We start from the raw sequence: 57,671 nt of genomic DNA on the forward strand, positions 1-57,671 counted from the left end.
GCGATCTTCGCCTTCAGCGCCGCGTCGATCTTCCGTCTCGTCTTCTTCGTCATCGTCCGCTCCGTTTACCAAACGGAACGGCTACATTCCAACTAGGCTTCCGGTCCCAAATCCGGGGGCCACTTCAATGGCCGTCGCTGGCGGACGGCGTGGTGTCGATCTCGCAGGCACAGATGAGCTATCTTTTGTCCGGCATCGATTGGCGCAATCCCCAGGAGTCCTTGCGTCCAACCAGCGTGGGCTGAGAGTTTGTCGTTTGAATCCGGCGGCGAACATGATTCCATTTGGTCATGGACTCCGCCGGCGACGGACTGCCGCCCGATCTCGCTGCCGCGCATGCAATGATCCTGGCCGAGCGTGCGGCCAGGCTTGCGGCGGGGGGCCAAACTTGCTGAAGCGGCCAATGCCCAAGCAAAGCAATCGAGCAGCAAGCGCTGATCTCCCACCTCAAGCTCGAGATTGAGAAGCTGCGGCGGACATTTTATGGGACGCGCTCGGAGCGGTCGGCGCGACTGCTCGATCAATTGGAGCTGGAACTTGAGGAGCTCAGGCGGCCGCAACTGAAGATCTACAAAGGAAGCGCCAATCAGATCATGGCCTTCAAGATGGACGTTTCGGTGCTGTCCAGGCCAACGAAACCGCTGACCCGCTCTACTCTCCGAACTACCTGAACCTTAAGCTTGCGGAGTGATCCGCTCAAAACGCGCGGCCCTGAGAGCGGGCCGCGAGTTAGACCACCGCACCCGTATAGCTTTCGAGCAGTCCGCACCCGTTTGTTCGGGCGGCATTCGCACACAATCAACATCCACAACAGCACGACCGCTAGGGGGTCCGTCAGGCCAATCCAAGTGGGACCGCACAGAAGTTCAACGAGAAGGGGCGGCATGGTAGCAAACGCTTTTCTCCATGGGCCTCATTCATCAATGATACTCAGCCACCCCGGGCTCCAAGCGCCCACAGGCAAGCGACCGTGATTGCGGTGAAAACGAACACAGCGCCAATTGCTAGCGCAATTTCCATCGTCGGCTTCCTTCTATTGCGCGGACCACCCACCAGACGGTGTATGTGAAGGAATTCCTCCGCCAATCGACTATCTGGACACCATTGTCCGTCACTCTCACGGAGAAGTGGGTTGAGGTGCAATAATCAAGGCCGCTGTAGAGTCGTGGGCACTTGGGCCCCGGTAGCCAATGCGGCTCCGCACCGAAGTGATATATACTCGGTAGCGCACCGGCCATGGGACATTCACTTTCGAAGTCGTAACCGTTTGTTATGCTCGCGGTTACGCGGACTCTGATTCTGTTGTACCTGCGGCCTTCATGTTCGTACACGCTGAGGACTTCACGACCGAACGCATGAGCGAACGCGATAGCCGCTGAAGCCGCTCGAATACGTTGCTCCATGTTGCCTCGCGAGCAATAGCGGGGCGGACCCGAAATGGCACTGAAACATGTCAGGCCCGCCCCAGCATCACAGCCCCTGCAAGACCGGTGACGCTCACTGCACCCAAGCAAGCAACGTGCCTTTTTTCAAAAGGCTGCTGTACCTCGCCTGGCTGTGTGTACTTGTCCAGTTTGTCCTATTTTGTTCTGTCCCATAGTCCGTTAGGACGCAAAATGTTTGCAACCCGACATTCGCGTGTCAACGTTGAACTCAAGCGCAGGTAAGCTCGCAATCGCACAGAAGGGCGATCGCATCGCTCCGGAAGTAGCGCTGACGCTTGCAATCTACACCCTGCCGATCCCAAGCAGCGATGGGAATTACTCAAGAGTCCAGGTTTTATTCTGAGTATCGCCGACAATAAGCTGTGCATCGACAACAAAACCGCGTCACGAAAGATGGCAATCCTACTTGGCTCTACCAATTCAACGGGTCAGTTGCTCAGCAGTGGAATTTTGTACCCCTAATGGAGCTTAGTGTTCCAGAGTGACTGCCTCAAGGGGCGCGACGATTCGCGGCGCGCACAAACCGAATTCCGCTGATTACTCGCAAAGTGCGTCTGGTACGATCATCCTGCAGGCGCAAATCCGAGTCGTAAGGCAAGCACGAAAATGAGTTCATGGGACGGGCTTAGCCCTGGCCAGTTCTTGGCGCGAGTAGCGTTTTCACTCGCTGTAACGTCCGCCGTCGTCGCCGTGACTTTCTTCGTAATCCGCTACATGGCGGGCTTTCATCGATGATCACAGCAGGCGCAGTGATCAAACATCGCGCTCTGCCGGACAAACCGATAATACGCGCAGCAAAACCGCGAAAGAAGGCGATGGAATGCCGAATTTAGGCGCCCATGCGGGATTTGTTGCATTAGTCGGTTTTCATTGAGCATTGAGCGCTACGATTTCATCGCTGAACGAGTGGCCTCACGAGGCAATCTAGGCGGCCTGGAAGGAACACAACGGGAGTCTTTTGGCTATTTGCTGCACAGGAGCAGAACATCGGTAACCATTTGTACCGTATGGGCAGGTTCGGCGGATGAGGTGCTCGATGTGCAGCGGCTTCGTCTGGCCGCTCGCCCCTCGCGACAATCGTCTAATCAGCGCTCGCTTCGCGTCTACCACAAAGTACTCCGCAATTAGGCCGTTCTGCTGCCGGGCCATGCCGGCCGCTTGCAGACGGGAGCCGAGACGTGCTGCGAGCTGCTCTGCGACGGTGTTGTTGTGAGACCCAGCGGAGTCATAGTGATAGGCAACAGGGGCGGCGGGCACGCGGCGATCAACCAGCAGCAGCGACCAGTCGGCGCCGCCGCCAGTAACACCACCATCGTTCACAGTCACGAACAGGAAGTTGGCGGTACCTTTGTCATCCTGATCATTGACAATCTGCCGGAAGGTTTGTGCGTCGTCGCTCCGGCTCCGGATTAAGCGCACCAGCTGGGCTTGCTCGGGTTGAACGAATCGGGTCTGGGCGATGAGATCCGGATCGTTCCTGTGCAACTCGTCCACGAGGGCGTGGTCGGCCGGGCGTCTGCCGACGGGGAGACCGACAAGTTCTCTTTGCTGGCCCGCGCTGCCCGACTCATGGAGCTTCCCTCGAGTTGAGGTAAAGTCCATCCGTTCTCTCTTTCGAAATGAATACTCAGGACTCGGCTAATGCAGGACGATCGAGCAAAACACCGCGCGCGATTAGGGGCTTCAGACGAGACTTCTCTTCTGATGGACCCTGCAAAGGCCCAGTCCCCGCACATCCGTCGCAAATTAGCCCGAGCATTCGGCTGTTTGCTAGGTGTGTAGCTGTCGAGAACCTGACGACAACAGGGCCTTCCCGCGCGCGGCGCGATTACACCATCACGCGCCGACACGCCTCTCGGTTCGAGGCAGCGACGATGACTTACCACAACTACCCTGAGCAAACCTTTGCTCGGATTACGCGTGGTGGCCTTTATACAGGCAGCAAAGCTAGCTGTGGCTTCTGACCTGCATTGTGGCAGCCTTTGCGAGCGACAGTCTGACCACAAGATGGCCAAGCTACCAATCTCTCCTGAGAGCTCACCCGTTACCCAACTCATTCGAAGCCATTTCAGCCACCTCATTCAAGGGCCCTTGGTAGAGCTTTCGATGATCCGGCGGTTCGCGCCGCTGCGCTTTGAACAGAAGTAGACCAGCGATCGGCGCTCGCCGGTCAGCACAGGCATCACCTCATGCCGGAGCTTACATGTGGTGACAAGTACCGTACCAAATGGCGGTTGGAACACCTGCTGTTCGTACCCGCTTGGATATACCACGAACTCACCCCCCTCAAAGTCTCTCGCCAGCTGCACAATCACCGAGTACTCGAAATCCGGGTCGCTCGCAGCATCCAGATGAATGCCAACAAAGGAGCCAGGGGGCATCCGATGCATTTGGCATCGGCGAATCACGTAATCTGACGTGGCTCCCAAAATCTTTCTTAGCGCGAAGGTGCGGTCTTTCCTTTCAAGTAGTTCCATGATCTCCCTTGGAGCTGCACCACTCGCGTCGCTAGGAGCGCGGCCGGGCGGGTCTATCCTCACGCGTTTGACGAAAACATTGTGCGAGTCGCCGGCATCTCCCTCCCTCACTTCTTCTTCGGGAATCTCAGCCTGCAGCTGATCGATCTTGGCCAAGTCATCTTGGGTGAACAATACCTGGGGGCCAATCACGACCGTACCCTTCACCAACAGCTCTATGCGGTATTTTGTCAAAGCCTCTTCTGAAAGCAGACGGGATTTATGATTCATTGCGCGCGCCATTCGAGTTCACTCCAGGGTTTTATCTTCGACGCAGGGCTCCAGGTCCTGGTGCATCGAGCGGAACGCTTGGTCCCAATGCTCGCCATCGAAGTCGCTTATTGTTATGCGTTCGATGGTCCTGTTATCCAGACATCGAATATTTACGCTGAATCCGGACGGGTTCGACCGCGGCCTATAGAATGGCTTTACGCCACAAACCCGGCAAAACGTGTGCCGAGCGATGTTCTTGTTGAACTGGTACGCCGTGAGGAATTCTTCGCCGCACTCAATGCCAAGCTTTTTGCCAGGTACGAGCAAGTGCAGAAATCCAGACATTTGACAGATTGAGCAATTGCATCGAACTGCAGAGAGCTCTCGCGGCGCTTGGACGTAGAACTTGACAGAACCACAATGACAACGGCCATGGTGTTCGATCTCCGACCGATCATCATGAAGTGAGACAATTCGGAGCAGATCGCGGCACCACTGTAAGCTGAGCCGATAGGCTCGATCGAATTCATCCAAAAAGCGATCGTTACGGTCAGCCGGGACAAGTTCGCCAATCAGCCGGCTTGTCATTTTTCCGTGATACTTCTCCGCGGGATCTTCTCCGCCGACATGGCTGCGGAAGTACTCAAGATCGTCAGGCCGCGCCTTAAAGGTTTTGACCAGAGTGGTCCATAGCGACTGGATCATATCTGCAGCGTGTAGCTCAAAAGCGACCATGTAGGCGCAACGCACCAAAGGATCTTTGGATGACAATCCGGCATAGAGAGAATGCAGGTACCGCTTCGTCGTGGCGCTGTAGTTGGGCCGTATTGCTCTGCCGAGTAGTTGCGACGCATCCTTTCTAAACAGGTTCGAGTGGAAGTTTTCAGTCACCAGAATATCGGGTAGCGCCGCCTTTCCGCCCTGGAGAATTTGGCCATAACCACCCGTCTCATCCCAACAGATGAAATTTGCGACCACGCTGGTCAGTTCAACGTCCCTCGCAAGATCTCGATTGTGATTCATTGCATCGAATATGAGATCCTTTTGCGACCCCGCCTGCAGGTACGGGAACGCCTGTGACATCGCCAGATATTCAGGCAGCAGGCTAGCGACCTGGTCCTGGGACATCTCCGCAGCGAACGGGTGCGGGCCGAACAGGGCTCGCGCTTGCTCGGTCAAATACTCGCAGCATATCTGCGGAGGCTGACCGGGTGTAAATCGAGACGCTTGAGATGCCATTTGACCCCTGGCGATGAGGAGAGAACGGTCCTTGACGGAGCAACTTCGTATCCGGGCCAACTATTGGCTACCGCCATTTCGTTGGTTTCGATGAGCTTGTGATCGCGTTTACCATCCAGGCGAAATTCTTGGTGGCCAGCTTCGCGGTAGCAGACAGCGGCATGTTCAGTCCTGTTCGCGCGCATGGAAGGGAACGCGTTCATCAGCTGAGCGGCGGCGATCCAGACGAATTCCGGTGCACGAAAAGTCCGATGCCGCGAATTCCCGACACGGCCAGCATTCGCTTGCAGAGCCATGGCGAGATTTGCGCCGCGCAGGCCCTCTCGATTTCTGCTCCTGCCAGTTGGTCGAACCGCTATGATCTTCGTACAGCATTACAAGGACTATCCGCATCCACCTGACTCTTGGGGCCTTCGCCCGCAAGCCGCGCGAATGCCGGCTGCTGGCCGGCACGAGCTTTTCAAAGAGACCGCCGCTAGGTTTCGCGCTTCGCGAGCACCGCCCCGCCGCTTTCTTGCATGCTTACAGCAATCACCGTGCCAACTCTTGCACTCACCCCACAGGTTCTGAATACATTGAAACAAAGCGCTGGCGACCGATTTCTCATTGCAAGTGTATTGAACCTGATGGCGCTTGCACGGCCGTCAAAAACCAACCGGCGAAGAGCCAGCCGCCACTCACAATGGGTATAGGGCTGTTGAATCGCGGAGATTGGTCCAAAGGTGCCACATAGGTGGGCTTCGCACTTTCAACAGCGGGACAGTGCTTTGGGCGTTCGGGCGCTAGTATGGTGGTCCCGGTCGCGGACGTATTCCGTCCTTGCTCGTGACAACTACGCGCGAAACAGTCGCCTCAACGCCGTCGAACACGACCATGCAGTGGGATCTGGACGCATGCGCAGCCCTTTGTCGATCTGCCTGACAATCGCGGCCAACTCCGGACATCGATCGAGGCCATAACGTGGTCTACGGAACATGCGGTCCCAGGTGATCGCGAGCAATCGAGAACGGCATGCACCCCGAATGCGCTGGTCGCGGGCCCCGATGCCTAGCTACATCTTGCGCGCTCACTTGACTCGGGTGCCTCTTGGCGTTGGCACATCCTTGGACCGTTTCAATCTGTTGTTGCCAGGACTCTCCAGATCAAGCGTCACGGACAAGTGCCTTAAGATCGGCTTCGAGCTTCGGTTCACGCTTGAAAATCGCGTCTATCAGCGCTTGCGCCGGTTGTTCGGCGGCCTCAACCAACGCCGCCTTCTCAGCCCGCGCAGAGGGGGCGAACACTCGCTTGACGACGGTCGGCGATCCCTTGAGGCCGCATTTGGAGACGTCTTCGATACCGGCATCGTGCGCGCTCCATTTCACAATTTTAGCACGCGCGGCACGCAAGGCATCCACCATCGCGCCGCGCCGAATCTGATTCGTTGCCTCCAGCATGGTGATGAGACAGGGCAGCCTCGTGTGCAGCACCTGGACACCACCTTCGGAGCGTCGTTCCGCTTCAATTGTATGGTTGGCGAGATCTAAGGATCTGACCTTCGCAACGTAAGTTAGCTGCATTACGCCCAGCCGCTTTGCGATGCCGGGCCCAACCTGCGCCGTATCGCCGTCGATGGTCTGCTTTCCCGTGAAGATGAGCTTTGTCGGGCCATATTCCTTATCAATTTTTCGGATGGCTGTTGCAAGTGCATACGTTGTTGCCAGGGTGTCGGAGCCCGCAAAGCAGCGATCGGTGAGTAGGACGGCGCGATCGGCGCCATAAGTCAGCGCCTTTCGCAAAGACTCTTCCGCCGATGGCGGTCCCATTGTAAGCACGGTAATTTCGCCGCCGAACCGATCGCGCAGCTCGAGCGCGGCCTCGAGCGCGAAGAGGTCATATGGGTTGATGATGGTCGGCACTCCCTGACGCATGATTGTGTTGGTCACGGGGTGCACGCGGATCTGCGCCGAGTCCGGAACCTGTTTGATGCAGACGACATTGTGCACGGTGTTGCTCCAACAATTGCGACAGCTGCGAAGAGCAGAGCAAGTGTTGTACCATCACCCGCCCCTTTGGAATCGGCTTGCTATCACACAGGCTTAGATCGGGTGATGCGCCCCTCTAGCTCGCTCTTCCCAACGAACAATGCCAACATAAGTCAGGGCTGCGACAGCGCTGTTCCGCACGGCGCGCCAGCTGAGTGAGGCCAGCCTTTTGACAGATTACCGTCGCTAATCACCAGCGGGCGGCGGACCGATTGACGTTTTTTGAGCATTGCCGCTCACTAAAGCGCGATGAGATTAAGATGAATCATCATCGCGCTTTAGATCTTTGTTTGAGCATGATCTTTTCGGAAAACGCTTCACACTTTTCCGGGGATCGGCGGATAGGCATCATAGCTTGTTAGAGGTGAGCAACCGACGATTCGCGATTGCATGGCCCACAGGTGACGCTCGGTATGTCATGGCGCGCGAGTCCATCTCTCACCGAACCAGGTAAACCCGCCTTTCGACAGCAGTCCCGCAAGCGGGCGGGTGGTTTCGCTCGGGGCCAAGTTGCCGCCGAGGGCGGACCATTCCGTTCAGATTGCGATGAGATTGCCTATCGGAGATCGTCCTCATATAGCTATTTGGGAGTAGCAGTTCCGGCCGATGTCGTCGTTCAGAACCGCTTTATCTCGATTCCATATTTCCTCAGCGCGTAGCCAATCTGGCGCGGCGTTAGTCCGAGCAGGCGCGCTGCTTTTGCCTGCACCCAGCCAGATTTTTCCATGGCCGCAACGACCCGTTCGCGATCGGCCATCTTCGCGCCACTAACGAGAGCTGTGCCGGGAGGCCCCAGTGAGGCCAGTTCGTCGCCGACAGACTGGACCGGCTGGCTCGCTTCAGCTAGCGGAATGATGGGCTTTGCCGGCACCGCTGGCATGGGTACGGGCTGCTCTTTCCTCTCGTCCGACGTGCTTTTCCACAGCATCGCGGAAAGGCACTGGCCGTGGCAGCATGCAAAGTCACTTCTCACGATCGATGATCCGGCGCACAGCGTCGCTGTTCGCTCGATGCAGTTTTCGAGTTCGCGGACATTTCCCGGAAAGCCGCAGTTCATCAGTACATCGATCGCACTCGGCTCCAAAGTCAGAGTACGGCCATTCTCGTTATTGAAATTTCTGAGGAACTCCCTGGCAAGCGGAGGAATATCACTGCGTCTTTCGCGTAGCGGTGGCAACAGTAAGGGAACTACGCTGATGCGATAGTAAAGGTCCGCCCGGAACTCGCTCTTTGCGACAGCCTCTTCGAGGTTCTTGTTGGTCGCAGCTATCACTCGAACATCGACCTTAATAGTCTGGTTGCTCCCGACGCGCTCGAACTCCTGCTCTTGCAAAACGCGCAGCAACTTCGCCTGGAACGGAGCTGAGATCTCGCCGATCTCGTCAAGAAAAAGCGTTCCCTTGTCAGCAAGTTCGAAGCGTCCCTTGCGCGAGCTAAACGCACCGGTAAAGGCGCCTTTCTCATGACCAAATAATTCGGATTCCAGGACGGTCTCAGGAAGCGCCGCGCAATTCAGCTTAACGAACGGGCGCTTGGCGCGGGACGATGATTCGTGAATGGCCTTGGCTACGAGTTCCTTTCCGGTGCCGGATTCACCACGCAGCAGAACCGTGCTGTTCGATCTGGCTACAACGGCAATCTTCTCGAGCAGCCCGCGCAGCGCCGGACTGTCGCCAATGATCCCATGGGCGTGTAGCTTCTTGCGCTCCCGAGAGGGTTGCCTGAGCTCTAATACCTCCTTTTGTAGCCGGTCTTTCTCCGCCATCAGTCGTTCGCGATCGCAGGCGAACAAGCGGTGTAACTTCACTGTTTGACCCACCAGGTTGGCGATCATGGCGAGCAGTCGCGCATCGTACTCGAGCCGGAGACTCGACCTATCGTCCCGGATGCGGTCGACCGTCAGCGTGCCCACGACCTTACGGTCAATGCGAATGGGAACCCCGATGAACGACACTGGCATACTATCGGAGGCGCCGAGCACTTCCCGGTCGGCAGCGCTGAATACCAGCTCGGCGGCCACGTTCTCGGCGACAAGAGGCCTGTCCGTCGCGATGATCTGGTCGATTGCGTTCCGCGGCAGTCGCATCCGGTAACTTTCGTCGCTGCCTTCGTTCCAGCCGGCGCCCACCGTAATATCCGGCATGCCGTCCTCGTCGAACAGTGAGACGATGCCGTGTCGCATCTGCACAAACGATTGCAAAAGACCAACAACGTTGGCCAACGTGACTTCGAGCCGACAAGGAGCGGCAAGAATTTTCGATATTTCGAAGATGCCGGTGAGCGCGCTCTCACGCAACGGCTCCCCCGGGGGCTTACCCTCCGGCTCAGGTTGCGAGGCAGATCTTTCGTGTGAGAAAGGGATATCCAGCATGAGGCGGCCTCCGTTGTCTTGATCGTCCTCCCTGGTACCTTGTCCTGGTTGGCGAGCTTCGTTTTGCATGTCACTCTCGATCTAACGCCAAGTGTTGACGAGATGACATAGAACCGTGACACCTTTTCATGGCACGACGATAAACTTACAGTGTGCCTTCATTCATTTTTGCGGATTGCGTGCGCATCGTCAGCGGAGACCATAAGCGCCGCTGCTGCAGCTCAAGTTAGCTGTGTCGCCAAGGCCGGCCGATTCACAGATGTTGCCCACCATTGACCGGCACCTCGGCCCCCGTGACATAGCTCGCCGCATCCGAGCACAGGAAGAAGATGACCTTGGCCACTTCATCCGGGGTTCCCACTCTGCGCAGCGGGATGCTTGGCACGAGACGCGCTTCTGTGTCGGGCGATAACATGTCCGTCCTGATTTCGCCGGGCGCAATTGCATTCACACGAATGCCATGCGGCGCATAATCGTGCGCCATTTCGCGTGTGAGGCTCGCAAGCGCAGCTTTCGACGTCGCATAGGCACTGCCGGCAAACGGGTGCACCCGCGAGCCCGCGATCGAAGTCACGTTCACGATCGATCCTGACGCGGCTCTTAGCTCGTCAAACAAACCCTGCGCCAGCAGGATCGGGGCCACCAAATTGAGATGGAACACCCTCATCCAGGTCTCGGTAGACGTCGTCAACGACGTCATCCGATCGCCAGCGGGCGTTTTCGGCGAGACACCAGCATTGTTCACTAGTGCGTGCAAAGGTGCACCGGCCAAGCGCTTCTTGACCTCAGTGATCGCGCGCGGCAGCATTCGATGATTACTGAGGTCGATCTGGACATGATCCTCGTCCCCTGCGTGCCAGGGACATCGCTCGCCGTCGAACGGTTGACGCGCGCAAGAAATGATGCGCCAGCCCGCCTCCGAGAACAGCTTGGCAGTGGCATGACCAATTCCGCGCGATGCTCCGGTGAGCAGCATCGCCTTCTGTTCTCCGCCATGAACGCGGGCTTTATCGGCGTGAAAGGGGCAACCCAAATGTGTTTCGGGCAGCGAGCCTGTGATCAGATCGTCATTTGGCAGATCGAGATCCACGCCCGCCTCCCCTCCTGTTGCGCGCCGCACGCGTAGCAGGATTTGGGCCACCGCGATGCAGGTAAATCCGCTTCCGTTTTGCGTCCTAATGTCGCGCACGCGGAATGCTTGGCGTATTCAAGACACGGTGCGTTTGCTTTGTGACAGCGATGGTGCATCGGCTACGTAACGTCACGAGCACACTCGCCTGCGCCAAGACCCGGCGGCAAGACGCACGTTATCTCCTGACTGCACAGGAGGAAGAGCCAGCGGAGGCCAGTGCTCTCGTCGAAGCAACGATCGATCAGGATCGCGGCCACGGCCAGTAGCCGCGTCAACTCGAAAACTGACGTCACCAGCTTCGTACGTTAGATTCTGTGGCAGCTGATGCTGACTTCATCGCGCCCTTGTTCTGCTGTGTCCAGCACCGGCACATCGCCGGGCGGATTGATTCCAGACCACGACCTGGCGTGATTGTTTCGCCAAAATAGTGGATCTCGAGAGCGCCCGACCGCCACGACGGAACTCGCCGGCTGAACGGCGAACCTTTCGATATGTTCATCCGCGATCGACCGCCGATCAGCTTCGACTTGCGGGTCCGCCCGAGGAAGACGAAGACGTGTTCCACTTGTTTAACGCGGCTGCAGCGCATTGCCGCCATTGTTGTCGACGTCGAGCTTCTGCGGAAGGCATTCGCCCGCCGCATCGTTCTGTTCTCCGCTGGAAGTTCGCGGCAGCGCATCCCTTTGGACAGACAATTGCCGCCCCGAAAAGAACTGCCAGTACTGCTGGATGCAAAGAGCGGCTATCAGATCGATCAATCGAGCTACGACTTTCATGAAGCTACGAGATCTTTCGATTCTTCTTCAATCAAGATCAATCGGCTCGGATCATTCAAATCGAATTCTATAACGCGTGGGGCAAAGAGACGCGCATAGCGCGTGAAGGCGCTCGTCGGGGGAAAACGGATCACGGTGTCGCAGCACGCAAGGAGATACATTTCGATGAGAGCGGAAAAGCCGCCCTCGGCTCCGAGCGCCGAGTTGTGCAATGGGCCAGCCTGAGGCGCCTGGAATCGTTTTGGGATCGTGAAAACATCAGGGAATATAGTCGAAACCTTCTCAAGGACGAGCGCGCTGTCCGTGCACAGGAAAGCCCTCACGGGTTTTGCGTGGGGTAACCCCATGGCCTTATCAATGGCGTTACAGACCTGTCGCAAGGCGCGCTCCGGGTCAGCCCAGTAGGGAGCATGCCCCATGATATCCTCGCCGTTGCCATGCCGGACATGGATGCCGATTACGCTGTACGATTCAAAGTTCTCGCGGTAGATAGCATCAATCCGAGCCTGAATTTCAGGTCGTGGCTTGATGCTTCGAAAGATTTCTCGTTCGGCCTCCTGATCACAGCGCCACATCAGGCAGGCGTCACACACAACCGTGTTAGCCTCACTATCTTTCTGACTTTGGAACAGTTGATCGAGTTCGTCGCGTTCCCGGAAAATCTGCTCGTCCGGGCGATAGACGCAATCGATGGATGGCTTGTTCCACCATGCCGGGAAGAATGGTCCCGGAAATGAACACTGGTTAATCTCGTCACCGCAAATCACCCGCACGCCAGCAATGTCTTGAACCGGTTCGAAGAAGACTGGAAAGGCATTGGTGAATGGCTCATCGAGATAACAAGACCCCCGCCAATCAATGGCTAGCGTCCGTCCCGTCTGCTTTGCAAAACGCCAGGCTGCCGCCAGTGACCACAGGCAATCGCCGAACCCCGTACGTCGCCGGGAAACTACGAACCGGTCATTCCTCGAACCGCTAAGCATCTGCATTTCCTCTTCCCGGGCTCCTGGTTGGACAATAGACGTCATCGCAGACATCTCACGTATCATCTCGTCCGAGGCCATGGCCTGATTTCGCGGTGCCGGCGAGCTGCGTCGGTAGAACTTCATAGCAGCGCTATCCCTGGTGAGCCGCGTTCTTTCAACAGTTTGCGTATTTTCTTCAGCGGTGTTGCGTCGACGTACCCGATTTCAGGCGGATGCCCGATGCCACCCTCTGCGCTGGATAGCCTTGCCCCCTCACATGCAGGTATAGCCATGGCCATTGCTCATGAGTTCGGGCTATGTTTCGTTTTGCACTTTATTGTGCCCTCGAGCGCGCGGAGGATGCAGGCGAACGCCCCGCACCTCCCACACGAGCCGCAATTCCTTCACGAGATCTTCACGCTTGGCCTGGTCCAGCATGGTTGCGTCGAAAAGACAGCTGAGCGACGCCTCGCCCTCGATCCGCATCAAGATCTCGAAAAGCTCATGTGAGATACGCATACTATGGTGGGCGGAATGTCCCGTGCGGATCTCGCACACCGTTTCCTGGCGATCTGGCGCTGTGTAGGATCGAACACGATGAAGGGATGCATACGGCGGCAATGACACGCCCAGTGCACACCAATCCTGCAGTGAAGCTGGCCGCTTCCTGACGAGGAAAGGGCCAACAACAAGTCCGTCCAGGTCAGTCGTCAAGAATGTGGTGATCGCATCTGACACGGACTGCACGATCGGCTCGGCATTGTTGTTAAACGAGGTATTTAGAAGTATCGGAATGCCCGTTCGCTTCTTGAACGCACTAATTACATCCCAATAGGTGGGGTTTGTCCTTCGCGATACTGTCTGCAGCCGAGCGGTCCCATCAACGTGGGTAACCGCACCGAGCACGTTACGCTTGGCTTCACGCACACGAACCACGAAATTCATGAAGGGGAGCTGCCGCGTGCCGTCCGGCAGCTCAAAGAACTCGCTCGCATCCTCTTCCAGTACAGATGGCGCAAAGGGGCGATAGCCCTCGCGCTTCTTGACCATCGCGTTGATGCGGTCCTTGTTTTCCGCAGGCCTCGGATCCGCAAGAATGCTGCGGTTACCAAGCGCACGTGGGCCGAACTCAGAGCGGCCCTGCACCCAGCCGATTACAGCACCATTTGCCATCCAGTCTGCCGCACTGGATGCTATGTCATCACTTCGTTGAATGTCGAGGTGGCCTGACCATGCGTTGAGCTCATGCTCTACGGCTTGCTCGCTCCCGAGATCAGGCCCCCAATAAACGTCCGGCAGTCGCTCGCGCGGCGCTGGCCTCCCCAGTTCGTTTGAGACCATCAATGCAGCGCCGAGCGCGCAACCGGCGTCGTGCGCCGCGGGTTGAACAAAGATGTCATCAAATAGCCCGGAATAAAGCAGCTTACCGTTCAGCGTGCAATTATGGGCTACCCCGCCAGCCAGGCACAAGCGTCTCATGCCCGTCGCTTCACGATGGTGCCGCAGGATGTGAAACACGATCCGCTCAAGCGCTTCCTGCAGCGAAGCGCTGACATCTCGATGCTGTTGGGTGAATGGCATTCCTTTTCGCCGAACATCGATGTTGCGGACCAGGGCCGGACCGATTCGATCCAGGTGAACGCGATAGCCACCGTTGTCCAACAATTCGTAGAACTGCGCGAAGAGTTCGCGATAGGGAGTGGGATCACCGTATGGGGCAAGTCCCATCACTTTGTACTCATCGAACAACCCGTAGCCGAGATATCGAATCGTCTCGAGATAGAACAGTCCCAGGGAGTTATGTTCCGGGAAGCTTGCAAGTTGCGCAATTTCAGTGCCAGACCCCGCCGCCAATAAGCCCGAGAGAAAATCGCCACCGCCGTCGATCGTAAAAACGAGACTTTGCTCGAACCCGGACATGGAAAACGCGCTCACGGCATGTGCCTCGTGGTGATTCACGAAGGAAAGCCGAGACGGATCGATCTCGGCGCCGAACTCCCGTGCCAGCAGCTGCCGCAGCAACAGTTTGGGGTCCAAGGGAACGGGCTGAGAAACAGAAAGACGCTCGAGCATGGTTTTGCAGTAGGCTTCAGTCGCGTAGAACGCGATACGGTCGATCTCGCCGAGCGAGACTCCTGCGGTAGAAAGGCAGTATCGGATCGAATTGCTCGGGAACTTGTTAGAGTGCTTGACGCGGTTGAGGCGCTCCTCTTCGACAGCAGCAATTACGCGGCCATCCTGCACAAGAACCGCAGCGCCATCGTGAAGAAATGTAGTCGGCAGCTCCGGAGAGCTCTCATAGACTTTATCAAGACCGCCACTCACTCCCAGGCACAACATCCCGTTCTCCATTTGAACATGACAGGAAGGCTAACTGCCGCCCCACCGATCTAATCTGTACAGTCGCGCCCCGCCGGGCGCGCGTGCCAGACAGCACAACACAACTTTGCTGGGTCCATCTCGGCGCCTAGCGACAGGCGCTCAGAAGCAAGGCTGCTAGCCCCCGACACCGATCGACCGAACAGGCGGCCGTAGAACCGGCTCGATTGCGGCCTCTTAAGGCCATTGCAGAAGCTGCTCTAATAGACGAGGTCACCCCCGAGCTACCGCAGAAGCATCGTGACACTGCATCGATTTGACTTTGTCCGTTTCGCTCAACTCACGTCAACGCAGCAGGCGGCGCCGAAATAGTGCTGTCGACGCGAAAAAGGGCAAAACCGCGTAAACGCAGAGCGCACCTACGTGCAGGGCAGCACTGTCGGCACCGCGCTCAAGCATCGCTGGGCGAATAAGGTCGACCGAATGTGCGAGAGGCAATAAGCTGACGAAGTGCCGAAATGAGTCGGGCAGTTGGCTTGACGGAAAGACCACGCCGCACAGAAACACCATAGGAGTGAGGACAAGTGTCTGGTAAAACACGAAGTAATCGTAACTTGGCGCAAGGGATATGACGACCATCGCCAAGCTGGCGAAGACAAGGCCAGTAAGGGCGATTGTTGGCATCGCATAGAGAATGGATAGCCATGATGCGTAACCGAGAGCGGCGGCGACGATCGCGATCGCTGTTCCGGCCAGAACGGACTTACTGGCCGCCCACACCAGTTCACCTAGGACGATATCGCCAAGCGTTAGCTGAGTAGAGAGAATTGCTTCCCAGGTGCGCTTGGCGTCCATGCGTGCAAAGGCTGCATACATGGTTTCAAAGGTCGCCGACGTCATGGCGCTGGTCGCGACCATGCCTGCCGCCAGGAAGGCGATGTACGACGTCCCCTCAACGCGCCCCAGGATCAGTCCAAGGCCAAAGCCGAGGCCAAACAGATTGGTTAGAGGATCTGCGAGGTTGCCGAGAATCGATGCAAGTGCGACTTTCTTCCATGCGATGAAGTTCCGACGCCATACCGCGATCCAGTTGTACGCGTTAGCGGGCATCACCGCCGCATAACTTTCACCCATCGCTCACTTCTCCATCTCGCGCCCGGTCAGCCGCAAAAACACGTCTTCGAGATTCGGGGGGCGCTGCAGAATACGAAGGCTCGCATGCCCATGCAGTTGCACGCGCACCTGCTCCGGATATGGCGCATAACAAAAGAGCGTTTCTCCACTCACTTCAACGCGCCGGGCATACGGCCTGATCAGCTCGCGGAGCTGATGTGGATCACCCCCATAGATTTCGATCACATTGCAGCCAATATGCTCGTCGATCAGGTCGTCTGGCTTGCCTTCAGCGATCTTGCGTCCACCCTCGAGGACACACAGCCGATCGCACAAGCGCTCGGCCTCTTCCATGAAGTGAGTGGTCAAGAGAATCGTCTTGCCCCGCGCAAGTAGAACTCGCAGACGTTCCCAAATCAGGTGGCGGGCGTGCGGATCCAAACCAGTCGTCGGCTCATCCATCACGAGCAAATGCGGGTCATTGATTAGCGCACGTGCCAGCGTCAGCCGCCGTTTCATGCCACCGGACAGCGCGGCAACGCGCGTGTCCGCTTTTCTCTCGAGGCGTGCGAACTCGAGCAGCGAGGGGGCGATCGCCTCGATCTCGCGAGCGCTCATGCCGAAGTAGCGGCCAAACACCAGCAAATTCTCTCGTACGGTGAACTCGAGTTCAAGATTATCGAATTGCGGCACCACGCCGATACGCACACGTGCGACACGAGCGCGTGCAGGCACAGGCTCATTGAGCACCGTAATCTTTCCTCCGTCCGGCGAGATCATGCCAAGCAGCATGCGCGCGATCGTGCTCTTGCCGGCTCCATTCGGCCCGAGAAGGCCAAAGCATTCTCCGCGCGCGACCGAGAACGACAGCTCATTGACGATGACCTTGTCGCCAAATGATTTTCTCACGCCGGCAAGGTCGATTGCTACGGTGGACATGATCACTCTTAGGCTGAGAGAAGTCGTTCGTCCGACAATGGCTTCCCTACCACCGTTTTGGTCCAGAGCAGGCCGTCGCACCACACATGCTCAACGCGTCCCCAGTGGCAGGCCGCGGCAGCATCCGGGAAGAATCCACGCCCGTGGAGGTTAGCACTGGTATTGCAGAGCAGCGGAATGCCGGTAAGCTTCTCAAATTCGACGAGAAGCTCGGCGATTTTGTGCGGAGAGTTGCGGGAGATTGTCTGCAGCCGCGCCGAACCGTCGAGATGGACGACAGCGGGGACCCTGTCGCGCCATTCCGCGCGGGTCTGGTGATCGAACAGCATGTAGGGATCTGGCGTACCTGGGCTGAAAATCTCCGGCGCCCGATCCTCCAGACAGATCGGCGCCACCGGTCGGAACTGCTCGCGACGCTTGATGTCGTTGAGATGATCCTTCATTGCCGGGGAGGTCGGGGCTGCAAGAATGCTTCTGCCGCCCAACGCCCGCGGACCAAGTTCGGCGCGCCCGGAAAGGAAGATGACCGGCTTGTCGTCCGCGAGAATCGCCGCAAGTTCACGCAGACTGCACGGCGCCGCCTCCCAATCCGGCGGAAGCTCGCTGTCGTGCAGGGCCGGACCACTGTAGACTGACCATTCCAATGGCCCGAAGCCATTTTGCGCCGCCATCGCGCCGCAAGCAGCGCCGATCGCCGAGCCGCTGTCATTCGGAAACGGCGGCACCCAAACATCATCGAACAATCCAGTCGCACGAAGCGCGCTGTTCCACTTGATATTGAGACCGCAGCCGCCGGCGATACATAGATTTCGCGCTCCCGGAAGCGACGAGTGTTGCAGCAGAACCATCGCCATTTCCTTGACAAGAAGACGTTCCACGAACACATGAAACGACGCAAGGACGTCCTCCGCTCGCTTGGCCGTCAGGCGCAAAGCGCTTGCCTCGAAGAAGTCGTGCAGAGCTGCAAGAGACGCTTCCGGATTGTTGATCTCAGCGCGGTACCGACGTGCCTGCTCCGTGTCAGCGGCGAAGCGCTTTTCATAGAGCTCCTGAAACACTGCGACGATGCTTTCGTCGACAGAGCCTAGCGCGATGTAAGCCATCAGCTTGCCGGCGATGCCCAAATCCCAACTGGAGCGGTTCGGCTGCCTGTATGGGCCGAAGTGAAGGCCCGCGGCAGCATAGGCATGTCCGATCATCGGAAACAGGCATGCAATGAGCCGTGCCCCCCGAGGTTCCACATAGTAAAGACGTGGAAAGATGCAGCCGTCCCATACCAGACAGAACGTGGGTTTTCCCGCACCTGCAAAGGGACTGGTGCTATATGCTGACGCGACGTGGCCTGTAACGTGCGGGTAGCTCTTATATGGAAACACCTTGTCTCCGAGGATCACGCCAAAGCCGTCGACGGAATCAAGAAGGCCCTCAGCATGGCGCTCGACATATGGCGCCCCCTTCAGCGCGATCGGCACAGCTCCACTTAGGACCTGGAACTGCGACTCAATCTCCCCATCCCAGCCGTCGATGACGAACTGATCGATATCCCGCGGATCCAGGCCATGCTCCGCCAAGGCGAGCACGACTGCATCGAGATTCTCGACGGATTGGTAGCGTGGACCGTTGCCGCACTTCTCTTGCTCGGTGCAAAAGACAAGTCGCCCGTCCTCGATGACAGCAATTGCCCCGTCATGGGTTAACTTGATGCCGCAGATGCGCATACGATCCCCTGGTCTAGTGGCCGACGTTTGATTGTTCTGACGAGTGACCCGGCTTCCGGAACCGGACTATCAAGGAGTCTTCGTTGATTGACTCGGTGTGGCAGTGCAGACGTTCGACCTCCGATAGGCTCTCGTTGAAGAGGGCGATCACCGTTTCGGCACCAGCAGCAAGCCCCCACCGTTGACATGTGGCATCACGTGCGGACCCGAATATCAGAGCCCCATTTGGCGCTAGGATCCTCACCAGGTTGCGGATAGCCGCTTGCATCTCGACAATGTCCTTGAGGTAGTAAAGAACCTCGGCCACGACGATCAAATCGAACTGTTCAGTGGTCGAGAACCGCTGAATGTCGCAGGTCACCCACGTGATATGTGACCACTTCCTGGTCCGTAGTCGCGCTCGCTCGATCGCCTGCGGCATGACATCGACCACGGTGAGTCGTTCGCATAGCGGAGCCAGCATGTCCGTGAATGCACCGGCTGCACATCCTACTTCGAGGCCACACGAAACATCTCCGTTGCAACCCGACATCCGGAGCATTTGAGCGTATCGCTCCTGCTCGAAGGCACTACTGTCGAGACGCCATGGATCGTCGGCAGCCAGCTCTCGCGCTAATTGCTGATGGTTTGCGTCCAGGGTCATGAGCCAATTACCTACTTGCAGGCAGTCGAACGATCGCTACCGCAAACACTCTTTGTTGCCGTCAGGCTCGATGGGCTCTGGGAAACCCTCGCCTTACGACTTATACTAGACATTCCCCATTTACTTGCAGCACTTCGTCCAGCGTTCGGGTGCAGAATGACAGATTGCTTTTCCCCATCGGCCGGCACGTTGGCGACCTTGCGCGAGAGCCAATCGCTGTTGCTCAATGTACAAAGCGCATAAGCCTTCAAAGGAAGTAAGAGAAAGATATTGATCGGTGTGTGGAGCGAGAAGCCGAGAAACCGCAGTTCGCGAGCACGAATGGCTGCCACACTGCACCGGACCATTGTCATTGCTGCAATCGTCAATACCGTCCACCAGGGTACAGAGCCTGCCATTAGGAGCTGCGCGAGCGCAGCGAGTGATGAAAAGGCGAGAAGCAACGGGCCGAGATTTTGCCCGATAACGTCTAGCGTCAGATAGCCATCGAGCTCTGGCAGCAGGCGCAATGCGAGGAACGTGTCCCGGAAGGTACTGCGGGCCCAGCGGAGTTGCTGACGTAGATATGGCCCAATGCGGTCCGGGACGACTGTTGCTGCGATCGCGTCCGAGACGTATTCGGTTCGAAAGCCCGCCTTGAGCATGAGGATCGTTAGATGGCGATCCTCGCCGAAATCGCTCGGCTTCCCTCGAAAGAATTGCGCTTCATATTGATCAAGAAGCAAGGCGAGCGCGGAGCGACGATACATGGCACATGGGCCGCAGCAGCACATGACCGCACCGAAACGCGCCTGCGCCGCGCGCTCTTCGTTGCATGCCAACCAGTATTCCATATCGATCAGCCTGGTCAGCCAGGTTTGGCTGCGATTGCTCGCTATCAACTGACCCATGGCCGCACCGATTTGCGGGTCATGCATCTTCAATACCAGCTTCGTGACAACGTCAGCGGCAAGTATCGTATCCGAGTCGACGTTGAGGACCAGGTCACCGGATGAGCTGCGTATCGCAGCGATCTGCGCCTTGCGTTTTCCAACGTTGTTTGCCAGCAAGATGATGCTGAACCTCGGATCGTTCGCATAGATTTTGTGCACAGGCGCGACAAGGTCGCGATTTGCAGATCCGTCGTCGACCACATAAACCTGTAGCTTTCCGGTGTAGTCTTGACTCGCAAGCGACTCCAGACATTCGGCGAGCGTGATTGGATCCTCGTTGAAGCACGGCACGATGACGTCTACACTAGGAAGGACAACCTCCGATCGTCCCAGGTTGTCCTGCAGCGATGAGTTAATCGCCGGTTGAGCATAAAGCGCTTGCGCGCTCTTGTAGATCGTCGAGAGCAGCGCATAAGACGAAACAGCGACAGCACTGGTTGTAGCGAGCAGGTCCATAGGGTGTCAGTTTTTGCTCAGTGAAGTTGAGGGAGTGGATGGATTACAAACCCGCGCCGTTGTAGTGCCGGGATCAGATGTGACAGGGCCATCGTGGTCTGATCGCGCAGCGTGGCATCAGTGCACGGTCGCTCCTCATCAGGAGGATATCCGTCGTGCAGGAGCACAATTGCACCCGGGCGAACGCTCGCGAGTACTGAATTCACAATTCTATCGACCCCGGGGCGGGACCAATCTCTCGGATCGACCGACCAGTGCACAGCTGTGAGACCGGCGCTCGCTGACACAGCGAGCACCTCGTGCGTCCACATGCCGTAAGGTGCTCGCATGTGCCTAGGTGAGGCCTGCGGGCACGCCGAACGGATCGCCTCGCTCGCCGTGAGAACTTCATCGCGTACCTCCGCTGGTCCGCATCTGGAAAGATCCGGATGGGTCATCGTGTGGTTCGCAACCTCGTGACCTTCCGCGATCATTCGTCGAATGAGTTCAGGTTGTTCGGCCGCGTACGTGCCGATCACAAAGAACGTCGCCGGAATCCCATGTTGCGCCAGCACCTCGAGCACCTCTGGCGTGCAAAATGGATTTGGCCCGTCATCGAACGTCAAATAGACGGGGCGACTTCCGGCCACGTCAGCATAGTCGCAACGGACAGCAGATAGGGGGAGATGTTCTTTCACAACTCAGGCCCATTCCGATCGATGACCGTCCCGGCCGGCCACTCGCCTATCGAGCGTCCAACCGGGAAAACCACCACGATCACGTCTTCGATGCGGGTCGGCGACAAATTGGGATAGACATCCGGATGCGTGGAGCGGACGCGAATGCCGGACATGAGGGTGGCGAGCCCCTGCCTTCCGAGCAGTCGGGTCATGTGTTTCTCAAGCGCAGGCCGAACCGTGCCAAAGCCGAATGGAATCCCGAGCTCCTGCAGTGTGGGATACATCACGCGCATTGCGTGGCTGATTCCCAGCCCTTCGAGATCCGGACGCACCGCATACAATCCCAGTTCGGCCACGAGGAGATCGACCCCACCAATCTTGATGAAGCGGCGTAGTAGCCCGAGGTGAGCAGCTATCCCGCGCGCGTCGTAACCAATTACGCGGAGCTCAGGTCTTGCCCCGGCCCAACTTCGGTTGCCCTCAAATGGCTGCGCATTGAACGCACCGGTCGGCCCGTAGCTCTTGCGGAAGAACTCGGCGAGTTCGGCATGATCGGTGAGCCGCAGTTCGTTTTCCCAGCGACGGCTCCACTGCACTTGAGTGCGTGTAGAAGGAGCTTCCGCAGTCCGGGATACGGCAATGTTCATGGCGAGCTTCCTTGTGCCCCAGTGGAATGAAGAGCGGAGATGGTCACTTGAACTCGCTAGTCGCCGAAGCGCTGGTCAACAGTGAAATGCGCTGCTATGACCCGTCGGAGCGCGGCACTCCTCGCCTGCACCGCGCCGTGCGCCTTCGCTCGCGATGAAGATATCGCATGGTTCGCGCTCGTGATCCGGCCAAAGCCCTGCGCGAGATATGCCGAAAGATGCCGACGAGGCGATTGGACTGGCGAGAGCCTGTCTGCACCACGAAGCTTTGCCGCCTCGTCTAGCATCGCTGTCGACGCTTTGGAGGGCAGGTCTTCGATGCGCGGGGCCTCATCGATGGCGCATCGGAACGCCATCAAATCACACTGGTTCTTATCCATCTTCGACACGCCCTGAATGCGGTGGATAGGCGAGCCATTTGCAGAGTCGCCTGAATTACTTGGCATCCGCAATCTGCGCCTGCCGTTATGTCGCGACACTAGAATGCGGCTGAACGCGCTCTCAAGTGTACGCGGGTAAACCTGCAATATGGAAAGGGATGGAACACGCATACCAAGGTTTATCGAGGTCCGCCTGACGTCTCGATCGAGCGAGCTTCGCACAGAGAAGAAGCGACGCGGCTCGCGCGGCGCGCCCATAGCCGCTCTCGAAACACATGCGGCGCCAGCTCGCACGTCCAGGAGTTGTTCTCTGAGTCCGCGTGAACGAGCAGCAGCCATGGTGATATACTCGATTATTTTTTCCAAACTGATGTTTGCTATCCAACATCCCGCTATTTGGTAAAATCGATAGTTCCGATGGAACACATCCACACGATGGATAGACTTACAAGATGCGGTTCAAGGGACTTGATCTAAACCTTCTCGTTGCGCTCGATGCTCTGATGACGGAGCGCAACCTCACAGCGGCGGCGCGCAAAATTAACCTGAGCCAGCCCGCTATGAGCGCTGCCATCGCTCGGCTGCGTACCTATTTCCGCGATGAACTATTTACCATGAGAGGTCGAGAGCTCGTCCCGACACCTGGCGCGGAGGCGCTTGCAGGCCCGGTTCGCGAGGCGCTGCTGCACATCCAACTCTCGATCATATCACGGGACGCGTTCGACCCGACTCAGTCGAGCCGACGCTTCAGGATCATTCTCTCCGATTTCATGACGATCGTCTTTTTGCGCAAGATTGTGGACCGTCTTGCACAGGAAGCTCCCGCGGTGCGCTTCGAATTGCTGCCATTTTCCGATGAACCCGATGAGCTGCTCCGCCGGGGCGAGGTCGACTTTCTCATTCTGCCGGAACTGTTCATGTCGAGCGCGCATCCTAAGGCGACGCTGTTCGACGAGACCCTCGTATGCGTGGGATGCCGCACGAACAAGCAGCTATCGCGGCAACTTACGTTCGAGAAATACATTTCGATGGGCCACGTTACGGCGAAATTCGGACGGGCGCTCAGACCAAACCTCGAAGAATGGTTCTTGCTCGAGCACGGCGTCAAGAGACGCATTGAGATCGTTGTGCAGGGCTTTAGCCTGATTCCGCCCATATTGTTAGATACGCGCCGTATCGGCACAATGCCCTTACGACTCGCCAAACACTTCGAACAGCGGATGCCACTGCGGATCGTCGAACCACCGCTCCCTCTGCCCACATTCACCGAGGCTGTGCAGTGGCCTGCGTTCCACAATACCGACCCGGCAAGCATTTGGATGCGGCGGATATTGCTGGAGGAAGCATCCAACATGGCATCTGGGCCTCAGGAGACTCCAACTCGCAGGCGCTGCTAGAATCATAAGCCGCTCTCGGCAAGTTCCAAATACGCTCCGAACCCTTGGACATGCTCGGCCGCTTTCGTCACTTCAACGTTTCTGGCGCGAAGCGGCCAGAGATGGCGATCGGTTGCGAAGAATTGCCGAGTGCCGAGCGGTGATCTCGCTGGTGAGGTTTGGTGCGCTTGCACCTCAAACCGGCGACGCCCGGCACTATCGCGTCAGAACTCGCCTCCACCAGTGCGACAATGTTTGGCTTGCCCGATAAAATCGCTTGAATCGCACCCCGCGTCAGGTTGTAGGTTGGCCGCCGTGCTAACGCTGCGCTACGCGACCGTCGACTGGGCGGTTTGGTGAACTGACGGCGCTGGCCGGACACTGGGTTGAACTGCCATTAACCAACTGATCGGGTCCTGTTGCGTGGCTCGCTGGAAGCGGCGAGACCGATCAGCTTCGGGACTCCTGACGGTTTCTGGCCGCCGCTGGGTGGCCGGCCGCCTTGCTCTCCATTGTTGCGGTCATTTTACGAGCGTCTTCTCGCGATCGCAGGATGGAAACGATGTCCATTCGGGCGAGCCAATAGGACCTCTCCAGACGCAGCCGTCACCGCTCGTTGTATGCGCCGCAGTTACGTTCCTGCCGGATAAGAAGACATGCGTTTCAAAGGTCTAGATCTAAATCTTCTCGTCGCGCTGGATGCTCTCATGACTGAGCGCAACCTCAGCGCGGCGGCACGCAAGATTAACCTTAGTCAGCCGGCCATGAGCGCAGCCGTTGCCCGCCTGCGCTCCTATTTCGATGACGAGCTGTTTGGGATGAGGGGGCGGGAACTTGTCCCCACCTCACGCGCGGAAGGACTCGCAGCTCCTGTGCGCGAAGCTCTAACGCGCATTGAGCTCTCAATAATCGCGCGGGACGCGTTCGACCCAGCTCGATCGAACCGGCGATTCAGGATCGGCTTTTCTGATTTTATAACAGTCGTATTCTTTCGAAATATCGTGGAGCGCGTCGCGCGAGAAGCGCCTGCCGTCAGCTTCGAACTCGTGACGCTCACCGATGAGCACGATGAGCTTCTCCGCCGCGGCGAAGTCGATTTTGTTATCTTGCCGGAATTATTCATGTCCAGCGTGCACCCCAGGGCGGCCCTATTCGAGGAGAGACTCGTTTGTGTAGGTTGCTGCACGAACAGCCAACTACTACGGCGGCTTACATTTGATCGGTATATGTCGATGGGCCATGTTGCGGTTAAGCTCGGAGGTGCGCGCAAGACGCTGGTCGAGGAATCCTTTCTACTCGATCTCTGTCTCAATCGGCGGATCGACATTCTCGTGCAGAGCTTCAGCATGATCCCGCCCCTGCTGGTAGGCACGAACCGCATAGGGACGATGCCATTAGGGATTGTAAAGCATTTCCAAAGAACGATCCCCCTTCGGATTGCCGAGCTTCCGCAGCCATTCCCCGCCTTCACTGAGGCGGTCCAATGGCCCGTGCTTCACAATAGCGATCCGGAAAGCCAGTGGATGCGAGAGATATTGTTGCAGGAGGCTACCCGCATGGCAACTGGACAAGAGCCCTCCATCATCTGCACTTCGGAACGACCGGATACTGCCGGAGATTTCGCACGACCCGTCTCGCCGTTGTCGTAAGGACGATCTCAAGATCGTGCGAACCTCACATCCCAACGAATGTCTCAACGCACAATTTAGGCTCGCCTCTCTCGAATTCGTGGTCGCTCTATAAAGATCGTCGCAGGGGACGGCTATGATGACGACGTTGTGTAGGTCTTTCGCACGTTGGCATTAGGCTCGACGTGCGAGCGGCGGCTGGACCGTTGGCCTGCTTTTGGAGACAGGGACGCACGTTGCACCTGGCCGTCGGGCGCACCTGCCTCGATACAGCAGAATCGGCGCCGGGTTGTCGTCGTCAACTCTCCGAATCGGTAGTGGCTCCCGACGAGCGGAGACGGTTCTTTGCGGTTACCGAGTCGTACCACCACGCACAGTGAGCGTGGTGGTCATCGATCATGCACATGACCACGATCTCTTGCGCTGTCGAAGCAAGCATCGCGCACGCGTGTTGCCCTATCGCATCAGCCTGGAGTACATCGCATCTTCGTCGCTCCGTGCCGCGGGTCTGACTTCTTTTGGCCCTATCGCCGCCAAACGTCTTGACGACGTGCGCTGCCATTACGCAATGACAAACAAGGAGCTGACGTTGGAGCAATGCAGCGGCGTGTTCGATCCGGAAGAGCTTTCCGTCCTGGGAAGCCTTTATGATAGTGCGGTCACCGCGCTACCCCCATCGATGCGAAATCCGGAAAATCGCAAAGCAATCGCCAAACTCATCTTGGAGCGTACGGCGGCCGGCGATGCTCAACTGGCATGCCTGACGAGCTTGTTGACCGCCATTTCCCCTCAGGGTTGATCCCCCGCCATTCTGAGGATAGTCACCACTCTCGCGCTGGAATGGAAGACGATCCAGCTAGAGCTTTGAAATAACTTGAATCACACGTGACGTAAGGTTGTAGGCTTTGAAATTGAACAACATGAGCAAAGCTACACCACGAAGGCGTCGATGGCGCATTGGCGAACTTGCAGAGGCGACCGGAGTAACGGTACGCACGCTGCATCATTATGAACATACGGGACTCCTAGCAGCCTCAGAGCGTACTGACGGCGGCCACCGGATGTACGACCGCGAAAGTGTTCAACGGGTTCACCAGATTCGGGCGCTACGTGAGCTTGGCTTCTCCCTTGTCGAGATCCGCAAAGCTATGGAGGGCACGACCTCACTCACCGACCTGCTGCGCAAGCATCTAGAGCGCATAGAACTTCAGGTAGCTCGGGCAACTCTGTTGCGAGATCGCCTGCGCAACATGACCATCGACAGTGAGATCCAGGTAAGTGTGGATGACCTGCCAGCTACCTTGAATGCCATGTCGCGGGTCGAGACGCGTAGTCAGAAATCCCGATGCACCTGCAAGCTAGCTGCAGATCGCGAGGAGCGGTGGCGGCAGATCCGCGACGACCTGCGTGATTGTATGGATCGGGGCGAGCCCCCTTGCGGCGATCGAGCAAAAGCTGTCGCAGTTGCAGCCCGCCTGCTGATCAGCGAAATCGCCGGCGCCGATTCACGCGTTTCGATGATCCTGAAGGTACTTGCACGATTAAGCGCCCCCCGCAGTCTGGCTGGTTGGGATCCCTGCCTCATGCAATATCTCGATCTCGCCCTTGGCGGGTTGGAGGATCAGCCGTACTTTGGCTGATCGGCGGCTCTGATGCTGGCCGACAGTTTTACGGGTTCGAGCGGACAGATCGTCATGGCCTCGCCGATCCGGGGCTCCCTGACGCCTTGATCGAGACTCCCTTCAAACGGGGCTTGAACCGCACGTAACGTCAAATTGTAGGCTCTTACGTGGTCGCAATCTGGCCGACCTGACGCACGCTTCGCTTGGCTGGCGGCCTCGACCTGCAGGCACGTCTGATCACAGCTGTTGGCGGTTCACTTTAGGTGAGCATTGGGAGCTCTACAATGTTAAATGGGCATTACGCTTCTGCTGCGAGTGCAGCGCTTCTCTTCTGCGCCCTCGCCTCGGCTGCGCGCGGCTCCGAAGTCAAGATTGCCGTGGCTGGCCCAATGAGCGGAAGCAGCGCTGCGTTCGGCTTGCAAATGCGCGATGGTGCGGCTGCGGCGGTCGAGGCGCTGAACGCTTCGGGCCTACTTCCCGATACCAGGGTGGTTATGAGTGTCGCCGACGACGCCTGCGACCCGAAGCAAGCCGTCGCAGTCGCGAATAAGCTCACAACAGAGCGGGTACGGTTGGTCATTGGTCATTTTTGTTCCTCTTCGTCGATCCCGGCCTCCGACATCTATGCCGAAGCAGGCATCGTTCAGGTCTCCCCTGGCTCGACAAATCCTCAGCTAACAGAACGAGGCCTTCAGACCGTCTTTCGGATCTGCGGCCGCGACGACCAACAGGGCACCGCTGCCGCTGAGTACATTCACAGGAACTACCCTAACGCCAAGATCGCAGTGCTCGACGACAAGAGCACCGCAGGCAAGGGTATTGCCGACGTGGTTGAGGCACAGCTTCAGAGGTTCGGTGAACAAGTCATTCGGCAAAGCTACGTAGCCGGCGAAAAGGATTACAGGGCCCTGGTCTCAAGAATGAAGAAGGATGGGGTGCGCGTCGTCTATATCGGCGGCTATCATACCGAAATCGGCTTGTTTGTACGCCAGGCATCAGAGGCAGGAGCGGGCCTCGTCGTCATGGCGAACGATCCGTTGATGACCTCTGAATTCTGGGCCATTACCAGCACCGCTGGAAATGGCACGTTGTTTACCTTCATGCCGGATCCCGCCAGGAATGCCAATGCGGCCGGCGTGGTAGCCGGACTCAAAGCTTCCAACCTGTCCGCTGAAGGCTACACGCTTTACGCCTATGCTGCCGTGCAAGCATGGGCAGAGGCGGTGAACCGGACCGGCTCGCTCAATGCTGCGCGCGTCGCCAGCGCACTTCGTTCACGGGCGATCGATACCGTGATTGGGCCAGTGCGGTTCGATACAAAGGGAGATAATGCGGTTCCTGGTTTTCTGGTTTACCGCTGGCGCGACGGCCGTGTTGAAACTGTCGAGCAGAACTGATTGGCGTCAACGCCGCCTCCCCAAACCCAAAGTGACACGGATGATGAGACGCCCTCAGGACGTTGGAGCAGCGATACTCGCAAGCTCTCTTATTATTGCAGCTTTCGTAGCGTTCGTCGCGTTCGCTGCAGCCCTCGCAGAGCTACCTGATGTCGACCTGAACGAGACGCTGCGTCCGACCATAGACAAATAGTAGCCTGTCGCGCTGATCCGGCTCGCGGGCACATGACCTCTGAAGCGGCCATCTACAATGGTGCTAGGTTAGGTGGCATGGACATTTCTGCGGCCAAGCGTTGGGGCAGGCGAAGAAGAGGAGAACGCGAAGCTAACGGTGCTTCTGGTCGAGCACATGCTCGGTGAGGAGGCGCTTCGCCACCTCTTTTCAAAGTAACTGCCGGACCGCCATCTACGCATTCTCGTGACCCAATCACACGTGCAACCTCAGATCCACGCACCCAAAGAGAAACGCCCTAAGCCGTCAAATGAGGAACAACACCTCTTTGAGCGCGACGGCATGAAGCAACCAGGGCTCGCCGTCCCGGCCCATAATCGGAGATTGATCGAGTGAAGAGTGGCCTTCCTTCAAGACTAAGGTGCGGCATTTTCGACCATTTGGATGACGACGGTCGAGATGCCGCACGACAATATGAAGATCGTCTCAAGCTGGCGGAGACCTGTGATTCTCTGGGCTTCTACGCTTATCACCTGGCCGAACACCATTGCACACCTCATGGCAGAGGGCCCTCGCCGAACCTGTTTCTATCAAGCCTGGCGCAGCGCACCCGGCAATTGCGCTTTGGTCCGCTCGTCCTGTTGCTCAACCTTTATCACCCATTGCGCGCATTCGAAGAGATCTGCATGCTTGACCAGTTGAGCGGCGGCAGGCTCGAGCTCGGGATCGGCCGCGGCTCCCAGCCGATTGAATGGGGCTATTTCGGCATCAGTGCAGAAACCGCACCAGGCCGTTATACTGAAGCCAGCGAAATCCTGAATATTGCACTGAAGGGACATACGCTATCCTATCAGGGACACCACTTTGAGCTGAGCGAAATACCCTTAACCTTGAGGACTCATCAACGTCCATATCCGCCGACCTGGATCGCCAGCAATCGGGCCGAGTCGGCGCAGTGGGCCGCTGCAAATGGCGCCAATCTGGCGTGCATAGGCCCCGCCTCTGTTGTCCGGAAAGTTACGGAGGCCTACCGCTCCCAACGCGGCCACAATACAACCGCACATGGCCGCGAGCCATTTCTCGGCCTCGCCCGCATGGTCGTAATTGCTAAGTCTGACCAGGACGCTCATGCGGCGGCCAAAACTGCGTATGGACGATGGCTGGAGAGCTTCAAGTTTCTTTACGACCTGAACGCCATTCCGACGCCGCCCGCCCTTCCGCTGACCTTCGATGCAGCACTTGAGAGCGAATTGTGTGTCGTTGGAACGCCAGCTTCCGTCCGGCAGCTTCTTCTTCAGCAGATGGAAGAGGCAGGTGCCAACTACTTGCTTTGCCAGCTTGCATTTGGAAACCTTCCGCTGGAGGTCTCCCTGTACACGGCAACCGCAATCAAAGCTGAAATTCTCGATAGCTTTGGTGGCTAATGTCTACATTGGGGAATCATATGCTTGGCAAAGGAGACCGGCGCACTGAGGTTGTTCGAATCTGGTTGCGATTTTGGTTGTCGTTTGCCCTTTGCGCGAAGGCGATCGTCAGCCTCAATGGCAACGATCAAGCATTCACTTTTTCTGACTGCGCTTCTTCTTACTTCGGCACATGAAACTCTGCTTTCGAAGAGAATTCTTCGTTGTGAGCGCGCTTTACGCAATGGACTGTCTGCATGGGCGAACTGGCGGCGGTGCCGTCTACGTCGGCAACGGCAAGATTGTCGGGGTCGATGTTGGAAACCTTCGCTATAGTGGTACCTACATCGAGCAGGCGGCCGCATAAAGGGGACTGTCACTTATATGCGCCAACCGGCGGCACGCATGTAATTGGCGCTCAAGTACCGGCAGACAACAGATGGAGCCTGACGCTCGATTGGCCTGCCAACTTCTCAGATGGGAAGCCACAGGCGCTCATGGTTGAGGTAGTCCGGTACACGTTATACTGGAGAAAATCGGCGATATCTGACCCGCCTGGCGCTTCTATTTGGGAGCGAGCTTTGGCTAGGGAGTGTTTGCGAGCCTTTATCAACTCATCCGCAGGCGGACGCTCTTCGTCCGCTTCGATCTCGCGGGCCTTTTCAATGAAGGCCAGCGATTGCTCGGGGTCATCCTGCATCTGCGGGAGGCCGGAGCTGGTGGATAGTCGCCGTCGAGATTGCACGGCCTTCTCTTCTTACGCGCATCGGTGGAGTTTTTGTGGAACCCTCGTGACATCTGGAGTCCAATCTAGCCGTATTCGCTGCGATTTTTTGTCTTCTCTATCATGGCCGGTCATCAACGAATCAGCAGGCTCGCCTAAAGGCCCTCAAACTCACTGAACCAAGACTGCGGGAAAACACTAAATAACCCATTTTCGATGTACGCGATGAGATTACTCGTGTACGCGATCCACGAACTGGATGCGTCCCATCAACACTTTCGATTTTACCAATTTCAGCCAAATACCCATAAGTCGATCGCCGGTTTCCGGAAAGCACATTTCACGAATGTCGTGTGACCATGGATCCCTCTTGCTTTCAGCATAATCGCAGGCCGATTCAAGCTTCTCGTGGCTGCATCCCTAACGACACCCATCAATCTTTGGAATCGAGACGCGTGCGGCGCAAATCCAGTCGGATGGCCAATCGCAACGTCTGGCGCGCAACGTATCGCGCTGTCGCCTCCCCCTTTGCAATCTTACTAAGGCGCTCCAAGAAGATCGGCTCTCGCGCACACTGCTTGGCCAAAGTAAATGCGTGCGCTGCATAGAATTCGGGCAGTCGAACTGCCCTCTACACCGGTGCGGGCGGGACTTTCCGCCCTGACCAGGCGGGCAGCGTCGACAATCCGCCGCTGTCGCGGCCTTCAGGCAAAGCAGTGCGATCAGCTATCTGACCAGGCTAAGTGCAAGCGACATATCCTCCGGCCAGGACGATGCACTGATGTCGATCGGCGTGATGAGACCAGTCTGGCGATCTTGCTGCCCACGCCCATACGTCGTGTGATCGCGGATTCTCACTCCGCTCGCATGCACAGTACTCGTCGGCGGGCCGCCCCCACATCCACTGCTTACAGACTGACGCCACCCTATCTCATTCTATGCGCCGGCGCTCTTCGACCATATCCCGACGCGGTTATCCCTCGTCTGGCGAGGCCTCCGGTTACGTCTAGATCGCTATGTCAGGCGGCAAGCAATCCCGCAGCAGTTCGGGCCTCGCTTCTCGACTTGCCGTCATCAGCGGTGTCCCCGCTAGCTGGAGTCACTGCCACGGCCCAACGCGCTGGACCGGCTCGACGATCCAATCAAATGACGGGCCATCTACAAGCAGTTCGCAGCGCTCTATACCGTCGATTCCGCCTTTGCGGTCGTTTCGCGGCACATGCCTGCCATCCCCTGCCTTCGGCGACCGTGCGTGCGCACCTTGCCTTGTGCAGCAGCCATTTGTTCTATCGCCGTCTGCCACAACCGTTAATCAGCCTGCTGCCTGCATTTAACCACTTTGGAGCAACACCGTGGAACTTGACCCTTCCAATTCACGCGCAGAGGACCTTGAGGAACGCATCGACCTGCAACTCGACATCGTGGCCGCCCTCATAGGCGAAGAAGGCAACGAGCTCGAAGCGATCCGACTGCTGAACGCACTCACAAACCAAATGATTACGGCGGAAGTGGAGCTCGGCCAGCTAGGCGATACCAGTACCGGGGGCCGCGCCAGCGACCAGCGAACGACGCGACTGTCGCGAGACCGTGGCGTTTACTACCCAGAAGACCTTCAGGTTTTGGGACGCCTTCTCGATCAGGCCGTGGCAGCATTACCGGCAGTGCTTCGAACTCCCGCCAATCAACTGAAGATCGCGAAACTAATACTGTCACGTTCAGCAGCAGCCGACTGAACTTTTCATTTGCCTTTTTCTGCGGTTGATGGCGCGCTTATCGAACGTCCCTGGGCTGACTGCTGCGGCCGTACGTACCGGGGATCGACGACTTGGCGTCTATGCGCACACCGTCCCGTAAGCGCGCCGGTTCCGCTGGCTTTTCCATATCGCAACTGTTCGCCACCATGCTCGAAAGCTGGAGCCTGCACCGAGAGCAGGAGACCACGCGCAGGGCGGAGCAAAGGACGACGGGCCCCGGACACGTATCAGAAAGCAAACAAGCAGTGCTCGGAAAACGCCACACGCTTCCAGAAACGCTTCTTAGCTTGAGACTGCGAATGGAGCGGAACGATCCATTTTCATTGTGGCTTTAGTCGTGATTGGCATGGCGCCGATTTTCCGATTGCAGGAAGAGCCGCAGTTATTGACCGATGCCGAGCAACAAGAGCACTGCGGTAACGAAGTCGCGCGACGCGTGCTCGTTTCAGCCGCTTCAGAATTATTCGAATTGCGCCTGGCAATACGACTGCGGGGTCATCGGAACTTCAACAAACATCTATAGATTCATTGAAGCACCGAGAGCAGCTCGATGTCCGAGCGTCCTGCTGCTCTGATGTCTTACTTGCTGGGACAAGCCACAGGCTCTCGGTTAGTTTTTGCCAAAGTACCTCCTTGTATCAGGACGTCGTGGAGTGTTGAGATGGATCAGTTCTTACCGGAGCAAGTGCAGATGACAGATGCTATCGTGAGCGTCGCATTTGATAAGGCCTGGCGCTTTGTTGAGAAGGATCCGTTGCTGGCGCATAATCTCAAGACGGTCCTCCACAGCCGGTTGCGCACTTTCCTTGAGTCTTCGATAAGGAAAGGCGAACGGAATACTTTAAATCTGGCAAACGAGGCGATACGCAGCTTGCGGGCTGAACTGGCGCCGTCGACGGAGCAATAAGGCGCTTGAACCTCTACTGCCATATAAGTTCGCCTTCGTTAAGGCTCTTGGGGACCTTATGCGGCGGGAAAACAACCGGGGCAGAGCGTGCTCGAGCTGACCTTCCTCCACTCACGTTCAGCCCCGCTGAAGACGAGCACGTTCGCGACGACTGTTGCCTATGCAGCTCTTCTAGTGACCCCAGACCAGTAACCTGGAACCCAGAGCAAGTCGGCGACGGGACGGAACAGCCGCGCTAATATTCGCTCGCGCCAGGAAACGCCCTAGCGTTTTCTCTCCTGACCTTGGCTCGGCACGAGCTTGCTCAACTTCAAGCGAGAGCCTCGTCAGGCACAGCCGCATCGGCTTCTTGGCATCGTCGATCGAGGTCTTAGCAGAGGAAAATCGTGCTGCACTTATGATAGGTCGGGAGCCAAAGCGATCCAGGCCTGTGATCGATCATCGCCGCATCGCCCATGACTGCAAGCGGCAGCACGGCCCTCCTGCCGGAAGAATGAGCTTTTGCGCGCCCGAGACGTCTTCGATCAGCGGTCTTCATTTGCCGAACTCTCTGAACAGCGAGCATGCACGGGACGTGTTGGCGCAGACTGGCCTTGTCGCTAGTTAGCGAGAGGGAACGAAACACCTCGCAGCATTGCGTCCCATCACAAGCCATCACGAACGGCTCGTATTCAAAGAAGCATCTGCGCGAAGCGACCACTGTCAGGCCGCAGCATTTCGGCCGAGGCAGTGCATGGCAAGTTGCGCGCGCCACAATCTGACGCGGCGTGCGATTTGACCCTTTTCTTTCGAGGACATGTTGTGCGGCAGTTACAGCAATTCGCGATCATGTTGTTAAACGCACGGCGCTGGGGGCACCGAAAGGAACGACACTCGAATGAAGAATTTTCTGATTCTGACCGCAAGCATCGGCGCACTCAGTGCGGCCGCTCCCGCATTCGGCACGGACCTCGCCGGGCAGCCCGTCCAGGTCAAGGCGCCACCGCTCCGGGTCGCAGCCCCGATTATCGATTGGTCCGGCTACTATATCGGTGTCAATGGCGGCTGGGGAACGAGCCGCAACTGCTGGGATTTCAATGGAGTCACTCCCGAGGGTTGCCATAATTCGACTGGCGGTACCGTTGGCGGCCAGATTGGTTATCGTTGGCACATCTTCAACATGGTCTACGGGATCGAAGGCCAGGGCAATTGGGCCGACTTCAGCGGCTCCAATGTCAGCGCCGCCTTCCCAGCAAACACCATTGGCACCAAGACAGATGCGTTCGGTCTGCTCACCGGCCATATTGGCTACACGTTCAATGCCGTGCTGCTGTACGCCAAGGGCGGTGCTGCGGTGACCAGCAACACCTATCACTTGAACTCGGTGGCTACTGGCACCGAGATTGTAGACAATGATGTGCGTTGGGGTGGCGCGCTGGGCGCCGGTGCCGAAGTCAGCCTCGCGCCCAGCTGGTCAGCTGGCGTCGAGTATACCCACTTGTTCATGCAGCGCAGCAACGTAAGCTTCCCAGCGGCCGTTGCGGCCGATCGCGTCCACCAGGACGTCGATCTCATCACGGCACGGCTCAATTACAAGTTCGGCCCTGGGTTTGCCAAATAGTGATCTCGACGCGGTTGCGTGAATCGGGAGCCCCGACCGCGGTCGGGGTTCTTTCTTCACACGCTCCTACCCCTTCCGAAGCACCAGGTCCGAGTTCGTCTAAGCAGGGATCACCGGCTGGATGGAACGACGCCGCCTGACCTCAACACTGGCGGACGAGGTCCGTCGATTCAACATCTGATGGCACTTTCGGCGAAGCCGCAAATACAACACTCCTTGAGGCAAGTCCGAAACCTCTCGCCGCGTGAGGTTGCGGAGCTCCATAAGCATCGATTAACCTGCCAGAAGCTGAAGCAAGATTTAGCACTTGGTGCTCGTTCCGTTCGACTGATGAATTCGAAGAAGATTGAGGCGAATTGCTATAGTGACCGCCTGAATCCGGCTGGTCGCACCGAGCTTTCGCATCGCATTTTTGATATGAAAATTGACTGTATTCTCGCTGATGTTCATGATCTTCCCCATTTCCCAAGACAATTTCCCCCTTGCGAGCCACCTCAAGCAACTGATTTCCCGCTGCGATAGTGCAACGTTTCTTTCGCAATCATTATCGCGGGGCATCGATTAACCTGCCAGAAGCTGAAGCAAGATTGGCGCTTGGTGCTCGTTCCATTCGACTGATGAATTCAAAGAAGATTGAGGCGAACCGCCATAAGGACCGCTTGAATCCGGCTGGTCGCGCCCAGCTTTCGCATCGCATTTTTGATATGAAAATTGACTGTATTCTCGCTGATATTCAGGATCTTCCCAATTTCCCATGACGATTTCCCCTCTCCCACCCACCGCAAGCAATTGATCTCCCGCTGCGATAGTGCAATTTTTCTTTCGCAATCATTATCGCAGGGACGAGCGATGTCGCCATAGGCGGTGTGAAACTGCGACGCCAGCGCGTTGAGATGACCGATGTGATCCTGAGGATCAGCATCGTCGGACGCAGATGCAAACGACACCACGGATACCCGACCCAACGGGCCAAACAATGGCACGCTCATGCCATGCTTCAGGCCCGCCTCTCTCGCCTCGTCCAATACGCGTCTCTCGTCCGGTTGAAGTTGATAGCGGTCGGCGAGTTGGTCCCACAAAAACGGCCGCGATTGCATCGGCGTCCTCCGGATCACCGGATCGATAGTATGGTACTTGTGTTTGAAGTATCGGTCGCACCAGTCCGGCGGCCACTTCACAGCCACAGCCGGAGGTGGATACTCCGCCAGCCGAAGTGGCTCGACGAAGTTGAGAGCGCCGAAAGCGACTTCACTGAACCCTTCCTTGGTAGAACAGCTTACAAGAAGCTCGAACAACGCTCTGAGCGAATGCGTCTGTTTCGCGCATTCGGTGAAGCTAAAGAGATCCGTGATGGGCGCCTCAGAACCTCGATCAAGCTCCCTGTCATTGTGTTCGATTGCGCTTGTTTCAGGCGGAGCCAAATTCAAATCCATGACCTGAACCCTTTGGTTTGTTCTTCGTGAAGTCTGAGCGCCACACCCTGCGTCAGATGCCATTCCCGGATTCGTGCCCTGCCGCTGGCTGCGCCGGCATGATCGTCCCGTCAAACAGCCGAGATACCGCCATCATCCCTGGTCCGAGGCTGAACGGCACGGCGCAATCGAAGCGCCGTTGCACAGGCAAAGTGATTGGTCGAGCTCGCCGATAGCGTACTGGCGAAATCGGAGATCACCGGGCGGTCGTCCGTGTTGATGGCCTGGCGGTGATAGAAAGCCCGATGGCCCTGACGACTCAGCTGGCGAGACGAACCAAACAGCACGAGCGGTCACAGGCCCAGCTCTGTTTAGATTGGATGGCGAGAAACCATGGTCCTGTCCGAAAGACGGTTCGCTTTGTCTCGAGGCCAAGCACGAGGACATGCTGGGCACTAAACTCCGCGATACAGGTAAGGTAGAGCACGCCCATGCGGTTGGCGGTGCCGGACTCGACTTGCGCGTTGTAGGTATCGATTCTCTGCTTGCCGACGAAGACAACAGGAGCGTCATTTTTCTTCCCAATCTTGCGAATTGCCATCGCTAACCGTTGGCTGATGCTCCGCCCTATGACGGCGTCGGGGACGCGATCGATGAGCAACACGGAACAGCCGAAGCCATACTCCTCGCATCATCTCCCGGCGTCTCAGCGGGTCCGTCCGGCAGGTCCGGCGCAAATGAGTCGAAGGGGCAGAAAATGGCCACGTCAAAGACGCAATGGGAGATACTCGCAGTCGCGAGACCCGCTTGATGCAGAGGACACTTTGCATGCGCATCTCCAGAAGGGAGAGGACCCCGGATCGGATCGCACCAGTCCAGCAAGTGTCATACCAACTGCTGATTTCGCGAAAATCACCGCCGGGACAAGGGCTTGAAAGGCGGCCGGTTGGTCGCAAGGTAAGTGCATTGAAGCAATCATGACATTGGGAGGCAAAGGCGACAGCGCCATTTGCGCGAGCCGCAGCACGAGTAGGGGCCAGGAGATCTTTATCAGTATTCTGAAAAGGTGCGCCAATCTCGTTATCGGCTCGCGCATCGACTAAGTCTGCAAGCCATCTTAGTCCAAGTTCGGAGAAAGTTGGGTTAAGTCCGTCCTTGCAGCGCGCTGCTAATGGAGATTGTCAGGGAAGATGTGCTGAGCGCCAGAAAGTTGCAGTCAATTCGAAATGGGCAAGGATGCGGAGGCGCGGCAATGCGCCCCCTCCGCCACGAAGCTGCCACCATCGCGCCGCCCCTATGAAATCAAGCACGCCGAGAGAGTCATCCTTCACCGGTTCTCCGATGAGTTCGACGCCGTTTTACAACAGGAATGGCGCTTGCTGCCGCAATGGTGAGTCGACGCGGTCGTTCTTCGATCCCATCTCCATCTGAAACACGCCGAGACCCTCTCACGCGGTCTCGCTAAAGGCTGCTGATAGAGTCAGGCGGTTTGGGGGCGTGAAGTATTGACATTTGCCGCAAACGTTTCAACAGCGAACTGAAGGCGATGATCGCCACAGATCATATACTGACGTACGTAGCCGTCGCTGTGCTTGATTGTTGCTGCCAACCGTCTTGCGGGGAGTCGTCATCAGCTCTCATTCGCGGAAGATGAGCTTCAGACCCGATCGGCTTATGAAGCACAAACTTTCTCGATCCAGTGTGAATGGGCTGGAATGCCAGGGTGCGATCCCGCCGTCTAATGATCCCGTGCAAGATCTCCGAGCTGGCTTCTGCCTAGATGGCCTCCAGGCCGCCGCGCGAGAACGATTCCTTGTGACGGGATAATCGACGCTTCACCAGGCGGGCTATGTGAAACAGTGAGAGCTGCTGCTGGTGCACCGGATTGATCGCGAGGCCAATGAGGGGCAACTGCAATTGTGCGCGCTCTGCCGGTTCCGCTAGCCGCAAAGGCGATATCAAAAAACAAAAGACATCAAGCGCTGAAGTAATATTGCAGATAGTGTCACGTGTGAGGTTTCTGGCCGGGCTCGCGTTCGCTATAAGCAGGACCTGCAAGTTGTTGTGAGTTGGCGAGCTGCATTGGAGCCGGAACGAGACGCCGCCGAACCAAGGCGCACCCGACGCACTTTGCCGGGTGTGAAAGTGCGCCGGGCTCGCCCCAACATCATCAGTACATCCGTGATGATGCTCGCGGCAATGAGACAAGTAGCGTGGCGGAATTGAGGCTCATTGCGTTTTGTACTTGAACTTCGACAATGTTTTTCGTGAGCTGATCCAAAGGACTTGAATCGCACGCAGCGTCACATTGTACGATCGCGAACTTGGCGCTCTTCATCCAGCAAGCAACGTATTTTCCGTGACACGCCGGCCTTGGACGGGAGGCACCGGTCGAATGCTGCGAGCATGCACATCGATTTTTCCACGAAAAGCCAGTTTGAACGTCTCGGGACAGCCTGCCCGCTCTTGATGATGCCTTTAGATCCCTGTCTTCGTCACAAAACGGCTGCATGTCAGGGAGTACAGAAGCGACGCGCCCTCGGATGAATGATTGACACTGCACACAGCCTAGTCGGAGGACGTCTAGCCGCTTGGGCCGTACTCGTAAGACACGTTCATTCTACCCACAAGACTCCAGATAATCGCCAAGGAGCGACGCTCACTCCCACTGCCGGCCCTAAGGTGGGTTGGCAGCGACATCGAGAGCGGGATCAATCTCAAGAACAGTTAGGCGCGTTTGACATAACGCAAAGACACAAGAGAGGGCACCGGTCAGTTTCACGCTGTTTGCGCATGGGAAAGTTAAGCCTTGCAGACCTCCCTCATAAACAAGTATTGCGATGCTCGCCTGCCTTGGTACACCATCTACCCAACCGTACCGGATTTCTCCGCGATGGTCGGTCCCAAGATTTGTGAGACATGGTTGAGGCGGCTGCCGCCGAACGAACCCGTATCGCTCTACCTCCACGTTCCGTTCTGTCGCTCGATCTGCTGGTATTGCGGCTTCCCTACAGGCCTCACTCGCAGCGAGCGTCCGATCCGCAATTATTTGGCGGCGGTGCGGGATGAAATACGCTTGGTCGCAGAGCAAGCGCCGCCCGCTCTGCCGGTGAGCGACGTGCATTTCGGCGGCGGGACGCCGACCACCATTGCGCCGACTGATCTCCTGGGCTTGATGGAACTCCTGCGTCGCTGCTTCGCGTTCAGCAAATCAGCTACCATCGCCATAGAAATCGACCCGCGTGCGTTCACGGCCGAGATGGCCGAAACGTTAGAAGCGGCGGGGATCAGTCGCGCGAGCATAGGCGTGCAAAGCTTCGACCCCGTGGTTCAAAGGGCGGTCAACCGCGTCCAGAGTGAGGTGCAGACGGCTTCTGTCGTCGAAAGCCTTCGCCAGCATGGGATAAGGCGCATCAATTTCGACCTTCTCTTCGGACTGCCACATCAGACGGTGCGGTCCTGCGTGGACTCCGCGCGGACGGCCCTGGCCATGCGGCCAGACCGGCTTGCGGTTTTCGGCTATGCTCACGTCCCCTCCTATATGAAACGTCAGCGCCAGATCGATGAGACGGCGCTGCCGGATAATGTCGCCCGCGCCGAGCAAGCCGCGGCTATTGCAGATACGCTGGTCTCGGCCGGCTACCGCCTGATCGGGCTCGACCATTTCGCCCTGCCCAACGACGAGCTGGCGCTGGCGCAGAAAGCCGGTCAGCTGCGCCGCAACTCCCTGGGTTATTCAGCTGATACCTGCAAAACCGTAATCGGCTTAGGTCCGTCAGCCATCGGCCGTCTGCGTGACGGTTACGTCCAGAACGAGAGCGCAACCGCTTCCTATGGCCAACACATTCAGGCTGGTCGTCTGGCAACCTCAAAAGGCTACTGTCTCTCCCCCGAAGATCGGCTCCGCGCCGCAATTATCGAGCGTCTGATGTGCGATTTGCAGGCCGACGTACCAGCGATCTGTGCTGCTCACGGATTTGATCCGATTCCTCTTCTCAATTCGGCCGACCGGCTGGGAATGCTTGCCGAAGACGGGATAGTGGACATTGAAGAGGGATTCATTCGGGTCAAGCAGGAACACCGGTTTGTCATTCGTGCTGTTGCTGCCGCATTCGACACTTATCTCGACCGTACCCCCTATTAACTAAGCCGCGCATGTGAGCAGATCCCAAAGATCTAAGCTTTTCTCGACGTAATGATCTGAAGAGGCACCTCCGGCAGACAGGCCAGATTTCGAGGATGCAGCGGCGGTGTCATGACAACAATCTTTCAGATATGGCCTCAAACCGGGAGGGCTGACTAAAAGGAAGCTGATTTGAAGGAGAAGCGCAGCGGATTCCGCCGTTCAGGGCCACGGCTCGATCATGCCGAAAGGGCTCTGCCCCACCTCTCCTTGAGTGCTCTTGATAATGGTGACTGCCTCAGCGCGACGTGCCGTTGGAGACGCCGGCGTCCGCACCGGCTTCGGGAATTTTACGGCTGGAGGCAGCTTTGCGAAGCTATGGTCCACCTCCTCGAGCACAGTTGGACACTCGACCACGCCCGCAGCGTCTCAGACTCAAGGCTCGGCTGTCTTCGGTCCGGCAATCACTGGCGCGCCTCCGACGGAAACAGGTCCATGTGGTTTGGACCGCCCGAAGCGTTTCCTGGCGACGCTCGAAACAGCCCGGGGTGGCGACAAAGGAGGCTCGGAAGCAGCAGAAGGGACAGGTGTTGAACTCTGCAGCGCATCGATCCGCGAAGTCAGCATGGTGATCTGATCCAGGATCCCTTTGAGGACATCCCGCTGGGCATCGATCTGGCGGTTGAGTTCTGCGATCTCATCGCCAGCTTTCTGCTGTGCCCAATTTATCTCGAATAGGGATGCCCTGTCCTCCAGTGACAGGCTCATTGTTGAAGCGACATCCCTGCTTTCCGGCGTCTCGACAGGCTCTTCAAGGTTAGCCCAAAGCCAGGCGCCAGCAGCACACGAGCCGACGAGGACAAGCGGGAGCACCAAGACCGGGAGAATCCGTCTTGACGGCCCGTGCAAGAGCGGGCGCAAGTCTGAAGCGGCCGCATGTTCAATCAAGTCCATTGTTTCTCGCTCAAGATCCCATTCCAGCAGGCTTATTTTGTCGACGCGATCGCCCGCGATGCTCCCGCGCTCCAGGAGCTGCCAGCGTCGACAATAATCAATCTTGGCGAGCTTCCCGATCGGCTGCGCCTGCTCCTATGAAACGCTCCTTCTTGAGCAACGCAAGGCGACAATTTGCGCGCGTTCTCCATGATAGCGCCACCAGCGAGCAATGGTTCTCGTCTTCGTCGGCGATGGCGCAGCATTTTCTCATCATTCAGAAGAACCTTGCAGATCGTCTTTTCTTGCCCCGGCACGAATGCAAACCGTCCACTGATCCGGCAGTGTGTTCGATGGACTCCCGCCTCACGCCTTGCCTGACCAGCAACTTCATCTGGGACGGGCCACGTAAGCGCAACGGCTGATCGGCCGAGCCGCAATGGCCGATTGGACTGGCAACCATTGCACCTGATCAACTACCAGTTCCGGCAGGTTGTTCGAGATGACGGGCACGTGCCAAGCGTGACCAACGAACGCCGCGCACATCAAGGATTCGGATGCAAGATAAGTTTTGCCGCGCTGACGGCAACCAGCAACTGCTCGCCGATATCCGCCAGAGCTGCTCGATGGCTGATTCGTCCGGTCTCCTGGGCCATCACGTTGGATGTTGTGGTGTGGTTGCCGCGCGCGCAAATTCAAAGGCTCTTCGGCCTTCAAGCCCGCCGATTGTCTCGTGTTTCGCTGACAACGATACCAATGAAGCGCTTCGTGAAGCCACGCCTCTTGCACGGCGAGCCTTGCTTTCGGGTAGCTGCCGTTTGGCTCAGAAAGCCGCCTTCGATGCAGATGCGCGCCACCGCCTGACTCACAGTGAGCAAGGTGGACGTTCGCAATATTCTGGTGGCCAGGACAGCAAGCCCCGCGCGCTCGTCGTCAGCATATGCCGAGCCAGCGCTCTCCGCTGGCTCTCGGCGCACCGACGTCATGCACAAGCAAAGTTTCGGACCAGATCATCATCGCGCCGCGAGCTGAGAGGTTCAGGAAGCCTGAGTGGCTCTGTTCGGATAGATCGCGTTCTGGCTCGTCCCCCTCGCCCTCGGACGCGAAAGGACGCCGGCGATGCCGCTTGCTGAGGAGCGCTGGCGACGAAGCGATCCAGACTGCCGCCGCGGAGGGATTCTGGATTGCTTCGCTGCGCTCGCAATGACGATGTGGAAGCAGGCGCGTGGCACACTCCGCCGGGAGCTCACTCTGGGCCAATCAGGCCGCAGTTCAATCTATTCATGTCCGGCAGACATGGACCCGAACTACGCCATGCGTGATTGCCTTCTTGCGACGACCTCGCCTCGAACATACTCGGCTAGGTCAGCACTTTCTTTCAATTTCAGACCAAGGCGAAAGCAATCTGGGCTTGCTATCGCACTTTCGCTAGCGGCTTGTCTGGTCGGCAATTCCGTTCGGGCACAAACCGCCAGCGGACTTGATCCTAGTAACCACCCTGTGGATGAGACCCGCAAAAGAGGAAAGACTTCCGACCGGGCCGCAAAGCTCCCGATCGACCTGGTCCGTCAGGCAATCCGCCCTCCTGCCCCGGCGCTAGCAGCAGGTCCCGGAGTGCCTTTGGAGAAGCGCGGCAATGCGGACAGGGCTGCTCAGACGAGACCGCAAAAAACGATCGATCCCTTCCAAAGGTACGACAATCTGCGTGAAAAAGGGTTGTGGTTCCCCATCCCTGGTCCTGCAGATACGATTGATCAGGACAAGGGGGGCGTTAGATCTGCGCTGGCGGACGTCGGCATCGGCTATATCGGGTGGACACATAACTCCTTTGCAAGCAACCAGCTACCGCATGCAGCCAGAAGCACTATCGCAAACCAGCTCTATATGGGCCAGAATCCGACTTTCGCGTCGGCGAACCTCATGATCGTCACCTACGATCTGAGCCGGTTCGGCATTGCCGACGGACAGATTGTCGTAGGAGCCGAGCAGCAATACTGGACGTGGGATCGCCCAGGGCCAGATCGAGTGGGACTCAATACGCTCGCCTACTACCAGACTTTCTTCGACAGGACACTAGAGCTCAAAATTGGCTACCTCAGAAACCAGAATGAATTCACCGGTACATTGTTCGGAGGGATTACAGGATCGAACATGTCTGCCTTGTTCCAGGCAGGGATGAGCACCAATGCCGCGCCCACGCCGGCGGTCAACTTGAAGTGCAATGTCGACGATCGCTTGTATAACAAGGTCTCCGTCCAGCGCTCAATCAGTCCCGATGGTCCCTATGCCCACATAACGGAGAATCCCACTGGCTTGAACTGGAGCACGGCCAATGCAGGCATCCTTTTCGTCGAAGAAGCCGGCTACAAGAGCAAGGCTGCTCCCGGCTTACCCGACACGTGGCTGCGGGCGGGCATTGGCTTCAACACTAGCCGCTACACGGATTTGGCGGATCCCAAGCAACAAAGGAAGAGCGGAAATAATTTTCACTACATCGCTGCGGACAGGCAGCTCTGGCAGAGTGACGCCCTTGGGTCGCCGTCTCGCGGCATCTACGGCGGCTTTTCCATCATGGGAGCTCCACCTGAGCGCAACAGGATAAGCCGGTATTACGAGCTTCGTCTTTATGCGAAGGGACCTTTTGATAACCGGCCCAGTGATCTGATTGCCCTCGTTGCGACCAACACGGCCTGGAGTACGCTTGCAGTGGATGCTGCTCTGGCTAAAGGCCAGCTTGCGCACCGCGATAGCACAGCAGTCACGGGAACATACATCGCGCATCTCGCTCCGGGGATATATGCAAGCGTCGGACTGTCATACATTCATTACCCGACAAGCATCACACACACGCCCCAAACGGAACACGCGCTCAATCTGTTGGTATCTACGTTGATATTCTTCTGATCATCGCAAGCGCCGTTCTGCTCCGACGTTATCGTGACGCATGGGACCGGACCTTCGCGATCCCCTTGAAGGGACCGGCCGCATCTGCGCTAGACCGTTCGAGGGAAGCAAACTACGTGGAGCAACGACCCAATTTTCGAGGACATTTTCCAGATTGTCTCGCCTTGCATAGACAGCAGGTTCGCAAGGCACGCAACCTACGATGATTTGCGAGAGCCTCCTGATCAGATCTCGGTTACAGCTACTTATCGAATTGAGCGGGGTGGCACTCCGAGCATGAGCTGGGACAGATAAGGAATGTCGCGCACGGTCCAGCGAACCGCTAGCGCGACGGCAACAATCGTTGTCCCCAGAAATGCAGCCGCGGCAGACCTCATTGTGGGGTCCCAAAGTTCTCCATACTGTATGGAATCCATGAGACGGAATACGGTACCCTGAATCAAGTACAGCACGAGCGTGCTCGGTCCCAGTTTTTCGGCGATAAAGCGGACCACCCGATTTGAGCGACCAATATTCCAGCATCGAAGCAGGACCTCAATCATTACCACTGAGGCAGCTGCGGAGCCGAGAAACATCAGAAGCACATTTTTTGCCGACTGCAAATCCTGGACCACAGCGAGATTGTTGTAGACATAAGTGTCGGTGCGCCAGGCCAGAAAGCACATCATAGCCGCTATTGAGGCAGACATAATCAAGAACACCCTGTGAGAGCGCATTATGCTCGTCCACCGTTCTCTCGACTGCGCAAATAAGAATCCCAGGCAAAAAAACGGGTACATATACTTTATAAGAGGGAATATGGAAAAAGTCAGAGGCGCAAGCACGACCAGAATGACGGATACGAACAAGGCCCAGGGCAACCAACGATTGAAGATCGAAATAGTTTTAGTGAGGATGAAACAAATGAACGCGGCCCATACGAACCAGTATGTGCCGACGAACTCATTCAGGAACTGCAAAACGGTGTCTGGTGCGCCCGCCGATCGGGGAAACACGGCAAACTTTAATGACTCCAGAAGAGAGCACCAAAACAGCATCGGCACCAGGAGCTGCGTCGCACGACTGCCGATAGCTTGCGTGAACGACTTTGCCAGTAGCGCTCGGCAAGAAAGATAACCGCTTATCGCCATAAAGAGGGGCATGTGGAACATGTAGATCCATTTGAAGCATGCCGAATCCCAAAATCCTTCATTTTGGTAGAGGATATATTGGATCAGGTGACCGGTGATCACTAAAATGATGAGCACTCCTTTGGTGAAGTCCAAAGCGAGATCGCGATCGTGCGCTATCTCAGGCACAATCTTTCCTGTTACATGATCTATCAACATCTCGGCACACTTTATCCAACCAGCCGAATACATGCTGGGGTTGGCCAGCACCTATTGTTAATGGCACGTCGCTGTTGCGTAGTCTCTTTGCATGGAAATCGAGATATCCGATGACAGCGGAGACAATTGTCACCGAGGGTCTACGCTCCAATAGCTGACTGTGCGATAAAGACCGAAAGGAAGGGGGAAACGAGCTATACGATGGTTTATCGATTTTTGTCGCACCAAGCTCACTTTCATCGGCTTCCCGGGTCCAGCGGGCACTTGCACTCTGCTCCCGAGCGGACCCGGTGTTTGCGGCGCGAGGAGACTTTGCATAGCGGCGCAATAACTGAACTGCGCATGAAGGCTTAAGCTATGCAGGTTGCGAACTACCGCGCCCGCCGAGGAATTTGGGCACTTGTCCATCGCCAGCACGCGGCGCGGTGCTCCGTCGATCACGAATGCGTTCAATCCGTAGTAGCTGCGGTTTTCAAGACAAGAATTGGCGGACTATGTGAAAGGATCAGGGATGCAGAAAGCAGGTCCGGGCATGCACCAAATTCGTAGAATCCGTTGAGCTTGGCAGATTCTGCAAAGAGAAGGCAGGACGGCGGGACGGTTCAGGCGGTGCCCCTGCAACCGATCCATCGCCTGCCAATAGCCTCGCCAACATAGAACGCCTTACGCGAGCTGCCCCGCCGAAAGTCCGATTGCAGCCCTGCTGCCTCTTCAGCCACGTTCAGGATAAATGCGTACGCGCTGGCGGCCGCCTTCGCTTTCCACCAATTCGCCCTTGTAAGGCACTCCGCGGATCTCGAAATAAGTCGGGCGCCCAACTTCGGGCATGATGCCCTGGCCTTCAAGGACGCGGATAAGGTAATCCGGCAGGAATCGCTCTCGGTGCTCCCATCCCCCGCGGATCAGATACCCAAGATCAACAGGCCCCTCACCGGATTGCGCGGCTGACACGATCGGCCGGGGACGATGGAGCGACTGAGACGGGCCAGGTTCATCCGGCTGGCTCACGCGGGGATGATGGATCAGGCGAACATCCCTGCGGCCTCCCGGTCCAAGCGTCGCCGAATAGCGCTCCCCATTGATCACAAACTGACTTGGCCCGAACTGGTTTGGCAGCAGATGGATATTGCCCAATACATCGATCAACACGTCTGAAGCCGTCTGGGAGCCGTGGCGCCAGCCGGTGCCAACGATCGCGCCAATATCCCGCACCTCCGGAGCCGCCCCCGGCGGTCCCGCGAACGACGAGGCGTCTGCAAATTCAGATGCTGGCGCAGAGCGCGCATCATCGCGCAAGTTGTGAGGTGTGGGTGGATCCAGATCAACGAAGGAGTCCAGACCGCCGTAGATGTTTGACGATCGAGGCCTCACGGACGACGGCGATGCGGGGTCTTGCATCTGTTGCCCAAGCCAGGCCCAGGCTCCGGCGCTCGGCGTCGCCGGGGTTGCGGGAAGCTGCTGCGACGAACCGGCCTGCCAATGGCTGGGCGGCGGTGGCATCAATATGTTGGGCCCGGGGACCTGCTCGCGACGCCAATCCCAGGTTCCCGCGCTCGGGCTACCTGGCGTTGCGGGAGGATCCTGCACTGCATGCGGCTGTCGAGCAGCTTCCCGAGAAGTCTGGCCCGGATCCTCAGGAGGCCTCAATCCAAGCGCCCTGTTCGCCTCCAGGATCTGCTGGTATCGGCCAAGTTTGACCAGATCAGCGTTGATCTTCTTATCGTTGGTTTCGAGCCTGTACTCCTCGAGATCCCGGACAAACGCGGGGGCGGAAAGTCGGCCGGCCATTGGTGGCCTGTCATGGGTCTGCAGCCACTCACTCAGCTTAGACATGCGGCGAGCTTGCCTGTCGATTGTCGCCGGCTCGATCCTGTGTGTCGCCTTTTCCGCCGCCACCCACATGCCGATGAGGGTTGCGTCCGCTCCGTGAGGAGCCAGTCGGCGGAGATCAGGCGCCAGGGCGTTTCCGGCACCGACCTCACGGAGCTTCTTCAAGGCCGCCTTGATGCGCGTGACGCGGTCCTTTGCATAGGTGTCGACGTCCTCATCGAGCTCAGCTTCCAGCTGGTGGTTTTCCACCTCGGGATTGTCCTGCTGCGCGTTATCCAATTCGCGGCTAATTCGATCCGCAATTGAGGGCCTGCCGGCCGTGCTCAAGCGCGCGCTCAAATGGCGCAAATCGGTTGCTGCATTCTTGATCGTGCCGTCGGTGAGTTTACCCGCCGCCTTGTTTCGGAAATCTTTAATGAGCTCCTCATCGGCCGCAGAGACCCCGCGCGTCCGGCCCGGCTGCCTCGCATAATCAATTCGTAAATTCGTCGAAAAGAGGTCAGATTGCCCCGCCTCGCGCGACGACTTTTCGCTGCCACTCCGGCCAAGCGCCTTGCCGATTCCCGACTTGAAGCGTGACCATAATCCGAGGCTTTTTCCGCTCTTGGCCGACGCGGCAGACTCTGGGTCCGGAAAGCTGTAGCGTGCGCTGCTGAACAGATCATCTCGCAAACCAGACTGCGGCACTTGCGTCGAAGCGGGAAGCTGAAAGCTGAGAATGTCTACGCTCCGGCGCGTGTCGCCGAGCGCACCCTTCCTAAAAGCGGAGTGCGGCGGCGCCCGCATCGAACCGCCGAAATCGTCCCGCCGGACTGCTCGACCACCTCCTGCGGGAGGCCGATCAGGCGAAGGTGACTTGCTTTGATCAGACGGACCGAGATGCAAATCCTCCATCCGCTGCTCAAAGTCGCCTTGCTCGCTTGACTCGCCCGATCGCTGCCCCGCCCGCCCCTGCAGCGCGGCGTACTCCCGCATCCAGGCTCCTGAATCGAAGAATGGGTCAACCGGATCCATCCTGCTCTCCTCATGTTTGTATCGACTCTGCAGCAATCCATACGACCTGGATTACGGCGAGATAGCAGCTCGTTCAGATTCTCGATTGTTGTAGCCGCAACCTTTCAAAAAGCTGACGAGATCAGGATATTGCTGCGCGCGAGACCGGCGTCGCATCGGCGCCCGCCTGACGACGGACGGGGTCGTTCCAATTTTGCCGCACCTCTTCGCCGGTCTCGTGTTCGAGCCGACGAAATTGGTCGCCGGTGGATCGCCGAATTCAAGCATCACGGCGGGACTCACATAGCTGCTACCAGTCTCAATGGATCATACGTGACGAGCATCTTGTCGTCCTTGGCATCATTTTTGATAGTGAGCTTGTCCTGTTGTAGGCGTTCATTGATGACGCACAACGTCTTTTCCCCGACGCAGACCGGGAGGCGTTCTCGTGCCTTGGAGTTCACTGCAGTTCTGAGGGACCGAATTGTCATCGATTGTGTTTCGCCAGGTTCGGAGCTGTTGCTCGAATGCCGTATGTGAGATCCAGGTCGTCCGGGAACCGGCGAACTGCGCCGTAAGCCTTGGAAAGGGACGTTCCGCCCTTGAAGACGAGATTCTCGCCCAGTGGCCACCAGCGCGTTCAGGCGTCAACGACCCAAACATTCTTTTTCGGGAAGATGTGCAGGCCGTCCTGAGTTCGCAGCAGTAACGGTGAGCGCCTCTCGGGATCGGATAGGTTTAAAAGTTTATCCAGCACGCAGCTTGCTTACGGGCCTCGCAAGCCGAGTTGGCAATGAAGATCCGGCAGACTTGGATTCGCTCACTTCAATCGGGCTTCGTCTTTGACTGAGGGACCAAAAGGTTTCTCGTGCAGTCTCGGGATCGCCGCGCTCGAGCGCGCGCACGACCTCACCGGCACGACGGCTTGCCATCGTAAGCTGCCAACGCGGTGCATGCTTGAACTAGAAAAACTTGCTTGCCACGATGGAGCTCGCGGGAAGCCCCCGAAGTCAAATAAACCTGCCGAACAGTCAGCTACCTCGTCAAACCGAGTTGGTTGGCTGAGCCAGCGCCTGCGCAACCAATAATTTCACCGCTGCGCGCCTTGGTCTCCTGAACAACTTTTCGACCGACTGAGCTCTCGTCCCGAAGCGGCTTTCGACGCGACGCAAATGCGCGTCGCCTCGCGCGCGGGAACTTTCGTCGCTCGGCAAGACCGAAAGGCCCTGATCGACGGCAGCGCACTTGCCAAGGTGCAAAAGCACCTTGGCAGCGATGGGTGAGGCTTCACGATCGATCTTTACGTATCGCCCGCAGAGCAATGATAAATATCTCTGCGGCGGTTTGGGAGCCTCATAGTTTCAGGCCGCGCTCTGCGAGCACACGGTGCATGACCTCGCCTTTGATCTCGCCAGCGATCTCCTTTCGGACTTGGGCGCCGAGAAACCGCTCGGCATCCGGATCGCCTAGAAGACCACGCTCGGCCAGTCGCTGATCCAAGCGGGTTTGAAACTCCTCGCCCATGGCTTCGACGAGCCGGTCTCGCATCGCTTCATATTCGCCCGGAGCGATGCGCCTCAGCACCGTCTCCCAGGGTTGCCAGCGGCTTGCCATGTAGTCGGTGAACTGGCTTGCTTCCCGCCCCCGGACCAGGTTGAGCGCCTCCGTCGCATCATCCTCGCTTACGTGAGAGACCGCCAGGAAGCGCATGTCAGGGGCGACATGACTGAGCTCCAGTGGCTCGCGCAGCCGATGTTGATAGGCCAGGTAGACTTCGATGTCGTCTACGTTCGGGTTGCCGTTGGCGAGCGAGTTGACCCTGTCGCGCGCGATCTCGTCCAACGCCTCCAAGCGGAAGGCGACACGGCCGCGCTGGATCAGATCGCCAAGCCGATCGTCATATACCCCGTCCTCGACGTCAGCGTTGAGGCGCGCGGTCTGCATACCATTCCAGTGCAAGGTGACACGATCCTCGCAGCTCGCGTTGGCCTCGGAAGCCTGCGCAAAGCACTGCTCGCGCAATGTCGGATTGGCGGCCGCCTGCCGCAGATCATCAGCCACTGCCTGCCGAAACCCGTCATTGCCGTAGTTCACAGTGGCTCGCAGCCTCTCCAGGAACTGTGCGTAGTCTTGGGCGCCGGGCTCATCCGCAAAGTGCTGCCATTCGCCCAGCGCGGCCGGGTCGTCTGCGAGCCAGTGTGCGGCAGCCTCATGCAGGGATTGCTGCGCAAGCTGCGGTGGCGCTTCAGCCGCCAGAGCGAGAACATCGTCCGGCAGCGGGTTATCCCAGAAGTCGAGGCTCTCCAGATGCGGGTAGTAGAGGCTATTATGCGGTACACGAGCTTCTAGAACACCTTCAGGCAGGTTGGTCAGCCGGTTACCGCTGACATTGAGTGATTGGAGCGTGCTCGGAAGAGGGTCGGGGAGGTTGGTCAATTGATTGCCGCTGACATTGAGTTCAATGAGCCACGAGGGGAGGGACTCGGGGATGTCGGTCAGCTGATTGCCACTGACCGCAAGCGCGGTGAGCCCGCTCGGGAGAGCGTCCGGTAAGCTGGTTAGCCGGTTGTCGTTTGCGTTCAGGATCTGCAGTCCGGCCGGAAGGTTTGCCGGCAGACTGGTCAACCTGTTATCAGCGACCTCCAGCTCAGAGAGGGTTGCCGGAAGATCGTCCGGCAAACTGGTCAAGCGATTATGGCTAAGGAGAAGATGCTGGAGACCGGGTGGGAATATAGCGGGCAGGCTGCTTAGCTCGTTGTGCCTGGCGCGCAGTTCCAGCAACCTTGACGGCAGTGCGGCGGGCAGAGCGGTCAGCGAGAGGGAGGACAAATCGAGCGAGTGCGAACCTGTGTTATCCGAATTCCTGATTCGTCTGCGCCCCTGTCGCCTATTCTCGGCTTCGCCCTGCCCCTCTTCGGCAACCCAATTGTCCAGGATCTGCGCGCGCGCGGAGGCTGGGGTCCGATACCCTGTCAAGGTTTCGACCAAATTCGCCACGGCACGATTGAAGCCGCCGAGGTAGCTTTCCCGCTCCCCTTCTTCAAAAGTATCCGGGGCGGAACCTGCGCTCCGCTGTGCCTGTCCTATGTCCATCAACTTTCTCCCTCGCCAGAAACTTGAAGAATACGCCTGCCGCTGCGCAAGGCTACGAAGCAGGAGGTTGCCCGCTGCCACAATAATCATTCGAGCGAGCGCACGTGGGTCGGGGCGCCCCCCTCCTGGTCGAAGCGGTACAGCTTCACACGAGTTGGAGGCGGCGAATGGATCAATGCTGCTGCAACGTTTGCTGCCATTTCGTTGGGCGGACAGATCCGGAGGACCGCCAACGCGAAAGCGTTCTGCCCCTAGCACGGTCACCTGTCGATTAGCTGACGAGCCTCGCTGCAGAACATCCAAGTCGCTTGGTTTATCACCAGTGGCAAAGACCAGCGTGGCACCGATTGGGTTGGCAGGTGAAAGGACCCCGCGGAGTTGAGCGTTCGAGCGACTGCCGCTCTTCGTCTTTCACGCACTCGGCCGAAAAGGCTTCATTTGCCTGCCATTGAGATATCCCACCATCGGCGCGCTGGGCGCGGCGTTTAAGTGCTGCTGCGCACGGGAGATAACTACCCGCGACCGCGATCAATTTCTTGCTCCAAATCGTTTTACCGACTTCTGCCGGCTTTGGTGCCATCGTTGCCCTTACGGCGATAGGGCTGTCAGCTTGTCGAAAGATAAGTGTCCTAGGTCCTAGAGCGTGTTGTCATGGGCTGGGTTGGCTCAGTGTCGTAAGGGGAGTGGAATGGATCCTTTTGAGGCAGGACAGATTCGGCGTGGCGGAGGCACTCCTTCTGCATCTTCCCAACAAGATGGGGCGGAAGGCCGGGGGGCGGCACAATGGGATGCTTTCGTGACGGGCTTCGCAGCAAACTCCGGGCATTCAACCCATGCGGCGGCCGAACAAGACGAGGCGCTCGAGAATTGGGCTGCTGAACCGCACGTGGGTCCTCTCGAGGACCGGGACGAAGCGGCAAGGCGGGTCAATGCTCTGGGTGAAGACGCCATGCTGGATCTCCAGTCGCTGTCCCTTACCAGTCTGCCCAGACTTCCAAGCGAAATTGTCGTGCTCGATGTGCCCTTCAACCGGCTTACCAATCTGCCTGACGAACTCCCCGCTTCGCTCCAGCGTCTTGATGTCAGTGGCAATCAGCTGAGCAGCCTGCCCCCGCTTCCGGGCGGGCTCAGAGGCCTCGACGTGAACTCGAACCGGCTGGAGAGCCTACCTGCCGTCCTGCCTGCCGGGCTCCAATTTCTTTGCGCCAACCACAATCGGCTGCTGAACCTACCTGACGCCTTCCCTGCTTCGCTCCAATTTCTCCACATCAGCCACAATCAGCTGACGAGTCTACCGGCGCCGCTCCCTGCTATGCTCGAATATCTCGACGTAAGCCAAAATCAACTGACGGATCTGCCGCCGGCTCTCCCAGCTTCGCTCCGGTTTCTCGACGTAAGCCAAAACCGTTTGACGAGTCTGCCCGAGGACCTGCTGACGGCCTTGGGCGATGATGGCACCCTAGTTCTGACTGAAAATCCGCTGTCTGAGCAGGTCCTGGCGAACCTGAGTACAATCCTAAGCGCGGAGGATTATGTCGGCCCGACTGTCCACCTTTCGCACGACGACGAAAGTGAATCGTCCGGGACAGACGATGAGCAGGCGGACGCTCTCGCTGAAACAGTTGCAGAATGGCTGAAGGGCAATCCACAGGAGGTCGATCGGGAGGTGCTTGCCGCTTGGCAGAACTTTGCAGAAGAGCCGGGCGCTCGGGAATACGGGCTTTTCCTCGCCAAGCTGTTCGAGTCCGTCAGCTCTGGCAATGAAGGGTTCCGGCAATCGGTGGCCAATGATCTGCGTCAGGCGGCAAAAAACCCGCAATTGCGTGCCCAGTACTTTCAACTGGCATGGGATGCCAACCAGAGCTGCGAGGACCGCAGAACATTAACCTGGAACGGAATGCAGACCGCGCGCCTCATCGCGGAAGTCGAGAACGGCCTCTATGACAACAAGGCACGGCTTGCCGATCTCGTCGAATTGGGGCGCGTCATGTTCCGCATGGACGCGCTCGAGGCGATCGCGCGCGATAAGGCTCACTCGCTCGCCTCGGTCGACAACGTAGAAGACATCGACGCCGTTGAAGTCTTTCTTGCCTATCAGAACAAACTGCGCGAGCGGCTGGGACTACAACACGTCGCGCCGGACATGCGCTTCTTTGAAGTTTCCGGCGTTACCGACTCTGACGTTGACAGCGCAGAGACATCCGTGCGGAACAGGGAGGCGGCGGAATTTGCCGACTATTTGGCAATGGATTGGCAGCCTTGGGACGATGTGATTCGCCGCATCGCACCTGAAGAGCATGCCAAGACGCAGGACCAGCTCATTGGTGCAATGGGAAAGGAGTTCGACAGCCGAATGGAGCAACAGCTCGCCGATCAAGGCCTGACCGGGGCTGAAGCTGGCCTCGTCGAAGATGCCAAGCGAGTGTTGGGTGCCGCAGTTCGCAAAGAGATCGCCCGTGAGATCAAGGGCGCTCTAAGAGACAAGGTGCTCAATGATCTCGGCCTCACCCTGTGAAGCCAGCTTTGCTGCAGGAAGCTGTTAATTCCTGCTACAGTTTCCCTCTGGTGCGCCGGTTTGTGCCCGAGAGCCTTCACGTGATGCGCAGCAAGCGGAGCGGCGCCGATCTAGAAACCGGCGCTGCTCGACTCGTTCCAGCGGGTGTTTCCCGAAAGCGACGATGGCCGATCTCGCGATGAGGCGGATGATCGTCGGCTGCTATCGAGGGCCGCATGGATACGGGCAAATTGTCGAAATCGGAGAGCCGATACGCGCGTTTGTACGGCTTCGGAGCCGGCATGGAAGAACGCCGGATTCCACCGTACTTGCACCGCGTGTCGGCTGATCGAGGAGACCGCTGCTGGCTGAGCTACGAGGGGCCTGACCATCACTGGCCGAACGAAGATAGCCCCGAAGCATCAGCCACTTCGTTCTCCAGAGATCTGCGCAGGCGCTGAGCAAGAAAATCAGCCGTTCCCAAGCGATGACGACGGTGCCGACGTGACGGTCCGTAGAGCTTGCCGACACTGATCCGCCGAAAACGGACAAGATGATCTGCGAGCTGGAGCGGGCGCTGTGGGCGGACCGCGAACCGATGAGATCGTCGCGCCTGCCCCTTCTGTCGGTGTGACTCCGGCGGCAGTTGGGTTGCTGTACAAGACTCTCCATCACAATCAGGCTCTCCTCCCGTCATTCACCCGAGGATCGCCGTCGAACCCCTTCACCGTGAACGTTGCTCTTTGTTTCATCCTGAGTCGTTGGCAGCCAATCTGTGACACCCCCGAAGAACACGCTCAGCGACCATCTCGCAGCTTCGCCCTCTGTCAGCTGATGGGAATGAGGCTCGCGGCCTGAGGGGTTAGCCCCGACGCCGAAGGATCTGTATTCAGCATAATAGCTTGTCCTCAACGTATTCGTCTTGCCGGGCGTCCATTCGCGCCACCCTTCCGCGGTGACGGGGGCATCTATCTTCGCCGACAGGAAGACCACGGTGGCGTAGGGGCGCCAGGGGCGGCCAAGTGCGATAGAGCGCGCAGCAGGGTCGGCACTCAGCCTGCAATGATCAAACACATAGCCACTGTCCTCATCCGGCACTGCCTTGCTCTGAGCGGTGTAGATGACCGCTTGATTGGCGATGCCGTGCAACTCACATTGCCGGAACCAGGCCTTGGCGTTGCCAAATATGAAATCGACATGCCCTTCGATGTAGCAGTTCGAGAAGTATTGTCGTGACATTCTGCCGTTTGGTCCCTTGCCCGCAAACAGCGTGTCCTGGGCGCCGAGCAGACGGACGCGCGTAATGACGTCCCTATCTCCGGTAACGGACAGCGCTACCGCCTGCGAGGGTGGATTGGCCGGATCGAGGGCGTAGTCGTTCTGGATGGTCAGATTCTCGAGCCGGAAGTCATCGCCGGCGGCATCCAGCGTCGCCGAACGGGCGGTTCCTCCTACATTGATCGCGCCGTCGCCATACACAATGACCGTATCCTCCGGCTTCCTGCCAGTCCCTTCGATATGAATACCGGATTTGGAGATTTTGACCTTCTCGCGATAGACGCCCGGCGCGATCCGGATATTTCCGCCTTCCGCCGGCAACGCGTCGATGGCTTGCTGCAAGGAGTGATAGTCTGCAGTTCCGGCATGCGACACCGATAGTGCCTGAGCGTACGCTGCCGAGATGCAGAAACATCCCGCCAGAAGTGCAGCGGCGGAAATGAAAATTCGCATGTGATCTCACACTTCGTTTCTCAGCGGGATAGTCGCCGCGCATCGACACGAGATTGTCAACGCCAAATCAGAACCTGCTCGTCACCTTGGCATTTTCGGCCTTGCAAAACCCTCGCCAAATTGCAACCAACTCGGGACATGAGGCCGACCGCGTACAGTAATCTTGGCCCCAGATGCGGAACTCACCATCTGAGTTCGGTGCCGGGTGTAGTGCTTACTGATTGCCGTCGCGGAATGCCCTGGAACATACCTCCGATCCGCGCAGCAGCGGTTGTGTAGCTCGTCCGGGCAGCGGGGGCCATACGTCAGAGTGATTTGCGGTGACCTTCGCATGTTCAAGTTGCCAAGTCGCGGAATTGGCGAATCGGACATCTTCGAGTGTCACGTCCAGGGCATGCCGCTCGTCTACGCCGCGCATCAGCAGCACACCAGTGTCGCCATGCACATGACGGAGAACGATTTGCCGATAGACCGGAATCCTCGTGCCTTGAGCGCGCGGATCATATTTTGTATCGAAGGCCAGCGGCCACCGGTTGCCCCGCAGGCACACGTACTCATAAGTCACGCCCTCGACCAGACCGCCTCGACTAACATCGCTCTTGATGCGCAGGCCCGACGTCGTACCATCCAGCGTCAGATTACGCACCAATATGTCTCTGGCCCCGGAATTCACCTCGCTGCCGATCGACATGCCATGCCCCCAGCCGAAATAATTATCAATGATCGAGATATGGCTGCTTGAGCCATTGTCGCCGGCCTTGATTGCGACGTTGTCGTCACCGGTACGGATCACGCTGTGGGTGATGGTCACATCCTGACTGGCGCCAAGATCGATGCCATCGGTGTTGCGGGCATCCGCCGGCGAATCGATCGTGAGGCCCCAAAACGTGGCACCTTCAACCCGGTTCATCGCGACATGAAAATTGGCAGCGTTGCGCAAGGTGACACCAGAGAACGTGATGTCCAGCGCATGATCGACCTGGATCAAGCGTGGGGCGTTCTGATTGCCGCCCTGGGCTTGGGCGCGGCGGGCTAGCTGCCACCAGGTTTCCGCGCCGCCGCCGATCATTGCGCCGCCCTGACCATCGATGATGCCCTCTCCGTAGATGCCGCCGCCGCGCGTTTTAGAAAAGCTGATGAATGGCCGGCAACCGTCGCCCTTTTCTGCAATGCGACCACATTGTCCGAGGCCCTTGTCGTAAGCAGCAGGTTCGGGGATGGCGATCAGTGTCGCACCGCGTCCGACCCATAAGGTCACGCCCGATTTCATCTCGAGTGGACCTGAGTGAAACTCGCCGCGCCCAAGATAAACTGCAGCGCCATCGGGGCAATGTTGAATGGCGTCCTGTAGGCTAACTGTATCGTTCTTGCCGGAAGGCACAGGGCGATCGCAGACCGTCTGAGGTGCAACAGGTTCGGCGATAGTCCGGCGGTCTTGCGCTTTTGCGGCGGGGCAGACAACCATGGAGGCGAGTATGGATAATAGGGCCCAGCTGCGAAAACGCTTTGTCATTGACCTGCTCGTGCTTTGTCACGCCCACGTTTGGCGCGTGCCTTTTCTGGTATTGAGCGCTGGCTCGATCGAGCCGTCGCGCGCGTCACTGGCCCGCGCAAGATGACATTTATAAGACGCAGCAGAGGCCTGAACCTTACGATTGCGCAGCAGCACCTTGCCTATGCGCGAACAAGACGAAGCGTTGTGCGTTAGTCCAAAATCCAAACAGCTTCTCAGCGTTCTCACACTGAGAGAGTGCCCAACC

At 57.8% G+C, this 57,671-nt stretch carries 44 protein-coding genes and 1 pseudogene; 17 read left to right on the forward strand and 28 right to left on the reverse strand.

Features of this window, described 5'->3' with window-relative positions; translation table 11 throughout:
• Positions 1-341 precede the first annotated feature (341 nt).
• Positions 342-568 (forward strand): annotated as a pseudogene (locus tag I6F20_RS38240) (IS66 family transposase); the annotation flags it as partial.
• A 1,801-nt stretch (positions 569-2,369) separates the two neighbouring features.
• On the opposite strand, the gene I6F20_RS32095 reads toward I6F20_RS38240, so the two are convergent.
• The 3 genes from I6F20_RS32095 to I6F20_RS32105 form a co-directional block, all read right to left on the reverse strand.
• Positions 2,370-3,047 carry a hypothetical protein gene (locus I6F20_RS32095; RefSeq protein WP_225129661.1) on the reverse strand — a complete coding sequence of 226 codons (678 nt, stop codon included), beginning with the start codon at positions 3,045-3,047 and terminating at the stop codon, positions 2,370-2,372.
• A gap of 479 nt (positions 3,048-3,526) precedes the next feature.
• Complete coding sequence (locus I6F20_RS32100; protein ID WP_225129664.1) at positions 3,527-4,204, reverse strand: 2OG-Fe(II) oxygenase; 678 nt, start codon at positions 4,202-4,204, stop codon at positions 3,527-3,529.
• A gap of 6 nt (positions 4,205-4,210) precedes the next feature.
• A complete protein-coding gene (locus I6F20_RS32105) occupies positions 4,211-5,353 on the reverse strand; it encodes a GFA family protein (RefSeq protein WP_225129665.1) in 1,143 nt (380 codons plus the stop codon).
• A 158-nt stretch (positions 5,354-5,511) separates the two neighbouring features.
• Between I6F20_RS32105 and I6F20_RS32110 the strand changes: the two genes are divergently transcribed.
• Positions 5,512-5,814 (forward strand): hypothetical protein, encoded by a 303-nt coding sequence (locus I6F20_RS32110; RefSeq protein ID WP_225129667.1) that lies wholly within the window; start codon positions 5,512-5,514, stop codon positions 5,812-5,814.
• A gap of 741 nt (positions 5,815-6,555) precedes the next feature.
• Here I6F20_RS32110 and I6F20_RS32115 read toward each other — a convergent pair.
• The 14 genes from I6F20_RS32115 to I6F20_RS32180 form a co-directional block, all read right to left on the reverse strand.
• Positions 6,556-7,398 carry an electron transfer flavoprotein subunit beta/FixA family protein gene (locus tag I6F20_RS32115; RefSeq protein WP_225129669.1) on the reverse strand — a complete coding sequence of 281 codons (843 nt, stop codon included), beginning with the start codon at positions 7,396-7,398 and terminating at the stop codon, positions 6,556-6,558.
• A 655-nt stretch (positions 7,399-8,053) separates the two neighbouring features.
• Positions 8,054-9,808, reverse strand: a complete 1,755-nt coding sequence (nifA, locus tag I6F20_RS32120) for a nif-specific transcriptional activator NifA (RefSeq protein WP_463671672.1) — start codon at positions 9,806-9,808, stop codon at positions 8,054-8,056.
• A gap of 253 nt (positions 9,809-10,061) precedes the next feature.
• Positions 10,062-10,898 carry an SDR family NAD(P)-dependent oxidoreductase gene (locus I6F20_RS32125; RefSeq protein ID WP_225129673.1) on the reverse strand — a complete coding sequence of 279 codons (837 nt, stop codon included), beginning with the start codon at positions 10,896-10,898 and terminating at the stop codon, positions 10,062-10,064.
• A gap of 611 nt (positions 10,899-11,509) precedes the next feature.
• Positions 11,510-11,698: a hypothetical protein gene (locus I6F20_RS32130; RefSeq protein ID WP_225129675.1), complete on the reverse strand. Its 189-nt coding sequence runs from the start codon at positions 11,696-11,698 to the stop codon at positions 11,510-11,512.
• A gap of 14 nt (positions 11,699-11,712) precedes the next feature.
• Entirely contained in the window at positions 11,713-12,825 is a 1,113-nt protein-coding gene (locus I6F20_RS32135; RefSeq protein ID WP_275945329.1) for a nodulation protein NodZ, read from the reverse strand.
• A gap of 171 nt (positions 12,826-12,996) precedes the next feature.
• Positions 12,997-15,021 (reverse strand): carbamoyltransferase family protein, encoded by a 2,025-nt coding sequence (locus tag I6F20_RS32140; RefSeq protein WP_225129677.1) that lies wholly within the window; start codon positions 15,019-15,021, stop codon positions 12,997-12,999.
• 324 nt (positions 15,022-15,345) lie between these two features.
• Positions 15,346-16,134 carry a nodulation factor ABC transporter permease subunit NodJ gene (gene nodJ, locus I6F20_RS32145; RefSeq protein ID WP_225129679.1) on the reverse strand — a complete coding sequence of 263 codons (789 nt, stop codon included), beginning with the start codon at positions 16,132-16,134 and terminating at the stop codon, positions 15,346-15,348.
• 3 nt (positions 16,135-16,137) lie between these two features.
• Complete coding sequence (gene nodI / locus I6F20_RS32150) at positions 16,138-17,052, reverse strand: nodulation factor ABC transporter ATP-binding protein NodI (RefSeq protein ID WP_225129681.1); 915 nt, start codon at positions 17,050-17,052, stop codon at positions 16,138-16,140.
• Positions 17,053-17,060: 8 nt separating this feature from the next.
• Positions 17,061-18,770 (reverse strand): nodulation protein NodU, encoded by a 1,710-nt coding sequence (gene nodU, locus I6F20_RS32155; RefSeq protein ID WP_225129684.1) that lies wholly within the window; start codon positions 18,768-18,770, stop codon positions 17,061-17,063.
• Between the two features lie 13 nt (positions 18,771-18,783).
• Complete coding sequence (gene nodS, locus I6F20_RS32160) at positions 18,784-19,413, reverse strand: nodulation methyltransferase NodS (protein WP_225129686.1); 630 nt, start codon at positions 19,411-19,413, stop codon at positions 18,784-18,786.
• 11 nt (positions 19,414-19,424) lie between these two features.
• Complete coding sequence (nodC, locus tag I6F20_RS32165) at positions 19,425-20,801, reverse strand: chitooligosaccharide synthase NodC (RefSeq protein WP_225129688.1); 1,377 nt, start codon at positions 20,799-20,801, stop codon at positions 19,425-19,427.
• A 17-nt stretch (positions 20,802-20,818) separates the two neighbouring features.
• Positions 20,819-21,478, reverse strand: a complete 660-nt coding sequence (gene nodB / locus I6F20_RS32170) for a chitooligosaccharide deacetylase NodB (protein WP_463671673.1) — start codon at positions 21,476-21,478, stop codon at positions 20,819-20,821.
• A complete protein-coding gene (locus tag I6F20_RS32175; RefSeq protein ID WP_225129690.1) occupies positions 21,475-22,107 on the reverse strand; it encodes a NodA family N-acyltransferase in 633 nt (210 codons plus the stop codon). Before I6F20_RS32175 ends, nodB begins: the two co-directional genes overlap by 4 nt.
• Before the next feature lie 56 nt (positions 22,108-22,163).
• Entirely contained in the window at positions 22,164-22,487 is a 324-nt protein-coding gene (locus tag I6F20_RS32180) for a hypothetical protein (RefSeq protein ID WP_225129692.1), read from the reverse strand.
• Positions 22,488-22,939: 452 nt separating this feature from the next.
• On the opposite strand from I6F20_RS32180, the gene nodD1 reads away from it, so the two are divergent.
• From nodD1 to I6F20_RS32210, 6 genes are all read left to right on the forward strand, one after another.
• Positions 22,940-23,884, forward strand: a complete 945-nt coding sequence (gene nodD1, locus I6F20_RS32185; protein ID WP_225129694.1) for a transcriptional regulator NodD1 — start codon at positions 22,940-22,942, stop codon at positions 23,882-23,884.
• A 635-nt stretch (positions 23,885-24,519) separates the two neighbouring features.
• Entirely contained in the window at positions 24,520-25,512 is a 993-nt protein-coding gene (locus tag I6F20_RS32190) for a LysR family transcriptional regulator (protein ID WP_225129696.1), read from the forward strand.
• Between the two features lie 361 nt (positions 25,513-25,873).
• Positions 25,874-26,290 (forward strand): hypothetical protein, encoded by a 417-nt coding sequence (locus I6F20_RS32195; RefSeq protein ID WP_225129698.1) that lies wholly within the window; start codon positions 25,874-25,876, stop codon positions 26,288-26,290.
• Positions 26,291-26,411: 121 nt separating this feature from the next.
• A complete protein-coding gene (locus I6F20_RS32200; RefSeq protein WP_225129819.1) occupies positions 26,412-27,131 on the forward strand; it encodes a MerR family transcriptional regulator in 720 nt (239 codons plus the stop codon).
• A gap of 266 nt (positions 27,132-27,397) precedes the next feature.
• Positions 27,398-28,510 (forward strand): branched-chain amino acid ABC transporter substrate-binding protein, encoded by a 1,113-nt coding sequence (locus I6F20_RS32205; RefSeq protein ID WP_225129700.1) that lies wholly within the window; start codon positions 27,398-27,400, stop codon positions 28,508-28,510.
• Positions 28,511-29,074: 564 nt separating this feature from the next.
• On the forward strand, positions 29,075-30,106 hold the full coding sequence (locus I6F20_RS32210) for an LLM class flavin-dependent oxidoreductase (RefSeq protein WP_225129702.1): 1,032 nt from the start codon (positions 29,075-29,077) through the stop codon (positions 30,104-30,106).
• Positions 30,107-30,503: 397 nt separating this feature from the next.
• Here the strand turns inward: I6F20_RS32210 and I6F20_RS32215 are convergent, their stop codons facing one another.
• Positions 30,504-30,785 (reverse strand): hypothetical protein, encoded by a 282-nt coding sequence (locus I6F20_RS32215; RefSeq protein ID WP_225129704.1) that lies wholly within the window; start codon positions 30,783-30,785, stop codon positions 30,504-30,506.
• A gap of 1,376 nt (positions 30,786-32,161) precedes the next feature.
• On the opposite strand from I6F20_RS32215, the gene I6F20_RS32220 reads away from it, so the two are divergent.
• From I6F20_RS32220 to I6F20_RS32230, 3 genes are all read left to right on the forward strand, one after another.
• Positions 32,162-32,542, forward strand: coding sequence for a NolY (locus I6F20_RS32220; protein WP_225129706.1), 381 nt, complete (start codon positions 32,162-32,164; stop codon positions 32,540-32,542).
• A gap of 682 nt (positions 32,543-33,224) precedes the next feature.
• The gene (locus I6F20_RS32225) at positions 33,225-33,470 is read left to right on the forward strand and encodes a hypothetical protein (protein WP_225129708.1); all 246 of its coding nucleotides are present in this window, start codon (positions 33,225-33,227) and stop codon (positions 33,468-33,470) included.
• 877 nt (positions 33,471-34,347) lie between these two features.
• Entirely contained in the window at positions 34,348-35,070 is a 723-nt protein-coding gene (locus I6F20_RS32230) for an outer membrane protein (RefSeq protein ID WP_225129710.1), read from the forward strand.
• A 300-nt stretch (positions 35,071-35,370) separates the two neighbouring features.
• Here the strand turns inward: I6F20_RS32230 and I6F20_RS32235 are convergent, their stop codons facing one another.
• The 3 genes from I6F20_RS32235 to I6F20_RS32245 form a co-directional block, all read right to left on the reverse strand.
• Positions 35,371-35,628 (reverse strand): response regulator transcription factor, encoded by a 258-nt coding sequence (locus I6F20_RS32235; RefSeq protein ID WP_225129711.1) that lies wholly within the window; start codon positions 35,626-35,628, stop codon positions 35,371-35,373.
• Between the two features lie 65 nt (positions 35,629-35,693).
• Positions 35,694-36,503, reverse strand: coding sequence for a LuxR family transcriptional regulator (locus I6F20_RS32240; protein WP_225129713.1), 810 nt, complete (start codon positions 36,501-36,503; stop codon positions 35,694-35,696).
• A 298-nt stretch (positions 36,504-36,801) separates the two neighbouring features.
• Positions 36,802-37,146, reverse strand: coding sequence for an adenine nucleotide alpha hydrolase family protein (locus tag I6F20_RS32245; protein ID WP_225129714.1), 345 nt, complete (start codon positions 37,144-37,146; stop codon positions 36,802-36,804).
• A gap of 562 nt (positions 37,147-37,708) precedes the next feature.
• Here I6F20_RS32245 and I6F20_RS32250 point away from each other — a divergent pair.
• Together I6F20_RS32250 and hemN are read left to right on the forward strand one after the other, a co-directional pair.
• Positions 37,709-37,876 carry a hypothetical protein gene (locus tag I6F20_RS32250; RefSeq protein ID WP_225129716.1) on the forward strand — a complete coding sequence of 56 codons (168 nt, stop codon included), beginning with the start codon at positions 37,709-37,711 and terminating at the stop codon, positions 37,874-37,876.
• A gap of 1,415 nt (positions 37,877-39,291) precedes the next feature.
• A complete protein-coding gene (hemN, locus tag I6F20_RS32255) occupies positions 39,292-40,626 on the forward strand; it encodes an oxygen-independent coproporphyrinogen III oxidase (RefSeq protein ID WP_225129718.1) in 1,335 nt (444 codons plus the stop codon).
• A gap of 414 nt (positions 40,627-41,040) precedes the next feature.
• Here the strand turns inward: hemN and I6F20_RS32260 are convergent, their stop codons facing one another.
• Positions 41,041-41,373 (reverse strand): hypothetical protein, encoded by a 333-nt coding sequence (locus I6F20_RS32260; RefSeq protein ID WP_225129721.1) that lies wholly within the window; start codon positions 41,371-41,373, stop codon positions 41,041-41,043.
• 168 nt (positions 41,374-41,541) lie between these two features.
• Between I6F20_RS32260 and I6F20_RS32265 the strand changes: the two genes are divergently transcribed.
• The 3 genes from I6F20_RS32265 to I6F20_RS32275 all read left to right on the forward strand — a co-directional run bounded on the left by I6F20_RS32265 (position 41,542) and on the right by I6F20_RS32275 (position 44,442).
• The gene (locus I6F20_RS32265) at positions 41,542-41,700 is read left to right on the forward strand and encodes a hypothetical protein (RefSeq protein WP_225129722.1); all 159 of its coding nucleotides are present in this window, start codon (positions 41,542-41,544) and stop codon (positions 41,698-41,700) included.
• A gap of 300 nt (positions 41,701-42,000) precedes the next feature.
• Positions 42,001-42,402 carry a hypothetical protein gene (locus tag I6F20_RS32270; protein WP_225129724.1) on the forward strand — a complete coding sequence of 134 codons (402 nt, stop codon included), beginning with the start codon at positions 42,001-42,003 and terminating at the stop codon, positions 42,400-42,402.
• A 750-nt stretch (positions 42,403-43,152) separates the two neighbouring features.
• Positions 43,153-44,442, forward strand: coding sequence for a carbohydrate porin (locus I6F20_RS32275; RefSeq protein ID WP_225129821.1), 1,290 nt, complete (start codon positions 43,153-43,155; stop codon positions 44,440-44,442).
• A 245-nt stretch (positions 44,443-44,687) separates the two neighbouring features.
• Here I6F20_RS32275 and nolL read toward each other — a convergent pair whose 3' ends face one another.
• The 4 genes from nolL to nopM form a co-directional block, all read right to left on the reverse strand.
• Positions 44,688-45,770 carry a nodulation factor fucose acetyltransferase NolL gene (gene nolL / locus I6F20_RS32280; protein ID WP_225129823.1) on the reverse strand — a complete coding sequence of 361 codons (1,083 nt, stop codon included), beginning with the start codon at positions 45,768-45,770 and terminating at the stop codon, positions 44,688-44,690.
• 711 nt (positions 45,771-46,481) lie between these two features.
• Positions 46,482-48,614: a hypothetical protein gene (locus I6F20_RS32285; RefSeq protein ID WP_225129727.1), complete on the reverse strand. Its 2,133-nt coding sequence runs from the start codon at positions 48,612-48,614 to the stop codon at positions 46,482-46,484.
• A gap of 466 nt (positions 48,615-49,080) precedes the next feature.
• Positions 49,081-49,218, reverse strand: a complete 138-nt coding sequence (locus tag I6F20_RS32290) for a nucleotidyl transferase AbiEii/AbiGii toxin family protein (protein WP_225129825.1) — start codon at positions 49,216-49,218, stop codon at positions 49,081-49,083.
• A gap of 728 nt (positions 49,219-49,946) precedes the next feature.
• Complete coding sequence (gene nopM / locus I6F20_RS32295; RefSeq protein ID WP_225129730.1) at positions 49,947-51,686, reverse strand: T3SS effector NEL-type E3 ubiquitin ligase NopM; 1,740 nt, start codon at positions 51,684-51,686, stop codon at positions 49,947-49,949.
• 688 nt (positions 51,687-52,374) lie between these two features.
• On the opposite strand from nopM, the gene I6F20_RS32300 reads away from it, so the two are divergent.
• The gene (locus tag I6F20_RS32300) at positions 52,375-54,201 is read left to right on the forward strand and encodes an NEL-type E3 ubiquitin ligase domain-containing protein (RefSeq protein WP_225129732.1); all 1,827 of its coding nucleotides are present in this window, start codon (positions 52,375-52,377) and stop codon (positions 54,199-54,201) included.
• A gap of 672 nt (positions 54,202-54,873) precedes the next feature.
• Here the strand turns inward: I6F20_RS32300 and I6F20_RS32305 are convergent.
• Positions 54,874-55,911 (reverse strand): pectinesterase family protein, encoded by a 1,038-nt coding sequence (locus tag I6F20_RS32305; protein ID WP_225129734.1) that lies wholly within the window; start codon positions 55,909-55,911, stop codon positions 54,874-54,876.
• Positions 55,912-56,125: 214 nt separating this feature from the next.
• Positions 56,126-57,424 (reverse strand): glycoside hydrolase family 28 protein, encoded by a 1,299-nt coding sequence (locus I6F20_RS32310; protein ID WP_225129736.1) that lies wholly within the window; start codon positions 57,422-57,424, stop codon positions 56,126-56,128.
• Positions 57,425-57,671 lie beyond the last annotated feature (247 nt).

This window comes from Bradyrhizobium sp. IC3123 (assembly GCF_020193625.1).
GTDB lineage: Bacteria > Pseudomonadota > Alphaproteobacteria > Rhizobiales > Xanthobacteraceae > Bradyrhizobium > Bradyrhizobium yuanmingense.

What these genes read in the sequence shown, in the direction of transcription:
- I6F20_RS32095 (WP_225129661.1), bottom strand. Translation starts at nt 3,047, where the DNA reads ATGGACTTTACCTCAACTCGAGGGAAGCTCCATGAGTCGGGCAGCGCG.
- I6F20_RS32100 (WP_225129664.1), bottom strand. Translation starts at nt 4,204, where the DNA reads ATGGCGCGCGCAATGAATCATAAATCCCGTCTGCTTTCAGAAGAGGCT.
- nifA (WP_463671672.1), bottom strand. Translation starts at nt 9,808, where the DNA reads ATGCTGGATATCCCTTTCTCACACGAAAGATCTGCCTCGCAACCTGAG.
- I6F20_RS32135 (WP_275945329.1), bottom strand. Translation starts at nt 12,825, where the DNA reads ATGAAGTTCTACCGACGCAGCTCGCCGGCACCGCGAAATCAGGCCATG.
- I6F20_RS32140 (WP_225129677.1), bottom strand. Translation starts at nt 15,021, where the DNA reads ATGTTGTGCCTGGGAGTGAGTGGCGGTCTTGATAAAGTCTATGAGAGC.
- nodJ (WP_225129679.1), bottom strand. Translation starts at nt 16,134, where the DNA reads ATGGGTGAAAGTTATGCGGCGGTGATGCCCGCTAACGCGTACAACTGG.
- nodI (WP_225129681.1), bottom strand. Translation starts at nt 17,052, where the DNA reads ATGTCCACCGTAGCAATCGACCTTGCCGGCGTGAGAAAATCATTTGGC.
- nodU (WP_225129684.1), bottom strand. Translation starts at nt 18,770, where the DNA reads ATGCGCATCTGCGGCATCAAGTTAACCCATGACGGGGCAATTGCTGTC.
- nodS (WP_225129686.1), bottom strand. Translation starts at nt 19,413, where the DNA reads ATGACCCTGGACGCAAACCATCAGCAATTAGCGCGAGAGCTGGCTGCC.
- nodC (WP_225129688.1), bottom strand. Translation starts at nt 20,801, where the DNA reads ATGGACCTGCTCGCTACAACCAGTGCTGTCGCTGTTTCGTCTTATGCG.
- I6F20_RS32175 (WP_225129690.1), bottom strand. Translation starts at nt 22,107, where the DNA reads ATGAACATTGCCGTATCCCGGACTGCGGAAGCTCCTTCTACACGCACT.
- I6F20_RS32180 (WP_225129692.1), bottom strand. Translation starts at nt 22,487, where the DNA reads ATGGATAAGAACCAGTGTGATTTGATGGCGTTCCGATGCGCCATCGAT.
- nodD1 (WP_225129694.1), top strand. Translation starts at nt 22,940, where the DNA reads ATGCGGTTCAAGGGACTTGATCTAAACCTTCTCGTTGCGCTCGATGCT.
- I6F20_RS32190 (WP_225129696.1), top strand. Translation starts at nt 24,520, where the DNA reads ATGCGTTTCAAAGGTCTAGATCTAAATCTTCTCGTCGCGCTGGATGCT.
- I6F20_RS32200 (WP_225129819.1), top strand. Translation starts at nt 26,412, where the DNA reads ATGAGCAAAGCTACACCACGAAGGCGTCGATGGCGCATTGGCGAACTT.
- I6F20_RS32205 (WP_225129700.1), top strand. Translation starts at nt 27,398, where the DNA reads ATGTTAAATGGGCATTACGCTTCTGCTGCGAGTGCAGCGCTTCTCTTC.
- I6F20_RS32215 (WP_225129704.1), bottom strand. Translation starts at nt 30,785, where the DNA reads ATGCAGGATGACCCCGAGCAATCGCTGGCCTTCATTGAAAAGGCCCGC.
- I6F20_RS32225 (WP_225129708.1), top strand. Translation starts at nt 33,225, where the DNA reads ATGGATCAGTTCTTACCGGAGCAAGTGCAGATGACAGATGCTATCGTG.
- I6F20_RS32230 (WP_225129710.1), top strand. Translation starts at nt 34,348, where the DNA reads ATGAAGAATTTTCTGATTCTGACCGCAAGCATCGGCGCACTCAGTGCG.
- I6F20_RS32235 (WP_225129711.1), bottom strand. Translation starts at nt 35,628, where the DNA reads ATGCCCCGCGATAATGATTGCGAAAGAAACGTTGCACTATCGCAGCGG.
- I6F20_RS32240 (WP_225129713.1), bottom strand. Translation starts at nt 36,503, where the DNA reads ATGGATTTGAATTTGGCTCCGCCTGAAACAAGCGCAATCGAACACAAT.
- I6F20_RS32250 (WP_225129716.1), top strand. Translation starts at nt 37,709, where the DNA reads ATGGGCAAGGATGCGGAGGCGCGGCAATGCGCCCCCTCCGCCACGAAG.
- I6F20_RS32260 (WP_225129721.1), bottom strand. Translation starts at nt 41,373, where the DNA reads ATGAGCCTGTCACTGGAGGACAGGGCATCCCTATTCGAGATAAATTGG.
- I6F20_RS32265 (WP_225129722.1), top strand. Translation starts at nt 41,542, where the DNA reads ATGTTCAATCAAGTCCATTGTTTCTCGCTCAAGATCCCATTCCAGCAG.
- nolL (WP_225129823.1), bottom strand. Translation starts at nt 45,770, where the DNA reads ATGTTGATAGATCATGTAACAGGAAAGATTGTGCCTGAGATAGCGCAC.
- I6F20_RS32285 (WP_225129727.1), bottom strand. Translation starts at nt 48,614, where the DNA reads ATGGATCCGGTTGACCCATTCTTCGATTCAGGAGCCTGGATGCGGGAG.
- nopM (WP_225129730.1), bottom strand. Translation starts at nt 51,686, where the DNA reads ATGGACATAGGACAGGCACAGCGGAGCGCAGGTTCCGCCCCGGATACT.
- I6F20_RS32300 (WP_225129732.1), top strand. Translation starts at nt 52,375, where the DNA reads ATGGATCCTTTTGAGGCAGGACAGATTCGGCGTGGCGGAGGCACTCCT.
- I6F20_RS32305 (WP_225129734.1), bottom strand. Translation starts at nt 55,911, where the DNA reads ATGCGAATTTTCATTTCCGCCGCTGCACTTCTGGCGGGATGTTTCTGC.
- I6F20_RS32310 (WP_225129736.1), bottom strand. Translation starts at nt 57,424, where the DNA reads ATGACAAAGCGTTTTCGCAGCTGGGCCCTATTATCCATACTCGCCTCC.